The 57,671-nt window shown below is 72.0% G+C and carries 34 protein-coding genes (2 of these 34 cut by a window edge); 17 read left to right on the forward strand and 17 right to left on the reverse strand.

What is annotated here, in order from left to right:
* From OG892_RS39140 to OG892_RS39150, 3 genes are all read left to right on the forward strand, one after another.
* A protein-coding gene (locus tag OG892_RS39140; RefSeq protein WP_073737868.1) for an AfsR/SARP family transcriptional regulator crosses the window boundary here: on the forward strand, positions 1 to 509 show its 3' portion. 313 nt of this gene lie to the left of the window's left edge; 509 of the gene's 822 nt are visible here — the last part of the coding sequence; the start codon falls outside the window, past its left edge; its stop codon occupies positions 507 to 509.
* Between the two features lie 280 nt (positions 510 to 789).
* Positions 790 to 1,107, forward strand: coding sequence for a hypothetical protein (locus OG892_RS39145; protein ID WP_073737867.1), 318 nt, complete (start codon positions 790 to 792; stop codon positions 1,105 to 1,107).
* Between the two features lie 406 nt (positions 1,108 to 1,513).
* Entirely contained in the window at positions 1,514 to 2,779 is a 1,266-nt protein-coding gene (locus OG892_RS39150; protein WP_371631783.1) for a helix-turn-helix domain-containing protein, read from the forward strand.
* A 239-nt stretch (positions 2,780 to 3,018) separates the two neighbouring features.
* Here OG892_RS39150 and OG892_RS39155 read toward each other — a convergent pair whose 3' ends face one another.
* Positions 3,019 to 3,279 (reverse strand): hypothetical protein, encoded by a 261-nt coding sequence (locus OG892_RS39155; RefSeq protein ID WP_371631784.1) that lies wholly within the window; start codon positions 3,277 to 3,279, stop codon positions 3,019 to 3,021.
* A gap of 376 nt (positions 3,280 to 3,655) precedes the next feature.
* On the opposite strand from OG892_RS39155, the gene OG892_RS39160 reads away from it, so the two are divergent.
* The 4 genes from OG892_RS39160 to ahcY all read left to right on the forward strand — a co-directional run bounded on the left by OG892_RS39160 (position 3,656) and on the right by ahcY (position 8,761).
* On the forward strand, positions 3,656 to 4,816 hold the full coding sequence (locus OG892_RS39160) for an aminotransferase class V-fold PLP-dependent enzyme (protein WP_073737864.1): 1,161 nt from the start codon (positions 3,656 to 3,658) through the stop codon (positions 4,814 to 4,816).
* 225 nt (positions 4,817 to 5,041) lie between these two features.
* Complete coding sequence (metK, locus tag OG892_RS39165) at positions 5,042 to 6,253, forward strand: methionine adenosyltransferase (RefSeq protein ID WP_073737863.1); 1,212 nt, start codon at positions 5,042 to 5,044, stop codon at positions 6,251 to 6,253.
* Positions 6,254 to 6,290: 37 nt separating this feature from the next.
* Entirely contained in the window at positions 6,291 to 7,274 is a 984-nt protein-coding gene (locus tag OG892_RS39170; protein WP_073737862.1) for a carbohydrate kinase family protein, read from the forward strand.
* A 50-nt stretch (positions 7,275 to 7,324) separates the two neighbouring features.
* Entirely contained in the window at positions 7,325 to 8,761 is a 1,437-nt protein-coding gene (ahcY, locus tag OG892_RS39175; protein ID WP_371631785.1) for an adenosylhomocysteinase, read from the forward strand.
* A gap of 22 nt (positions 8,762 to 8,783) precedes the next feature.
* On the opposite strand, the gene OG892_RS39180 is transcribed toward ahcY, so the two are convergent.
* The 3 genes from OG892_RS39180 to OG892_RS39190 are packed head-to-tail and all read right to left on the reverse strand — an operon-like array spanning position 8,784 to position 10,476.
* Entirely contained in the window at positions 8,784 to 9,548 is a 765-nt protein-coding gene (locus OG892_RS39180) for a futalosine hydrolase (protein WP_073737860.1), read from the reverse strand.
* Between the two features lie 10 nt (positions 9,549 to 9,558).
* Positions 9,559 to 10,050: a hypothetical protein gene (locus tag OG892_RS39185; protein WP_073737859.1), complete on the reverse strand. Its 492-nt coding sequence runs from the start codon at positions 10,048 to 10,050 to the stop codon at positions 9,559 to 9,561.
* A 3-nt stretch (positions 10,051 to 10,053) separates the two neighbouring features.
* On the reverse strand, positions 10,054 to 10,476 hold the full coding sequence (locus OG892_RS39190; RefSeq protein ID WP_328868567.1) for a DUF6069 family protein: 423 nt from the start codon (positions 10,474 to 10,476) through the stop codon (positions 10,054 to 10,056).
* 226 nt (positions 10,477 to 10,702) lie between these two features.
* On the opposite strand from OG892_RS39190, the gene mqnE reads away from it, so the two are divergent.
* From mqnE to rfbB, 5 genes are read left to right on the forward strand one after another with little or no spacing between them, the layout of a single operon-like run.
* Positions 10,703 to 11,869 carry an aminofutalosine synthase MqnE gene (gene mqnE, locus OG892_RS39195; protein ID WP_073737857.1) on the forward strand — a complete coding sequence of 389 codons (1,167 nt, stop codon included), beginning with the start codon at positions 10,703 to 10,705 and terminating at the stop codon, positions 11,867 to 11,869.
* A 41-nt stretch (positions 11,870 to 11,910) separates the two neighbouring features.
* A complete protein-coding gene (locus OG892_RS39200) occupies positions 11,911 to 12,219 on the forward strand; it encodes a ferredoxin (RefSeq protein WP_073737856.1) in 309 nt (102 codons plus the stop codon).
* Entirely contained in the window at positions 12,219 to 13,124 is a 906-nt protein-coding gene (locus OG892_RS39205) for a menaquinone biosynthetic enzyme MqnA/MqnD family protein (protein WP_073737855.1), read from the forward strand. Before OG892_RS39200 ends, OG892_RS39205 begins: the two co-directional genes overlap by 1 nt.
* A 48-nt stretch (positions 13,125 to 13,172) precedes the next feature.
* Complete coding sequence (mqnC, locus tag OG892_RS39210) at positions 13,173 to 14,378, forward strand: cyclic dehypoxanthinyl futalosine synthase (RefSeq protein WP_073737854.1); 1,206 nt, start codon at positions 13,173 to 13,175, stop codon at positions 14,376 to 14,378.
* Between the two features lie 14 nt (positions 14,379 to 14,392).
* Positions 14,393 to 15,355 (forward strand): dTDP-glucose 4,6-dehydratase, encoded by a 963-nt coding sequence (gene rfbB / locus OG892_RS39215; RefSeq protein ID WP_073737853.1) that lies wholly within the window; start codon positions 14,393 to 14,395, stop codon positions 15,353 to 15,355.
* An 83-nt stretch (positions 15,356 to 15,438) separates the two neighbouring features.
* On the opposite strand, the gene OG892_RS39220 is transcribed toward rfbB, so the two are convergent.
* Genes OG892_RS39220 through OG892_RS39240 form a run of 5 tightly spaced genes read right to left on the reverse strand, consistent with a single transcriptional unit; the run spans position 15,439 to position 21,377 of the window.
* On the reverse strand, positions 15,439 to 16,668 hold the full coding sequence (locus OG892_RS39220) for a cytochrome P450 (RefSeq protein ID WP_328868568.1): 1,230 nt from the start codon (positions 16,666 to 16,668) through the stop codon (positions 15,439 to 15,441).
* Positions 16,665 to 17,918 carry a macrolide family glycosyltransferase gene (locus OG892_RS39225; protein ID WP_371631786.1) on the reverse strand — a complete coding sequence of 418 codons (1,254 nt, stop codon included), beginning with the start codon at positions 17,916 to 17,918 and terminating at the stop codon, positions 16,665 to 16,667. The genes OG892_RS39220 and OG892_RS39225 overlap by 4 nt, the downstream gene beginning before the upstream one ends.
* Positions 17,915 to 19,132, reverse strand: a complete 1,218-nt coding sequence (locus OG892_RS39230) for a macrolide family glycosyltransferase (RefSeq protein ID WP_073737850.1) — start codon at positions 19,130 to 19,132, stop codon at positions 17,915 to 17,917. Before OG892_RS39230 ends, OG892_RS39225 begins: the two co-directional genes overlap by 4 nt.
* Positions 19,129 to 20,067, reverse strand: a complete 939-nt coding sequence (gene rfbA / locus OG892_RS39235; RefSeq protein ID WP_073737849.1) for a glucose-1-phosphate thymidylyltransferase RfbA — start codon at positions 20,065 to 20,067, stop codon at positions 19,129 to 19,131. The genes OG892_RS39230 and rfbA overlap by 4 nt, the downstream gene beginning before the upstream one ends.
* Positions 20,064 to 21,377, reverse strand: coding sequence for a macrolide family glycosyltransferase (locus tag OG892_RS39240; protein ID WP_371631787.1), 1,314 nt, complete (start codon positions 21,375 to 21,377; stop codon positions 20,064 to 20,066). Before OG892_RS39240 ends, rfbA begins: the two co-directional genes overlap by 4 nt.
* A 140-nt stretch (positions 21,378 to 21,517) precedes the next feature.
* Between OG892_RS39240 and OG892_RS39245 the strand changes: the two genes are divergently transcribed.
* Positions 21,518 to 23,164 carry a beta-N-acetylhexosaminidase gene (locus OG892_RS39245; protein WP_073737847.1) on the forward strand — a complete coding sequence of 549 codons (1,647 nt, stop codon included), beginning with the start codon at positions 21,518 to 21,520 and terminating at the stop codon, positions 23,162 to 23,164.
* Positions 23,165 to 23,257: 93 nt separating this feature from the next.
* On the opposite strand, the gene OG892_RS39250 is transcribed toward OG892_RS39245, so the two are convergent.
* The 8 genes from OG892_RS39250 to OG892_RS39285 all read right to left on the reverse strand — a co-directional run bounded on the left by OG892_RS39250 (position 23,258) and on the right by OG892_RS39285 (position 30,879).
* On the reverse strand, positions 23,258 to 23,995 hold the full coding sequence (locus tag OG892_RS39250) for an FkbM family methyltransferase (RefSeq protein ID WP_371631788.1): 738 nt from the start codon (positions 23,993 to 23,995) through the stop codon (positions 23,258 to 23,260).
* Positions 23,996 to 24,138: 143 nt separating this feature from the next.
* Positions 24,139 to 25,239, reverse strand: a complete 1,101-nt coding sequence (locus tag OG892_RS39255; RefSeq protein ID WP_371631823.1) for a DegT/DnrJ/EryC1/StrS family aminotransferase — start codon at positions 25,237 to 25,239, stop codon at positions 24,139 to 24,141.
* 29 nt (positions 25,240 to 25,268) lie between these two features.
* Positions 25,269 to 25,712 (reverse strand): FdtA/QdtA family cupin domain-containing protein, encoded by a 444-nt coding sequence (locus tag OG892_RS39260; RefSeq protein ID WP_073737845.1) that lies wholly within the window; start codon positions 25,710 to 25,712, stop codon positions 25,269 to 25,271.
* Between the two features lie 72 nt (positions 25,713 to 25,784).
* Positions 25,785 to 27,008, reverse strand: coding sequence for an aminotransferase class I/II-fold pyridoxal phosphate-dependent enzyme (locus OG892_RS39265; RefSeq protein ID WP_073737844.1), 1,224 nt, complete (start codon positions 27,006 to 27,008; stop codon positions 25,785 to 25,787).
* 35 nt (positions 27,009 to 27,043) lie between these two features.
* Positions 27,044 to 27,847 (reverse strand): ABC transporter permease, encoded by an 804-nt coding sequence (locus OG892_RS39270; protein WP_024491964.1) that lies wholly within the window; start codon positions 27,845 to 27,847, stop codon positions 27,044 to 27,046.
* A complete protein-coding gene (locus OG892_RS39275; RefSeq protein WP_073737842.1) occupies positions 27,844 to 28,851 on the reverse strand; it encodes an ATP-binding cassette domain-containing protein in 1,008 nt (335 codons plus the stop codon). The genes OG892_RS39270 and OG892_RS39275 overlap by 4 nt, the downstream gene beginning before the upstream one ends.
* Positions 28,848 to 30,101 (reverse strand): macrolide family glycosyltransferase, encoded by a 1,254-nt coding sequence (locus OG892_RS39280; RefSeq protein WP_073737841.1) that lies wholly within the window; start codon positions 30,099 to 30,101, stop codon positions 28,848 to 28,850. The genes OG892_RS39275 and OG892_RS39280 overlap by 4 nt, the downstream gene beginning before the upstream one ends.
* Before the next feature lie 28 nt (positions 30,102 to 30,129).
* The gene (locus OG892_RS39285) at positions 30,130 to 30,879 is read right to left on the reverse strand and encodes a thioesterase II family protein (RefSeq protein WP_073737919.1); all 750 of its coding nucleotides are present in this window, start codon (positions 30,877 to 30,879) and stop codon (positions 30,130 to 30,132) included.
* A gap of 264 nt (positions 30,880 to 31,143) precedes the next feature.
* Between OG892_RS39285 and OG892_RS39290 the strand changes: the two genes are divergently transcribed.
* The 4 genes from OG892_RS39290 to OG892_RS39305 all read left to right on the forward strand — a co-directional run.
* Positions 31,144 to 32,523, forward strand: coding sequence for an NDP-hexose 2,3-dehydratase family protein (locus tag OG892_RS39290; RefSeq protein ID WP_371631789.1), 1,380 nt, complete (start codon positions 31,144 to 31,146; stop codon positions 32,521 to 32,523).
* Positions 32,524 to 32,580: 57 nt separating this feature from the next.
* On the forward strand, positions 32,581 to 32,826 hold the full coding sequence (locus OG892_RS39295) for a DUF5988 family protein (RefSeq protein WP_073737839.1): 246 nt from the start codon (positions 32,581 to 32,583) through the stop codon (positions 32,824 to 32,826).
* Between the two features lie 63 nt (positions 32,827 to 32,889).
* Entirely contained in the window at positions 32,890 to 44,949 is a 12,060-nt protein-coding gene (locus OG892_RS39300; protein WP_371631790.1) for an SDR family NAD(P)-dependent oxidoreductase, read from the forward strand.
* Positions 44,946 to 57,671 carry the 5' portion of a type I polyketide synthase gene (locus OG892_RS39305; protein ID WP_371631791.1) on the forward strand. 6,456 nt of this gene lie beyond the right edge of the window, so only the first 12,726 of its 19,182 coding nucleotides appear in the window; it begins with the start codon at positions 44,946 to 44,948; its stop codon lies off the right edge, out of view. The genes OG892_RS39300 and OG892_RS39305 overlap by 4 nt, the downstream gene beginning before the upstream one ends.

Consider the following 57,671-nt stretch of genomic DNA (forward strand, 5'->3'; position numbering starts at 1 on the left):
TCGACGTCCGTATCTTTGAGAACCTCACGCGTGAAGGACAGACCGCTTTCGAGAGCGGCGACAATGCACTGGCGGCCGAGCGCTTTCGCTCGGCCCTCGACCTGTGGCGGGGTCAGGCCCTTGTCGACGTGCGGCTCGGCCCGGTCCTGGAGATCGAGGCCATGCGGCTGGAGGAGAGCCGCCTGGTGGCGGTGGAGCGTCGGATAGACGCGGACCTGAGAATGGGCCGGCACACCGAACTCATCGCTGAGCTCATGGAACTGACGGCACGTCATCCCCGGCACGAGAGCCTGCACTCTCAGGCCATGGTCGCCCTCTACAGATCCGGCCGGCAGAGTTCGGCGCTGGATGTGTACCGAAGAGTCCGCGGGCGGCTCATCGAGGAACTCGGTGTCGAACCGTCCCCTCAGCTGCAGCGGCTGCACCAGGCGATGCTGGCGGTCGATCCGCTGCTCGATGTGCTGTCGGGGCCGCGGCCGACGTCGACGTTCGATCTGTTCGCCGCCTGAGGCCGGACATCCTGAACCCGGGCCGTCGAGCCGGGGGAAGGAATGGACGGCCCGGGCCGGACAGCGCACCGGGCCGGAGTGCCCGGGCTCCGCTCCATCGTGGGCGACGGAAGTCGTGTCCGGCTGGAGCGGGAGCGGAACGAAACCGACCGGAAACGCGGCAGTCGGCTGTACCGGCGGTCTGCGGTTGTACCGGCGCTCGATCGGCACTCGACCCCCGTATGACACGGTCGGGAAGCGGTGCCCGCGGTGGTGCGCCGCAGGGACGGGAGGTCCTGGAATGGACGCGACACCACACGACTCCATGTGCGGAGCCCTGTCCCGGCTGCTGAGCACGCAGGCCGTCCAGGAGCGCAACAAGGCACTGGCCCGCGCCCTCCTCGCCGCCGGCCACCACCGGGCGCGCTACGAGTCGGTGGTCGCGGAGAACGACCGGGTGACCGCCCGCGTCACGCTCACGGACGGCCCCGTCGCACGCGGCCTGATCGCGGAGTTCCGCTTCGACGCGCAGGGCGAGGTCAGCGAGTACCGCGGCTTCCCGGTACCGGCCGGGCCGCGGTCCACCGCTGTCGCCGCCGTGTCGTCCCCGGCTGCCTGAACCGCGCACGGACCAGCACACAGCGGTGGTGTCCGGTCCGGCCGCAGCTGTCGCGTTTGGGCCAGCCGATGTCGTCATCGGACTCCTTCGGCCCGAACGCGGGCACCACGTGCTTCATCAGCGACTCCCTCACGAGGACATGCGCTCGGCAAGGCTGCTCGAAAGCCTGCCTCAAAATGCTCGGAATCCACTCGCGGTCTGCTCGGGCCCCACTCGCGCGACGATCGAGCGGTGCCGAAGGACCCCGTGAGCCCTGCCGGAGAGCGGGTTACGGGTCCTGGCAAACGTTTGCCCAGCTGTTGTCAGCGGTCGTACGCTCGTTGTCCGACCCGGGCCCCGGCACGCCGGTTCGTTTCCTGCGGCCCCTGTATGCGTCCCTGACCGCTGCTCTCCGAGGAATTGGCCCATGTTGCGACAGCCCGCGTTCGGAAGTCGGTTGAAGAAGCTCCGTCTGGCCCGCGGTCTGTCCCAGAGCGCGCTGGCCGGCGACGGCATGTCCACCGGTTACCTCTCCCGGCTGGAGTCAGGGGGGCGTCAGCCCACCGAACGCGCGGTGGCCCACCTCGCCGAGCGGCTCGGCCTGCAGCCGTCCGACTTCGAGGAGCCCTCCGCGGGTTCGCTCGCGCACGCGATCACCCTGGCCACCTCCGCCTTCGCTCCCACCGGCTCCGCCACCACCGCGGAGGGGCTGCGCGAGGCGTACGCGGCCGAGAGCCACGAGTCACCCGCACTGCGCTGGCAGGCGCTGTGGCTGCTGGCCCGCGCCCGCAGGCTGGAGGGCGATTTCGTCGGTGAGCGGGCCCACCTGGAGGAACTGGTCCGGCTGGGCGACGAGGTCGCGCTGCCCGAACTCCGGGTCCGCGGCCTGACCCGGCTGGCCCGCTGCCTGCGGTCCGTCGGTGAGATCCAGACCGCCCTCGCCATGGGCGAGGACGCCCACCGGCTGGCCTGCGAGGCCGACTTGGGCGTCGAGGACCGCGCCGGTGTGCTGCTCGCCCTGGCGTCCGTGGAGGCTGAGGCGGGCCGGCTTCCGGACGCGCGCGTCCACGCCGACGAGCTGACGGACCTGGTCGAGGGGCGCGCCGACACGCTGTGGGCGGAGGCACTGTGGACGGCGGCCGCCGTGCGGGTGCGCCAGGGCGATCACGCGGGCGCGCAGCACATCCTCGAACGGGCGCTGGCCGGGTTCTCCAGCGGGGAGGACCTGACGCTGTGGGTCAGGCTGCGGATCGCGGCCGGCCGGCTGTACCTGCAGAAGGTCCCGGCAGACCCGGCGGCGGCGGAACTGCGCATGGATGAGGCGGAGGCGGCTCTCGTCTACGTCGGCACGGAGAGCCTGGGGCAGGAACTTGCCGGGCTCAAGGCGGACCTGGCGTTCGTCACCGGCCGCTACGACGACGCCCGGGTGCTGCTCGCCGGACTGGCCAGGGACGAGCTGATGACGTACCGGGACCGGGTGCGCTTCGACATCCTGCGCTACCAGCTGCGCGTGTTCGAGGGCGACGAGAGCGGGGTCCAGGGGCTGCGCGCGCTGGCGGAAGAGGCGCAGCGCAGCGGGAACATCGACCTGGCCGCCGAGATCTGGCGGGTCCTGGCAGAGGCGCTGACTCAGCTGCATGTCTCGCCGGCCGTGCCGTCGCCCCGGCTGGCCCAGGAGCAGGACCACGCCTGACGGGTGCCTCTGCACGCCGTCAGCGGCGCTGGGGCTGGGTGCCGGGTGCGGGGCTTGATAAGCGGCCCTGCGCGACGCTTGATTCGGCGTCCGTGCGTGGGCTGACCGCGCGTTGGAGCCGCGAGGAGGACACCGTCGGCATCGACGGTGAGCCGCGGCGGCCGGCCGTTTCGCTGCACAGTCCCCGCCCGCTCGCCGGGACGGGCACGCATGCCCGCACGCGGCCCGTCTCCCGCCCGTCAGGCGGCGGCGTTGGGCCATCCGATGTTGCCGGCCGGGGCGTCGCCGCTCGGGGCGACCGGCCACCCGATGTTGCCCTCGGGGGAGGCCTGCGGGGTGGCGTCGCCCGGGGCGACCGGCCAGCCGATGTCGCCGGCGACGGTGTTGCCGGCCGGGGCGACCGGCCAGCCGATGTTGTCCGCGGCACTGACCCCCGCCGCGGTGAACAGGGCGCCGGTAAGAGCTGCGGTGACGACCAGACCCCGGGCGAGAACCTTCATGACTGACTCCTCTGTGTTCTGCCTGCGTTCGGCTGTGTTCGGCTTCTTGGCAAGAAGATTGACAAACTCCGCTTGGGTTCCGCTCGGGATGTGCTCGACGATCGCTTGAGCTTGGCAAACCGATGGCCGGAGAACCCCTCCATGACCCGGTGTCCCGTATCTCCTGCAGAGCATGTGACCTGCGAAAACAGCTGTCTCTCCGCCTAGGTGCGGCCGACGGCCCTCCGGTGCTCCTCTTGACGGGCAAGCTGCGGCAGGTCCATGCCGAGGCCCTGGACTAGAGCGTCACTGGAGCGTGGATTGCCAACTGCCCTTCCCTGTAGGCAATCTATTGCCAACGGAGTTGGCAACGTCTGGCATAGGGGAGGCCCCGGAAATGATCCACCTGAACACGGCAGGTCAGGGCCGAATGCCCGACGCGGTACGCACGGTCCTCACGGAGTGCGTACGCCTGGAGGACCGCTTCGGGCCCCACGTACTGGAGGAGCGGGTCGGAGACCTGGTGCACGGCGAGGTCCACCAGCGGCTCGAAGGCCTGCTCAACACCCCTGACGGGCACACCGAACTGTTCACCGGCGGCGCGGCCGCGTTCGACGCGCTGGTGTCCGGCCTCACGCTCGGCAGAGGCGACCGGATCTGGACCACTCCGTACGAGAGCGCCGCCCGGCTCACCACGCTCCGGTCCGTGCGCGACCGCACCCGCTGCCGCATCGAGGTGGTTCCGCTGCGCCCCGACGGCGACCTGGACCTCGGCTGGATGGCCGCGCACATCGACGATTCCGTGGCGCTGGTCTCCGTGGTCCACGTCCCCGCCAGCCGGGGCATCATCAACCCGGTCGAGGACATCGGCCGTCTCCTCGCGCCCCACCGCTGCCTGTACGCGGTCGACGCGGCCTACTCGCTGGGCCAGTTGCCCGTGGACGTCTCGCGCATCGGCTGCCATCTGCTGACCGGTGACGGCTGGCGTTTCCTGCGCGGGCCGCGTGCGGTCGGCTTCGCCTACGTGGCGCCGAGACTGCGCGAGGAACTGTCGCGGTCGGACTTCGGCGGCGGGGCGCCCCGTGCGGCCGCGTTCACCACGCGCGTCCCCGAGCCGGTACCGGCGACGGCCGCGGTCGCGGCGTTCACCTCGGCGCTGGCCCACCGCGCGGAGCTGCCGGCCCAGCCGTACGAGGAGCTGATTCCGGCGCTGCACTGTGCCGTCGTCGACGTTCCCGGCATGGAACTGCTCGCGCCCGGCCGGTACCACTCGGCGGTCCTCGCCTTCCACCACCCCGACCTGTCCTCGGCGCTCCTGCGGCGCGGCCTCGCGGAGCGGGGCGTGGCGGTGTGGAAGACGGTGGCAGAGCAGACTCCGCTGCTCGACCGCCCCGGGGGCCGCGCCACGGCCCTGCGCGCCTCGGTGTACGAGGGCACCACGCGGCAGGACATCGACGCCTTCGCGGAGGCCCTCGCCAAAACGGTGGCCGACGTCAGCTCGCGCCGCGTCTTCCCTGCGCCGGGCGACCTTGCCCGCATCGCTCTCGTCGGCAGCTGACGGACTCGTCCACGGGACCGGTCCGGCGGCTCTCCGGCCCAGCCCTTAGGGCCTGTCGAGTGCACTTCCAACCCTTCTCAAGTGAACCGGGCGACAGTGGGAGGCGCGATCGACGTGCGCACTTTCTGGTGACCGGCGGCTGCTCCAGTACCGCGAGCCGCTGCGGAACGTGCGGGATGAGCCCATGCACGCCAACCGTCCGACCACGCACCTCTCTGGAGAGCCATGTCCCGTCGCCTGTTCACCTCGGAATCTGTGACCGAGGGCCACCCCGACAAGATCGCTGACCAGATCAGTGACGCGATCCTCGACGAGCTGCTGAGACAGGATCCGGCCTCGCGCGTCGCCGTCGAGACCCTGATCACCACCGGCCAGGTCCATGTCGCGGGGGAGGTGACGACCCGTGCGTACGCCGATGTCCCCACCCTCGTGCGCGAGAAGATCCTCGCGATCGGCTACGACTCCTCCGCCAAGGGATTCGACGGCGCCTCGTGCGGCGTCTCGGTGTCCATCGGCGCCCAGTCCCCGGACATCGCGCAGGGCGTCGACACCGCGTACGAGAAGCGGGTCGGGGGCGGGGAGATCGACGAGCTCGACCAGCAGGGCGCGGGCGACCAGGGCCTGATGTTCGGGTACGCCACCGACGAGACGCCGAATCTGATGCCCCTGCCGATCGAGCTGGCCCACCGCCTGTCGCGCCGGCTCACCGAGGTCCGCAAGGACGGCACCGTCCCCTATCTGCGCCCCGACGGCAAGACGCAGGTCACCATCGAGTACGACGGCGACCGCCCGGTCCGGCTGGACACCGTCGTCGTCTCCTCGCAGCACGCCTCCGGGATCGACCTGGACGAGATGCTCGCGCCCGACATCCGCCGCCACGTCGTGGAGTCCGTCCTCGCCCAGCTCGCCGAGGACGACATCAAGCTGGAGACCGAGGACTACCGGCTCCTGGTCAACCCGACCGGACGCTTCGAGATCGGCGGCCCGATGGGCGACGCCGGACTCACCGGCCGCAAGATCATCATCGACACCTACGGCGGCTACGCCCGTCACGGCGGCGGCGCCTTTTCCGGCAAGGACCCCTCCAAGGTGGACCGTTCGGCCGCCTACGCGATGCGCTGGGTCGCCAAGAACGTCGTCGCCGCCGGGCTCGCCGCCCGCTGCGAGGTCCAGGTCGCCTACGCGATCGGCAAGGCCGAGCCGGTGGGCCTGTTCATCGAGACCTTCGGTACGGGTACGGCGGACCAGGAGCAGATCGAGAAGGCCGTCTCCGAGGTCTTCGACCTCCGCCCGGCCGCGATCATCCGGGACCTCGACCTGCTCCGCCCGATCTACGCCCAGACCGCCGCGTACGGCCACTTCGGGCGGGAACTGCCGGACTTCGCCTGGGAACGGACCGACCGGGCCGACGCGCTCAAGGCCGCTGCCGGAATCTGACCGCCCGTCCAGGACACGTCCAGCCTCAGGAGTTCATGTGCGTATCGCGGTGACAGGCTCCATCGCAACGGACCATCTCATGGTCTTTCCCGGCCGGATCGCGGATCAGCTGATCCCCGACCAGCTCGCCCACGTCTCGCTCTCCTTCCTGGTCGACGCGCTCGAAGTGCGCCGGGGCGGAGTCGCGGCCAACATCGCCTTCGGCCTGGGCAGCCTCGGCCTCGACCCGCTGCTGGTCGGCGCCGTGGGCACCGACTTCGCCGAGTACGAGGTCTGGCTCAAGCAGCACGGCGTCGACACCGGCGGGGTGCGGGTCTCCGCCGAGCACCAGACCGCGCGCTTCATGTGCATCACCGATGAGGACGCCAACCAGATCGCCGCGTTCTACGCCGGCGCCATGCAGGACGCCCGTGAGATCGACCTGTGGCAGCTGGTCGGCACGCGGGAGCGGCCCGACCTGGTCCTCGTCTGCCCGAACGACCCGGCGGCGATGCTCCGGCACACCGCTGAGTGCCGCGAGCTCGGGCTCCCCTTCGCCGCCGACCCCTCCCAGCAGCTCGCCCGCCTCGACGGCGACGAGATCCGGGAGCTGGTCACCGGCGCCCAGTGGCTGCTCACCAACGAGTACGAGGCCGCCCTGCTGCTCGAACGCACCGGCTGGACCCGCGCCGAGGTGCTCGAACGCGCCGGCACCTGGGTCACCACACTGGGCGGCGACGGCGTCCGGATCGACAGCGCGCACCAGGCGACGATCACGGTCGCGGCCGTGCCGGACACGGAGGTCACCGATCCGACCGGCGGGGGCGACGCCTTCCGCGCGGGGTTCTTCGCCGCGGTGAGCGCGGGGCTGCCGCTGGAGGCGGCGGCCCGGCTCGGCTGCGTGACCGCCGCCTCGGCGCTCGGCACCGTCGGCTCCCAGGCCTACCGGGCCGATCGCGACAGCCTGCTCGCCTCGGTCGCGCGTGCCTACGGCGCCGAGGCCGAAGAGGAGATCGCACCGGCTCTCAGCGGCATGCGGTGAGCGACGACGCACCACCCACCAGACGATTCAGAACCCGAGGAGCAGTACGCATGCCCGCTCAACCCAACACCGCGTTCACGGACTTCAAGGTCGCCGACCTCTCCCTCGCGGCCTTCGGGCGCAAGGAGATCACCCTGGCCGAGCACGAGATGCCCGGCCTGATGTCGATCCGCCGGGAGTTCGCCGCCACGCAGCCCCTGGCGGGCGCCCGGATCATGGGCTCGCTGCACATGACCGTGCAGACGGCCGTCCTCATCGAGACGCTGACCGCCCTGGGCGCCGAGGTGCGCTGGGTCTCCTGCAACATCTTCTCGACGCAGGACCACGCGGCCGCGGCCATCGCGGTCGGTCCGGCCGGTACCCCGGACGCCCCCGCCGGCGTCCCGGTCTTCGCCTGGAAGGGCGAGTCGCTGGAGGAGTACTGGTGGTGCACGGAGCAGGCCCTGACCTGGCCCGGCCACACGGGCCCGAACATGATCCTCGACGACGGCGGTGACGCCACCCTCCTCGTCCACAAGGGCGTCGAGTACCGGAAGACGGGAGAGCTCCCCGTCGCGGACAACGAGGAAGCTGCCGTCGTCCGCGCCCTGCTGGCACGCAGCGGACTGGACTGGCCCGCCCTCGCCTCGGAGATCCGGGGTGTCACGGAGGAGACGACGACAGGTGTGCACCGCTTGTACGAGATGCAGCGCGACGGATCCCTCCTCTTCCCGGCGATCAATGTGAACGACGCGGTGACGAAGTCGAAGTTCGACAACAAGTACGGCTGCCGGCACTCGCTGATCGACGGCATCAACCGGGCCACCGACGTGCTGATCGGCGGCAAGACCGCCGTCGTGTTCGGTTACGGCGATGTGGGCAAGGGCTGCGCGGAGTCGCTGCGCGGGCAGGGCGCCCGGGTGATCGTCACGGAGATCGACCCGATCTGCGCGCTGCAGGCGGCGATGGACGGATTCCAGGTCACCACGCTCGACGAGGTCGTCGACAAGGCCGACATCTTCGTCACGACGACGGGCAACAAGGACATCATCATGGCGAGCGACATGGCCAGGATGAAGCACCAGGCGATCGTCGGGAACATCGGCCACTTCGACAACGAGATCGACATGGCGGGCCTCGCGAAGATCGAGGGCATCGTCAAGGACGAGGTCAAGCCGCAGGTCCACACCTGGAAGTTCCCGGACGGCAAGGTCCTCATCGTGCTCTCCGAGGGCCGTCTGCTGAACCTGGGCAACGCCACGGGCCACCCCTCGTTCGTCATGTCCAACTCGTTCGCGGACCAGACGCTGGCCCAGATCGAGCTGTTCACGAAGCCCGAGGAGTACCCGACCGACGTCTACGTGCTGCCCAAGCACCTGGACGAGAAGGTCGCCCGCCTCCACCTCGACTCGCTCGGGGTGAAGCTGACGACGCTGCGTCCGGAGCAGGCCGCGTACATCGGCATCGAGGTCGAGGGACCGTACAAGTCCGACCACTACCGCTACTGAGCGCCGGCCGCCTTCGCCCGTCTCACCGCCGTACCGGCAGATCCGCGTACACGGAGGTGAGGCGGCCGGAGGCGGCGGCGAGGGCGGCCAGCGCCTCCCCGACGCGCCACCGGGCCCGGTCGCGCGGGCCGACCGCGTTGGAGACGGCGCGCAGCTCCACGACCGGACAGCCGGCCGCGACGGCGGCCTCCGCGACCCCGAACCCCTCCATGGCCTCGGCGAGGGCGTCCGGGTGGCGGGCCCGCAGCGCGGCGGACCGGGCCGCGGTACCGGTCACGGTGGAGACGGTGAGCACCGTGCCGGTACGCGCCCCCGTCGCCTCGGCGACACGGGCCACCAGCGCCGCGTCCGGCCGGTACTCGACGGTGCCGAAGCCCAGCTCGGTGGCCGGCACGAAGCCGTCGGCCGTATCGGCGCCCAGGTCGGCCGCGACGATCGCGCTCGCCACGACGAGCGAACCGAGCGGCGCCTCGGGCTGGAAGCCGCCGCCGATGCCCGCGCTGACGACCAGGTCGTACCCGGCCCCGCCGAGCGTCGCGGCGGTCAGTGCCGACGCCGTCGCGGCGGCGGCAGCGGCGGGCCCCACACCGGCGGCCAGCAGGTCGACGCGGAGCCGGCCCCCGGTCACCCGGTGCAGGGTGCGGTCCGCGACCGGTGCGGGCGGGGTGGCGCCGAAGGCGGTCGCCATCGCGTCGCGTTCCGCGTCGACCGCGGTGACGAGCAGAACCCGGGGGCCGGCGCGCTCATCGCGCCGGCGCCCGGGTCCGTCCGGTGGGGAGGGTGTCATCACGCTCCGCTCAGTGCGTGTGCTGGCCGCCGCTGATGACACTCACGAAGGCCACCTTCAGATAGGTGTCGCCGCGGCGCCGGGACAGCAGCGCGAACGAGCCCGCGAGCGCGATCAGTTCCAGCTGGTCCCAGCTGCCGCTGACCTCGATGCGCACGGACTTGCCGTCGGACTTGGCGAGCGAGAAGTCGATCAGGTCCGAGCCCCGGACGAGAGTCGCGTGGTAGCGGCCCCGATGAGGCTTGGACGTACGCCACTCGACGGGCGCCCCGCCCCCCGGCACGAACGCCTCGGGGCCGTCCAGGCACAGGATCGCGGGCTCGCCGGCGGTGACCCGGGTGCGCAGCCGTCCGGTGGCCGCGATCGGAAGGGCACGGCCACCCGAGGTGACCGTGCCCGTGCGCATGCCGCGGTCGAACTCCAACGCGGCAGTGGGGGAACCGAGGCCGTCGATGACGAAGGTGCCGCCCTGTTTGTGCAGGCTCAGCGATGTCTTCTTCACCCGTCAGTCCTTCCGCGCCGTGCGGGCGTACCCGGGGATGAGCACCAGGGCCACGACCAGGTGCATGCACAGCAGCGCCGCCTTGGTCGAGCCGCCCTCGCCGCTGCCGAGCGGGCCGAACAGGGACACCACGAACACGATGGACGCGATCACCGTCCACCGGGTGCGGGCCTTCGGTGACTTGCGGTCGAGCAGCGCCACCACGCCCCAGGCGACGAGGCCGATCAGGATCGTCGCGCCGATGACCATCGCCAGTCCGACCTCCTGGGGGTCACCACCGCCCTGGGCCTTCGTCTTGAGGTCGATGTCGAGAGCGGAGTGCGCTATGAGCCAGACGATGACGGCCGCCACGGTGGCGGCCAGAAGGCAGACGATCCGTCGGCCGGCCTGCTGCCGGGTGGGGGAGGCGGTCGTTGTATTCGACATGCGTCTTCATCCTTACGTCGCTGCGCCTGTCTCGGTTCGGTACAGAACCTTTGCGAAGGCTCACGGTAAGGCCCACCGGTCACACCGGTGGCTGACCTGGATCGCATCTGTAGGGATTTTCTTAGCGGTGGCTCGGCCAGCATGGAGCTGCGCTGCCGGGACTGTTGTATTCGCGGGGCCGAGCAGACCGTTCCCATGCCGGACTTGACGCTGAGGAGGCGCACGGGTGGACGCAGGATTCAAACGCGAGGTCGAGCAGAAGGTCGCTGATGGTGAGCGGCTCAGCCGCGAGGACGGCATCGCCCTGTACGAGTGCGACGACCTCGCCTGGCTCGGCGGGCTCGCGCACCAGGTGCGAACGCGAAAGAACGGCAACGTCGTTCACTTCAACATCAACCGTCACCTCAACATGACCAACGTGTGCACGGCCTCGTGCGCGTACTGCTCGTTCCAGCGCAAGCCGGGCGAGATGGACGCCTACACCATGCGCATCGAGGAGGCCGTGAAGCTGGCCAAGGCGATGGAGGCCGAGCAGCTCACCGAGCTGCATCTGGTCAACGGCCTGCACCCGACGCTGCCGTGGCGCTACTACCCGCGCTCGATCCGGGCGCTCAAGGAGGCCCTGCCGCCGACGGTGGCGGTCAAGGCCTTCACCGCCACCGAGATCCACCACTTCGAGAGCATCTCCGGCCTCTCCGCCAGCGAGATCCTCGACGAGCTGATCGACGCCGGCCTGGAGTCGCTGACCGGCGGCGGCGCGGAGATCTTCGACTGGGAGATCCGGAAGCAGATCGTCGACCACCGCACCCACTGGGAGGACTGGTCGCGCATCCACCGTCTCGCACACGAGAAGGGGATCAAGACCCCGGCGACGATGCTGTACGGGCACATCGAGGAACCCCGTCACCGCGTCGACCACGTGCTGCGCCTGCGCGAACTGCAGGACGAGACGGGCGGGTTCCAGGTCTTCATCCCGCTGCGCTACCAGCACGACTTCCATGACTCGATGGACGGCAAGGAACGCAACCGGCTCATGTCCAGGACGCGGATGGCGTCGCCTGCGGAGTCGCTGAAGACCTTCGCGGTCTCCCGGCTGCTCTTCGACAACGTGCCGCACGTGAAGGTCTTCTGGGTGATGCACGGCCTGCAGACCGCGGCGCTCGCGCTGAACCACGGCGCCGACGACATCGACGGCTCCGTCGTCGAGTACAAGATCACGCATGACGCGGACGACTACGGAACCCCGGACAAGATGTCCCGCGAGGGCCTGCTGGACCTGATCCGCGACGCCGGGTTCCAGCCCGTGGAGCGCAACACGCTCTACGAGATCGTCCGCGAGTACGAGAGCCCGGACCCCGAGCTCCGCGAGAGCCCCCAGCCCATGCGGGTCTGACTCATGACCGCGACAACGACAAGTATCGGCAGGTGCGCACGATGACCGTACGGGACGAGGACCTCCGGGGCGACGCCCTTGAGGTCTGGATCGACCAGGACCTGTGCACGGGCGACGGGATCTGCAGCCAGTACGCGCCCGACGTCTTCGAACTCGACATCGACGGCCTGGCCTACGTCAGGACCGCGGACGGCGATCTGCTCCAGGAGACGGGTGCCACGGTTCTCGTGCCCACCATCGCCCTGCGCGACGTCACCGACTCGGTGAAGGAGTGCCCGGGGGCCTGTATCCATGTGCGCCGGGTCAGTGACGGAGCCGAGGTCCTCGGACCGGACGCGGCGGACGACTGATGGCCTTGCTCACCGGCCGACGGCCGGTCCGGAGCGCCGCATCGGCCGCGCCCGTCCGGCCCCGGGTCGGACACATCGACTTCCTCAACTGCCTGCCGCTGTTCTGGGGACTGGCCCGCACCGGCAGCCTGCTCGACCTCGATCTGCACCAGGACTCGCCCGAGCGCCTCAGCGACGCCCTGGTCGCCGGTGAGCTGGACATCAGCCCGATCAGCGTCATGGAGTACCTGCGCCACGCCGACGAGCTGGTGGTGCTACCCGATATCGCGGTCGGCGCGGACGGGCCGGTGATGTCCTGCCTGCTGCTCAGCAAGGTGCCGCTGGACCAGCTCGACGGTGTCCCGCTCGCCTGCACCACTGCCAGCCGCACCACCGTACGCCTGGCCGAGCTGCTGCTCACCGAGTCGGTCGGGGTGCGGCCCGAGTACTTCAGCTGCCCGCCCGACCTGCCGACCATGATGGCCGGAGCACCGGCGGCCGTGGTGATCGGGGACGCCGCGCTGCGCGCCTCCCTCCTCCAGGCCGACACCTTCGGGTTCCAGGTGTACGACCTGGCCGAGATGTGGCGGGAGTGGACCGGGCTGCCGTTCGTCTTCGCGGTGTTCGCGGCCCGGCGAGAGTTCGCCGACGAGCACCCGCAGCTGGTCCGTGAGGTGCACTCGGGCTTCCTCGCCTCGCGCGAGCTCTTCCTCGACGAGATCGACGTGGTCTGCCACAAGGCGGCCCGCTGGGCCGAGTTCGACTTCGAGACCCTCAAGCGCTACTACATGTCCGCGCTCGACTTCGGTCTGGGCGAGCGTCAGCTCGCCGGCCTTCGCGAGTTCGCCCGCCGGGTCGGCGGCCAGGACGCCGGCTTCGCACCCGATCTGGGAATCCGCCTGCTGGACACCCGGCCCGCCGCCTAGGCCTCTCCGCCCGGCGACTCGATCCATCCGAAACAGAAAGGTGGCCCGATGGCCATCCCGACCAGTCATCTCACCGCTGCTCTGGACCGTGCCGCCGCCGGAGGCCGCCTCACGCCCGACGAGGCACTGGAGCTCTACCGCCACGCACCGCTGCACGCGCTCGGCCAGGCCGCGGACGCCGTGCGCCGCCATCGCTACGCCGGCCAGGAGAACCTGGCGACGTACATCATCGAGCGCAACATCAACTACACCAACGTCTGTGTGACCGCCTGCAAGTTCTGTGCCTTCTACGCTCCGCCCAAGGACACCGAGCGCGGCTGGAGCCGGGACCTCGACGACATCCTGCGCCGGTGCGCGGAGACCGTGGAGCTGGGCGGCACCCAGATCATGTTCCAGGGCGGACACCACCCCGACTACGGCGTCGACTACTACGAGGGCATGTTCTCCGCCATCAAGGAGAACTACCCCCAACTGGTGATCCACTCGCTGGGCGCCTCCGAGGTCGCGCACATGGCGAAGGTCTCCGGAGTCACGGTCGAGGAGGCGATCACCCGCATCCGGGACGCCGGTCTCGACTCGTTCGCCGGCGCCGGCGCCGAACTGCTGCCGGCCCGCGCCCGTACCGCCATCGCCCCGCTGAAGGAGTCGGGCGAGCGCTGGCTGGAGATCATGGAGATCGCGCACGGCCTCGGCCTGGAGTCCACCACCACGATGCTGATGGGCACCGGCGAGACCAACGCCGAGCGCATCGAGCACCTGAGCATGATCCGCGACGTGCAGGACCGCACCGGCGGCTTCCGCGCGTTCATCCCGTACACCTACCAGCCGGAGAACAACAAGCTGCGCGGGCGCACCCAGGCCACCTCGCTGGAGTACCTGCGCGTGATCGCCATCGCGCGGCTCTTCCTCGACAACGTGGCGCACATCCAGGGCTCCTGGCTCACCACGGGCAAGGAGATGGGGCAGCTGACCCTGCACTACGGCGCGGACGACCTCGGCTCGGTGATGCTGGAGGAGAACGTCGTCTCCTCTGCCGGGGCCAAGCACCGCTCGAACCTGCCCGAGCTCCTCGAACTGATCCGCGGCGCCGACCGCACACCGGCGCAGCGCAACACCACGTACGAGATCCTCCGGGTGCACGACGATCCCGCGGCCGACCCGGCCGACGAGCGGGTCGTCTCGCACATCTCCTCGGTCGTGGATTCCGGCGACGGCGTCCGCCGCCGCTCACTGAAGGTCCTGCCGGTCAGCTGAGGAGACGCGTCGACGTGAAAGTTTTTGTCACAGGCGGAGCCGGCTTCATCGGCTCGCAGTACGTGCGGGCGATGCTCGCCGGCGAGTACGCCGGGTACGAGGACGCCGAGGTCACCGTCTTCGACCTGCTCACCTACGCGGGCACCACGGCGAACCTGCCGCTCGGGCACGAGCGGCTGACCTTCGTCCAGGGGGACATCCGGGACGAGGCCGCCCTGGAGGAGGCACTGCCCGGGCACGACGTGGTGGTGCACTTCGCCGCCGAGTCGCACGTGGACCGGTCGGTCACCGGCGCGGTCCCGTTCGCCTCGACCAACGTGGTCGGCACCCAGCAGCTCCTGGACAGCTGCGCCCGGTACGACGTGGCGACCGTGCTGTGCGTGTCCACGGACGAGGTGTACGGCTCCATCGAGACCGGATCGTGGGACGAGCACGAGCCGCTGCAGCCCAACTCGCCGTACGCGGCGTCCAAGGCCGGCAGCGACCTGCTGGCCTTGGCCTGCCGGCGCACCCACGGCCTGGACATCCGGCTCACCCGCTGCTCCAACAACTACGGCCCCTACCAGAACGCCGAGAAGCTCATCCCGCTGTTCATCACCAACCTGCTGCGCGGCAGGCCCGTGCCGCTGTACGGCGACGGGCGCAACGTGCGCGAGTGGCTGCACGTGGCCGACCACTGCACCGCGCTGCAACTGGTGCTCACCGACGGGGAGCCGGGCGAGGTCTACAACATCGGCAGCGGCGTCGAGGTCACCAACGTCTCGATCGCGCGGCGCCTGGTCGAACTGTGCGGCGCCGACCCGTCGCTGATCCAGCGGGTCGCCGACCGCAAGGGCCACGACCTGAGGTATTCGCTCGACTTCAGCAAGATCACGAAGCTCGGCTTCACTCCGGCGATCGAGTTCACCGCCGGTCTGGAGAGCACGGTGGAGTGGTACCGCGCCCATCCGGAGCGGTGGCCCGCGCCGGCCGGCTGACCGGTCGGGACCACGCAGTCGGCGGCCGCCGGACCATCCAGTGATCCGGCGGCCGCCGCGCGTGCGCCGCCATGGGCGGGGTGTCAGTCGCCGGTGTCCTCGCCCCGGGCGACCAGGAGTTCGTGCACCCCGTAGTGGAGCATGTCCGAGCGCAGCGGGACCTCGCCGGCGGGCGTGGCCGGCCGCAGGTCGGGGAAGCGGTCGAACAGCATCGGCAGGGCGATGCGCAGCGTGCCGCGCGCCAGGTTCTGGCCGATGCACTGGTGCTCGCCGTGCCCGAAGGCCACATGGCCCTGGGCGGAGGCGGTGATGTCCAGCCGGTCCGGGTCCTCGAAGTGCTCGGGGTCCCGGTTCGCGGCGGGCAGTGCCAGGACCACGGTGTCGCCGGCCTTGATCCGGACGCCGTTCAGCTCGACGTCCGCCAGCGCGGCGCGGCTCGCCCCGAGGTGGGAGATGGTGAGGTAGCGCAGCAGCTGCTCCACCGCGTTGTCCGTGAGTTCCGGGCGGGCCCGCAGCAGCGCGAGCTGGTCGGGATGGTCCAGGAGTGCGAACGTGCCGAGCGCCAGCATGTTGGCCGTCGTGTCGAAACCGCCGCCGAGCAGGGCCCAGGTGATGTTCACGATCTCCTCGTCGGTGAGCTCCTCACCGACGAGCTCACCGATCAGGCCGGTGCCGGGTGCGGCGCGCTCGGCCGTGACCAGCTCCTGGAGGGTCTCGCCGATGACCGTGCAGGCGGTGATCAGCTCCTCGACCGTGTAGTGCATCCGGGACATGACGGCCAGGTGCCGGGCGAGCGGTTCGCGTACCGCGTCGGGCACGCCGAGCATCTCGCACATCACCCGGACCGTGAGGGGCTCCGCGAAGGCGGTCACCAGGTCCACCGGCCCGGCGGACCTGGCCATCGCGTCGAGGTGCTCCCCGGTCAGCCGGCTGATCATCGGGGTGAGGCGGGCGACCGCCCGCATGGTGAAACGACGGGTCAGCAGCCGCCGGTAGCGGGAGTGACCGGGCTGGTCCATCTTGATGAAGGCGCCCGGCGCGGCGGGCGGCGGGCTGTACTCGGTCATCGGGAACGGCGGCGGGATCGGCAGGCCGATCAGCTCGTTGCGGTGGCTGAACCGCCGGTCGCTCAGTACGGACCGCACGTCGGAGAGCCGGGTGACCAGCCACCCGGCCCCCTCACCCGGGCCGACGGTCAGCTCCAGCGGAGCGACCGGGCACCGCTCGCGCAGCTCCGCGTACTCGGGGGGCGGGTCGAAGGGGCACTTCCTCGCCGACGGCAGGGTGACCGGTGCGTCCGGTGTCCGGGTCATGCCTCCTCCAGGGGCCGTGCGTAGAGCCGCTGCTCGATCGCGTCGGCCGCTGCCCCGGCGCCGCCGGCCGACCGGACGTGCCGGCTCATCTCCCGGACGCGCTCACGCAGCGCGGTGTCGCCCGCGACCTCCAGGACCGCGTTGCGCAGGGTCTCCACGGACGCGTCCTCGCGTCGCACCACCCGGGCCAGGCCCAGCTCGGTCAGCCGCCGCGCGTTGACGTGCTGCTCCGGGTGATGGGGCACGACGACCATCGGTACCGCGGCCCGCAGCGCCTCCAGGATGCTGCCCATGCCCGACTGGCACAGCAGGACCGAGGTGTGCGGCAGGACCTCGGCCAGCGGAACCCAGGGGTGCGCCTCCACGTGCGGCGGCAGCGGACCGAGCTCCTCGGGGGAGACGCGCTTGCCGAGTGCGAGCACCGTGTGCCACGGCAGACCGGCGAAGGCCTCGACGCACTGGCGGAAGAAGTCGGGGTGGTTGTTCACGGTGGTGCCGAGCGAGACGAGCACCACCGGCCGTCCGTCTGCCGGGGGCTGCCACGCCGGGCCGCCGTCCGGCGGCGCCGCCTGCGTCGTCGGACCGACGAACACCTGGTGCTCGTCGAAGGTGGCGCCGGCGAACTGGAACTCCCTCGGCACGAACGCGACCGTGAACTCCTCGTGCCCGTAGAACAGTTCGGCCTGCTGCTCCTCGCGCAGCCCGCTGCCGGCCACGATCTCCTTGAGCCGCTGCGTGAACGCGACGATCGCCGGGTGCGCCGGATCGATCTGCCCGGCGAACTCCTGGTGCTGCTCGGAGAGGTTGAAGTGCTCGTTCGAGATGAACGTCGGGGACAGCTGCACGCTGGGCCGTCCCCAGCGCGCGGCCAGCAGCCGCCCGGTCAGCCACAGGGTCGTGTCGTAGGCGACGGTGTCGGGCAGGTCGTCCGCGAAGCACGCCTCGATCGACGGGAGCACCGCGGTGCTCGCGTCGAGCAGTTTCAGCGGGGCCCGCGCGCACTCGTCGGCGTCGATGACGTCCGGCGGCGGGTCCGAGGACAGCGGCGGCTCGTACAGGCGCGCCTGTGCGCCCGTCGCCCGGACTCGGTCCATGAACTCCTCGGTCGCGAAACAGGTCACCCGGTGGCCGCGTGCCACGAGTTCCGCGACCACCGGGAGCACCGGCACCATGTGCCCGAAGGCCGGATAGGGCAGGAAGGCGAGGTGCAGGGGCCGGCCCTGCGGGACCCCGCGGGACGTGTCGGTCACGACGCGGCCAGCCTGGACTCGATGGTGTCGGCGGCGAGCGAGGGGCCCCGGCGGGCGGCGATGCTCTCGGACAGCGCCCGTACCCGTCCCCGGGTCTCCCGGTCCTCGGAGAGGTCCAGGACCGCGCCGCGCAGCACCTGCGCGTCGAGTGCGTCCGGCGCGATGGCCCGGCCCAGGCCCAGTTCGGCGACGCGTGCGGCCACCAGGTCCTGCTCGCCGGTGCGGGGCACCACGACGGGCGGCACACCGAAGGCGAGCGCCTCCATGGTGCTGCCCATCCCGGCGTGCGAGACGAAGGCCGAGGCCTGCGAGAGGACCGACAGCTGGGGCACCCAGGGCGCGGCCTCGACGTTCGGCGGGAGCGGCCCGAGGTCGTCCGCGGTGACCAGTCCGCCGAGCGACATGACGATGTGCCAGGGCAGATCCGCCAGCGCGGCGAGCGCGTCGCGGTAGAAGGCCGCCTGGTTCTCGTACCCGAAGCTGCCCAGGGCGACGAGCGCCACCGGGCGCCCGTCCTCCGGACGCCGCCAGTCGCCCTGCAGGGCCCGGTCCCCGATGCACGGCCCGACGAAGACGTGCCGTTCGTCGAACGTCTCGGTTCCCGGCTGGAACTCGGGCGCCACGAAGACGACGGTCCGCTCCTCGGCGGCACCGGTGAACTCCTCGTTCGACACGTCACCGAGTCCGTGGGCGTCCAGCGTGGAGCGCAGCAGGTCCTGGTACTCGGCCAGGGCCGGGTGGCCGGGGTCGGGCGGGGACATGCCCGCGGCGAGCGCGGCGTACGGGTTGCAGGTCTCGCTGACCACGAACGTGGTCGCGGTCATGACCGAGGGCAGCTGCCACCTGCGCGCCAGCAGCCGGCCGGTGGGGTAGCCGAACGCGTCGTAGACCATCAGGTCCGGGCGGTCGTCACCGAGCAGCTTCTCCACGTCGTGGAGCGGTGTGAACGACTCCTTGAGGTGCCCGACCGCCGCCTGGGCCATGTCGTCCCCGGTGATCTTCGCCGGGATGGCCACCGTGTTCCACGACTTCGGTACGACGGACTCGTACCGGATCACCTCGGCGCCGGTCGCGGCGACCACGTCCGCGAACTGGTCCGCGACCACGTACGTCACCCGGTTGCCGCGGCGCACCAGTTCGGCGACGACCGGCAGCGTGGGGTTCACATGGCCGTGTGCCGCGTAGTTGAAGAAGGCTATGTGGCGGCCGCTCATCGAAGGCCCACCGTCTCGCGCTGTTCCGCCCACGGGGTGAACACCGGCTCCGGACGCCGGGACTCGATGTCCTTGCGCGCGATGTCCATGACGTACTCGCCGTAGCCGGACTTGGGCAGCCGTGCGCCGCGCCGGTGGCAGGCCTCGGCGTCGATGAAGCCGCGCCGCAGGGCGATCTCCTCCAGGCAGGCGATCCGCACGCCCTGGCGGCGCTCCAGTACCTGGACGTACTGGCCCGCTTCGATGAGCGAGTCGTGGGTTCCGGTGTCCAGCCAGGCGAAGCCCCGGCCGAGATCGATCACCTTCGCCTTGCCTTCGCGCTGGTAGTGCCGGATGACGTCGGTGATCTCCAGCTCGCCGCGCGCAGAGGGCACCAGGTTCTTGGCGATGTCCAGGGCCTGGTTGTCGAAGAAGTACAGCCCGGTGATGGCGCGGTCGGTGCGCGGACGGACCGGCTTCTCCTCGATGGCGATGAGCCTGCCGTGTGCGTCGACCTCGCCCACGCCGTAGCGCTCCGGGTCGGACACGTGGTAGCCGAACAGGACGCAGCCGTCCAGATCGCGGCGGCTGTCCTGGAGGAAGTCGGACATGCCGGGGCCGTAGAAGATGTTGTCGCCGAGGATCAGCGCGATCGAGTCGTCGCCGATGAAGTCGGCGCCGATGATGAACGCCTCGGGCAGCCCGTTGGGCTCCTGCTGCACCGCGTAGCTGAGCCGCAGGCCCAGTTCGGAGCCGTCACCGAGGAGGCGCTGGAACAGCGGCTGGTCCTCGGGCGTCGAGATGATGAGGATGTCCTGGATGTCCGCGAGCATGAGCACGGACAGCGGGTAGTAGATCATCGGCTTGTCGTAGACGGGGAGCAGTTGCTTGGAGACGGCGAGGGTCACGGGGTGCAGGCGCGTTCCGGCGCCCCCGGCGAGGATGATGCCCTTCATGGGTGAGTCACTTCCGTAGGTGGCGCGTGGTGGGTGCGTGGACGTTCGGGGCGACGCATCAGGCCCTCGACGACATCGGCTCCGCGGGAGGCGCCCCCCGCCTCGCGCACGTGCCGGCGCATGGCGGCCACGGCCGCCGCTGCCCGGGAGCCGTTGACGACCTCGTCGACCGCCGTGCGCAGCGCGGCCGGATCGGCGGACTCCCGCAGCAGGACGCGTCCCAGATCGAGGTCGGCGGCCTGCCGGGCGATGACCCGCTGGTCGATGTGGAACGGCACGAGCACCATCGGGACCCCGTGGGCCACCGACTCCATGACGCTGCCCATCCCCGCGTGGGTGATGAACGCGGCGGCGTGCCGGAGGACTTCGGGGTGCCGGAGCCACTGGTGGGTCTCCACGTTCGCGGGCAGCGGACCCAGCTCATCGGCGGTGACGCGGTGGCCGAGGGTCACCACGACGTGCCACGGCGAGTCGGCCAGCGCCTGGATACAGAAACGCAGGAAGGCGGCCTGGTCGGGGGTGTACGAGCTGCCCAGGGACAGCAGCACGACCCGGCACCCGTCCGGTGGCTGCCAGCCGCCGGTGTCCGGGGCGGCGTCGTCGGACGGGTCGGCCAGGCAGGGGCCGACGAACGCGAACCGGTCGTCGAAGGTCTCCGCGGCCGGCTGGAACGCCTTGGGCAGGAACACGATGTTGTCGCCGTGCTCCGCGCCGAAGCCGTCGAGCGGGGAGCCGTCCAGCCGGTGTTCGGTGAACAGCCGCCCCTTGCGCGCGACGAACTCGGCGATGGCCGGATCGTGCGGGTCGATCGGCTCCTGCGGTGGCCCCGTGACCTCCTGACTCTGGCGGTCGGACATCGAGAAGCCGGGGCCGGAGGCGATGGTCGGGCACAGCTGGAGCACCGGGACGTCCCAGGCGCGGGCCAGCAGCCGGGCGGCCTCGGAGGCCGCGAGGTCATGGGCGAGCACATCGGGCCGGTCGCCGTCGAAGCGGGCCAGCGCCGTCTCCAGTGGGGCGATGGCCTCCTCGAAGAAGGCGAGGATGTTCTCCACCGCCGAGCCGGTCGGCCCGTCGGCCCAGGGGAAGCGCGACGGGTAGACCACGGCCTCCGCGCCACTGCTCCGGGCCAGTTCGGCGAAGCGTTCCGTGACGAAGCAGGTGACCCGGTGCCCGCGTCTCACCAGCTCGGTCATCAGGGGCACGGCGGGCGCGATGTGCGCGTACGCGGGGAAGGTGCAGACACCCACGTGGCCGCGCCGGGTGGTTGTCTGCCGGTGCTGGGATCCGTCCTGAGCCGGTCGTCCGTTCACGGCGTGAGTATGTACACGTCCGCGTGTCGCCTTCGAGGGACCGGAGCGAAAACTAGGGCTCCCGCTAGACCGTGTTGTCCAAGCTGGTTGTCGATGGGATTCAGGACATCAGGCCCCTCGACAGAGAGACACAGGCACAGATGAACACATACGCAAGTCCACCCGGGCGCCGCCTCGTACGCCGTGCGAAGGGGACGGTCATCGCGGTCGTGGTGGTGACGGCGGCCATGCTGACCACGACCGCGTCTGCAGGCAGCCCGCCCAGGGTGACCGGCGCCGTACCGCTCACCCAGGTCGTCCCGCAGCCCGCCGAGGTCCACACGACCACCGGTGTCGCCTTCGACCTGGATTCGGACGACGCGGTCTACACGACCGCCGGCTCCAAGGACGCGGGCGAGGCCGCCACGTTCCTCACCGGACTGCTGCGCAAGCCCACCGGCTACGCACTTCCGGTGCGCAAGCTGGCAGCCGGGGCCAAGCCGTCGGGCATCGTGCTCGCCCTCGGCGGCGACAACACGGTGACGAAGCCCGAGGGCTACCAGCTGGAGGTGACGTCCAAGGCCGTCACGATCCGGGCCGACGAGCGGGCGGGGCTGTTCAACGGTGTGGAGACACTGCGCCAGCTGCTTCCGGTCAAGGTCGACCGGCAGCAGCGGACGGCCGGTCCCTGGCGGGTCCAGGGCGGTGTCATCTCCGACGCGCCGCGCTACGGGTACCGGGGCGCGATGATCGATGTGGCACGGCACCACCTTCCGCCCTCGGACGTGAAGGGGTACATCGATGCCATCGCCCGGTACAAGATCAACTATCTGCATCTGCACCTGATCGACGACCAGGGCTGGCGCATCGAGATCAAGTCCTGGCCGGAACTCGCCAAGATCGGTGGCAGCACCGGCACCGGCGGGATGCTCGGCGGCTACTACACGCAGGAGCAGTACAAGGACCTCGTCGCCTACGCCTGGGCGCAGGGTGTCACGGTGATCCCGGAGATCGAGGGCCCCAGCCACATGCACTCGGCGCTCGCCTCGTACGCGAAGCTGACCTGTGACGGCAAGCCGCTGGAGCCGTACACCGACTGGGTGAACAGCCCCGACGGCAAGCTGTGCCTCGACAACCCGACCACGTTCGAGTTCCTCGACGAGGTGATAGGCGAGATCGCGGCGCTCACCCCCGGTCCGTACATCCACATCGGCGGCGACGAGGCGCACGAGCGGCCGCAGGCCGAGATGGACGCCTACATCGAGAAGGTCGCCAAGCTGGTCGAGAAGCACGGCAAGAAGGTGTTCGGCTGGCAGGAGGCGGCCGGCTCGCTCGACCCGTCGAAGTCGATGACCGAGTTCTGGGCCGCCGGCATCAACGACGACCAGATGCTCGCCGCGGCCAAGGGCGGCGGCAAGTTCGTGATGGCGCCCGCGAGCAACGCCTACCTCGACATGAAGTACAACGACGCCCTGCCCGAGTACCCCGTAGGCAACTCCTGGGCGGGCACGTCCACGGTGGAGGACTCCTACGACTGGAAGCCGGAGACGCAGCTCGCCGGCCTTCCGGAGTCCTCGATCACCGGTGTCGAGGCGCCGCTGTGGACGGAGACGGTGTTCGGCATCAACCAGCTGGAGAACCTCGCGTTCCCCAGGCTCCTGTCGATCGCCGAGATCGGCTGGGCGAAGGCGTCCGCGCACAACTGGGACAACTTCAAGGTACGGCTGGCGGCCCAGGGGCCGCGGCTGCGTGAGGCACGTGTGAACTACTACCTCGCGCCCGACGTGCCGTGGCCGCTCGGCAGCTGATCACCGAACCCTGACACGAAGTCGGCGCAGGGGCCCGGCGGATTCCTCCGCCGGGCCCCTGCGCCGCGTTGCTGTCCGTGCTCGCGTCCGCGCTCAGGGGCGAACGGCGTGCACCATGTAGTACTGGTCCTCCGCGTCGGTGAGCGGGGCCTGCTGGGGGGTGACCTCGAAGCCGTTGGAGCGCAGGATGCCGCAGACCCGCTCCAGCTGATCGTCGAGGTCCGCGACCTCGACGACGGCCTGCCGGATGCGCGGCCACTGGGCCGCGTCGATACCGAGCAGCACATCGGCCTCTGCGCCCTCCACGTCGACCTTCAGCAGGTCGATGTCCCGGTCCTCGGGCAGGTAGGCCGCGAGGCGCTCGACGTCGACGGTGACCTCTTGCGCGAAGTACATCTGGTCGGCCAGGGCCCGGTCGGACAGCTGGGCCATCTGCGCCTTCGGCTGCTCCTTGATCTCCGGATACCTGGTGGAGTTCGCGGGGAGCATGGGGAAGAACGAGAAGGTGACGCCCGACTCCGGCTTGCTGCCGAGAGCCGTGCGGTGCAGGGTCACGTCGTCGAGACCGTGCAGTTCCATGTTCTTGCCGAAGAGCTCGATGGAGTCCGGCATCGGTTCGAAGGAGATCACCTCCGCGCCCGGGTACTTGTCCTTGATGAACAGGACGAACATGCCGATGTTCCCGCCGACGTCGAAAACGAGCGGGCTGTCGGGGAGTTCGAGTCCGCTGTAGCAGCCCTGCTGGAATATCTCGTCGTAGATGTACCGCGTTTCGAGGACGCTCTGCGTGTACACCTGCAAGCCGTCGCCCAGTTCGACAAGCTCCGTCACAATCGCCCCTTGGTCGACCCGATAGGTGAATGGTTCAAGGAGCGTATCCGCGCGGGGCGGGGCCTCGGGCGGTCGAGCCGGCGCATCTAGTCGAACAACTAACCCGGCGGGACCGGCGTGCTGCCGCGAGGCCCTGCAAACCCTCAGTGACCCGAGTCGGAGAGGTCCAGGACCGCGGTCTGCACGGCGTCGATCACCAGGTCGACCGCGTTGTCGGGCAGATGAGGGCCGATGGGCAGGCTCAGCACCTCGTCGGCCAGCCGCTCCGTCCTCGGCAGGCCGACGGCCGGTTCGAGGCCCTGGCCCGCGTAGGCGGGCGTGCGGTGGATGGCCACCGGGTAGTGGATCAGCGTTCCCACGCCCGACTCCTCCAGCCGCCGGCACAGGGGATCGCGGAACGGGGTGCGCAGTACGTACTGGTGCCAGACGTGCTCGGTCCCGGGCGCCGTGTCCGGGGTGGCGAGGCCGGGCAGGCCGACGAACGCCTCCGTGTAGCGGCGGGCGACCGCGCGGCGCCGTTCGTTCCAGTCGTCCAGGTACGGCAGCTTCGTGGCGAGCACGGCGGACTGGATCTCGTCCAGCCGGGAGTTGCCCCCCTTCACCTCGTGCACGTACTTCTCGCGGGAGCCGTAGTTGCGCAGCAGCCGCAGCCGGCCGGCCAGCTCCGCGTCGTCGGTGACGATGGCGCCGCCGTCGCCCAGCGCGCCCAGGTTCTTGCCCGGGTAGAAGCTGAAGGCCACGGCGTGCCCGCTGCCCACGCGCCGGCCGTTCCTGCGGGCACCGTGCGCCTGGGCGGCGTCCTCCAGCACGGCGAGGCCGTGCCGGTCGGCGAAGTCCCGTACCGCGTCCATGTCCTCGGGGTGCCCGTACAGGTGGACCGGCAGCACCGCGCGGGTGCGCGGGGTGACGGCCGCCTCCAGCAGGTCCGTGTCGATCAGGAACGACCCCTCGCCCGGCTCCACGGGGACCGGCCGGGCGCCGGTCGACGAGACGGCGAGCCAGGTGCCGACGAAGGTGTGCGCGGGCACGATCACCTCGTCTCCCGGACCCACCCCGAGGGCTCTGAGCGCCAGCTCCAGGGCGGCCAGGCCACTGCCCGTCGCGACGCAGTACGCGTTCTCGCAGTACGCGGCGAACGCCGCTTCGAACGCCTCCAGCTCGCGGCCCAGGATGTAGCGGCCGGACTGGGACACCCGCAGCACGGCCGCGTCGATCTCCTCCTGGACACCGGTGGCCGCGTGCATCTCGCGCAGGTCGAAGAAGGGAACCTTGGTCACGTCTGCCTCCGGCTGTCCCGCAGGAAACTCTCGTACCCGCGGTAGTAGTCCGCCTCGTCGTAGTGGTGCGACGCCAGGACGAGACAGACCCCGCCCGGAGTGAAGTCGCTGAGGTCCCGCCACACCATCGGACCGACGTACAGGGCGGTCCCCGGAGTCTCCAGACGGTGCTCGGCCTGGGTGAAGCCGTCGTCCAGGCGCAGGGTGAAGCCGCCGTGGGCGGCGATGAAGAGCTGCTCCAGCTCGCGGTGCGCGTGCCCGCCGCGGGACGCGCCACCCGTCAGATCGTGCAGGAAGTAGACCCGCCGGATCGGAAATCCGGCGGTCCACTCCGACTCCGCGATCGAAATGCAGCCGCGTTCGTCCTGATGCTGTTGGAGATCGACGTACCGGCTGGGCTTTACCCTGCCGACGTGCGTCTCCGTGGTGCTCGCTGCCATCGCAGCCACTCCTCGATCCTGTCCAGCGTGCGTCGGCACGGCTGTGTCCGGTCGTTATCCGTGCGTTGCCCGCTACTCGTCCACGTCGGCGGCGGTCCGGGCGCGGTGCAGCGAGGTCACCTCCGGCCCGTTGGCGACGGCGACTCGTATCGCGTCGCTGATGGTCTTGATGTCGTCGGCGCCGACCGCGGGTCCGGTCGGCAGGGCGAGCAGTTGCCCGCACAGTTCCTCGGCGTGCGGCAGTGAGCGGCCCGGGTCCTCGGCGTACGGCTGGAGCTGGTGCATGCCCTGCGGGAAGTAGGGCTGGGCCAGGATCCTCTCCGCGCGCAGGACGCCGAGCAGCAGGTCACGGTGCAGCCCCGCGGCCGCCTCGTCCACGGTGATCATCATGTAGTGGTGGTTGTTGCGGTGCTGTGAGGCGTACTCCACCGGCCGCACACCGGGGATGCCGGCCAGCTCCGCCCGGTAGAGCTCGTAGTTGGCACGGTTGTGGATCATGGTGTCCGCGAGCGCGTCGAGGGAGGTCAGCCCCATCGCGGCCGCGACCTCGTTCAGCTTGGCGTTGGTACCGATGTGGCCGACCCGGCCGTCCGGTCCGAACCCGAAGTTCCGCACCGCCCGCATGCGTTCGGCCAGCGCGTCGTCGTCGGTCACGATCGCGCCGCCCTCGAAGGAGTTGACGATCTTCGTGGCGTGGAAGCTGAACACCTCCGCGTTGCCGAAGCCGCCGATCGGGGTGTCGTTGTGGGTGCAGCCCAGCGCGGGAGCGGCGTCGAAGTACAGCCGGAGCCCGTTGCTCTCGGCGATCTTCTCCAGCCGCCCTACGTCGCAGGCCTGCCCCCACACGTGCACGCCGATGATGGCCCGGGTCCGGGGGGTGATCAGCGTCTCCACCTGCTCCGGGTCGATCAGTCCGGTCACCGGATCGACGTCGCAGACGACCGGCCGCAGCCCCCGCCACCCCACGGCATGGGCCGTGGCCGGGAAGGTCAGCGCCGGGACGATCACCTCGTCGCCGGGGGCGCCGCCGGTGGCCTCGTCCCCGATCAGCATCTGCAGGGCGACGGTCGCGTTGCACAGGGAGACGCAGTGCCGCACGCCCGCCAGCTCCGCCACCCGGTCCTCGAACTCGTGCATGAGTGGACCCATGTTGGACAGCCACTCGTTGTCCAGGGCCTGGTTCATCCGGTCGAGGAACCGCCGGCGGTCACCCTGGTTGGGCCTCCCCACCCGCCGGTCCTCCACGAAAGCCGGTGTCCCGCCGAACAGCGCCAGATCCTGTGTGCCGTGTTTCATCCGAACGTCCCCCCTCTGAAACGGCGCGGGTCACGTCAGACCCGTCTCCGGTACGCCTGGATGGCCAGCGGTGCGAAAACGGCCGTCATCACCACGGACCAGCCGAGCGTCCACCACACCGAATTGCCGACGGGCCCGCCCGAGACGAGTGCGCGCAGCGCGGTCGCCTCCTGCGAGATCGGGTTGATGTCGGCCCAGGCCTGGAGCCAGCCGGGCATGGTGTCGGTCTTGACGAACACGTTGCTGCAGAACGTGAGCGGGACCGCCAGCACACCGCTGAACATGTGCACCGTGGTCGCGGACTTGGCGGCGAGGCCGACCAGCATCGACAGCCAGGCCAGTCCCGCGGCGAACAGTGTGATCAGCAGCAGCCCGGCCAGCAGCGACCAGAATCCGGTGCGCACCTCGAAGCCCTGCACCGCCCCCACGGCCAGCAGCATGACCAGCCCGACGGTGACGCGCACCAGGGTGCCGATCAGATGGCCTATCAGGGGCGCGATCCGCGCGATGGGCAGGCTGCGCAGCCGGTCGAACAGGCCGTTGCTGATGTCCTGGTGAAGCCCTGTGCCGGTGGTGAGCACGGCGGTGACCGACGACTGCACGATCAGCCCCGGCAGGGCGAACTGCAGATAGGCGTCGGTGTTCCCGGCGATCGCCCCGCCGAAGACGTACACCAGGAGCGCGATGACGATCAGCGGCTGTACGACGGCGAATCCGATGATCTCGCCCGGGTTCGCCTTGAGGTGCAGCAGATTGCGGCCCCCCAGGGTCAGACAGTGCCGGGACACCGTCAGCAGACTCAGCCGGTGCTTCGGCGAGGGGGCGGTGAGCGCGGTCATGAACTGCTCCGTTCCGTCTGTGCCGCCGGTACGGCCCCGGCGGTGGCGAGTTCCTCCGCGTGGTCGGGGTTCTTCTGGCCCCGGCTCCCGGTCAGTGACAGGAAGACCTCGTCGAGGCTGGGCTGGCGCAGCGCCAGCTCGATGACCTCGATGCCTGCTTCGTCGAGACGCCGCAGCACCGCGGTCGTCAGGGCCGTGTCATTGACCTGGATGCGCAGCTGGTTGCCCTTCACGATGGGCTGGATGCCGCTGAGCTCCTCGATGATCTGCCGGGTGTCCTTGAGCCGGCCGCTGTCGGCGGGCTGGATCTCCAGCGTCTGCCGGTCGGTCTTCGCCTTGAGCTCCTCTGGGGTGCCGGTGGCGATCGCCGTGCCACCGTCGATGACCACGATGTCGTCGGCAAGCCGGTCGGCCTCGTCCATGTACTGCGTGGTCAGCAGGACCGTCGAGCCGTTGGTGACGAGTTTGCGGACGATGTCCCACAGCTCGTACCGGCTCTCCGGGTCAAGGCCGGTGGTCGGCTCGTCGAGGTAGAGCACCGAGGGGGAGCCCACCAGGCTGACCGCGAGGTCGAGCCGGCGGCGCATGCCGCCCGAGTACGTCTGCGCCTTGCGGTCGCCGGCGTGGCCGAGCCCGAACCGTTCCAGCAGCTCCGAGGCCCGGCGCTTGGCCGCGGTCCGCCGCAGGCCCAGCAGCCGGGCCACCAGCGCGATGTTCTGGGCACCGGTGAGCTGTTCGTCGATGGCCGCGTACTGGCCGGTGAGGCCGATGACCCGGCGGACCTCGTGGGGCTGGCGGGCGACGTCGTAGCCGCAGACCCGGGCGGTGCCGGAGTCCGGTGACATCAGCGAGGCCAGGATGCGCACCGCCGTCGTCTTCCCCGCCCCGTTCGGGCCGAGGACCCCGAGCACGGTGCCCTGGCGCGCGGTGAGGTCGAGCCCGCTGAGCGCGGTGACCTTGCCGAACCGTTTGACGAGGCCCTCCGTCTCGATGGCGTACGTCATCGGACGCCCGCGTTCGCAGAAGGGCCGGACAGAGCGGTGTGCTTCATGGTGTCTCCAGATGTCGGGGAGGAATCGTTGAGCCAGCCGTCGATCAGCTGCGCGGCCCGGGCGGGTCCTCCCGCAGCCAGCAGGTCCATGCGCATCCGGGCGGCCCGGTGGCGGATGCGGGGGTCGTTCGCGACGTGTTCCACCGCGGCCCGCAGCCGCTCGGCGGTGACGTCCTCGCCCGGCAGCTCCACGCCCAGGCCGAGTTCGCTGACCCGTGCGGCGTTGACCCGGTCCTCGGGCGTGTACGTGACGATCACCAGCGGTGTGCCGAAGGAGAGCGACTCCAGGATGGTGCTCATCCCGGAGTGGCAGACCACGGCCGACGCGTGCGGCAGGACGGTGCTGAAGTCCAGCCACTCGTGCATCTCCACGTGGGAGGCCTCCGGCCGGCGGGCGGGCAGATTGCCCGGACCGACCGCCACCACCAGGTGCCAGTCCCCGTCCGCGAACGCCGTACCGCAGGTCTCGAAGAAGTCCGGGCGGTCGTTGACCTCGGTGCCCAGGGTGATCAGCGCCACCGGGCCGTCCCCGGACGGGCGGGACCACGAGCCCGCGCCGGCCCGGACCGCCGGCAGGCTGTGCCCGGTGAAGGTGTAGCGGTCGTCGAAGGTGTGCCCCAGCGGCTGGAGCTCCCTCGGTATCAGCACCAGGTTGCGCTCGTCGAAGTTGGCCATGAACGGCCAGACGGCGTCCGGTTCCTCGCCCTGGCCGGTCAGGTAGTCCGTCAGCAGGTCGACGCACTTCTGGAGGTTCTCGCCCCCGCCGGAGAAGACCTCCATGGCCAGCGAGTAGTGCTCGTTGGTGGCGACGTACGGGAACAGCTGCGCGGTGGGCCGTCCCCAGCGCCGGGCCGCGACCCGGGCGGTGAAGAAGCTCTCCAGGTCGTACAGGATCAGATCCGGAACGTCGTCGTCGAACGCCTCCAGCGTGCGGGGCAGGATCACCTCCATCGACTCCCGCAGGAACGCCAGGCCCAGAGCGCCGATGTCCTCGCCGGTCACGTATCCGGTGCCGAGCCGGCCGCGCTCGGAGCGGTAGCCGACGAATCCGGCCCCGGCCGCCCGCACGGGTGCGGCCAGCCGCTCGTCCAGTACGTAGCTGACCCGGTGGCCCAGCGTCATCAGCAGGCGGCTGAACTCCAGCGTGGGATTCACATGCCCGTACCCCGGGAAGACGAGGATCGCGACGTGTTTCGTCGTCATGACTGCTCCAGACTCGTCCGCGGGCCGGTCATCGCAGGGCCGGCTCGTTCAGCCGTTCCCCGATGACCCGCAGGACGTCGGCGGTGTGGTCGAGCAGGTAGAAGTGACCGCCGGCGTAGGTGCGGAGCTCGAACTCGTTGTCGGTGTGCCTGCTCCAGGCGGCCACCTCGTCGTGGCTCGCCTTCGGGTCGCTGTCGCCGGCCAGGGCGGTGATGGGGCAGCTCAGCGCGGGCCCCGGCGTGTACCGGTAGGTCTCCGCCGCGCGGTAGTCGTTGCGGATGGCGGGCAGCACCATGCGCAGCAGCTCCTCGTCGCCGAACACCTTCTGGTCGGTGCCGCTGAGCCCGCGCAGTTCGCTGACCATCCCGTCGTCGTCGCGCAGGTGGACCCGCTCGTCGCGGTGGCAGGACGGAGCGCGCCGGCCGGAGGCGAACACCCGCAGCGGGACGCGCCCCCGGCGCTCCAGCCGGGTGGCCACCTCGTATGCGAGGGTCGCGCCCATGCTGTGGCCGAAGAGCGCGAACGGGCGGTCGACGGCGGCCGTGACGGCTTCCTCCACCTGGTCCGCCAGCACCCCGAGATCATCGATCATCGGCTCGTTGCGGCGGTCCTGCCGGCCCGGGTACTGGACGGCGAGCACCTCGACGAGAGGGCTCAGCGCCTGGGCGACCGGGCGGTAGAAGGGGGCCGAGCCCCCCGCGTGCGGCAGGCACACCAACTGGACGGCCGCATCGGCGCTCGGAAAGTAGCGCCGGATCCACACATCGGTGTCGCTCATGTCGGCCTCTTTCGTCGCGAGCACGGCCGGCATCTGGGGGAGGCGAGAGCGCGTCTCCCGTCGGCCGTTGGTGTCTAGAGAAATTGGCCGACCGCCCTGGCGGCAGCCCCTCGGCGCGGATCTGAGTGAACACCTAGACCGGCCCGGCCCGGCTGGGTCAGCTCCTGGGGCCGTGTTCACCTGGTACGCGACGCCATGGGCCGGACCCGGTCATCCCGACCGGAACAGGAGCGTCCCACCGACACACGAACCGGGGGAGACACTATGCCGCTGACCACCGGGCCCGGCGTGCTTCGTCATACGGACTCGACCCTGCAGGCACGACTCGCCAGGTCGGCACGTGCCACCGGCGGTGTGGCCACCAGTCCGGAGCAGTTCGAGAAGTGGCTCGCCGAGCGCCGCGCCGCCCAGCTCCACGAGGTCAACCGGGTCCCGTTCGCGAAGCTGCGGAACTGGTCCTTCGCCGAGGGCAGCGGGCACCTGGTGCACGACAGCGGCCGTTTCTTCTCGGTGGCGGGCCTGCGCGTCGAGGTCGACGAGGGCCCTGTGCGGCAGTGGTCCCAGCCCATCATCCTGCAGCCGGAGATAGGCCTGCTCGGCATCGCCGTACGCGAGATCGACGGCGTCCTGCACCTGCTGATGCAGGCGAAGGCGGAACCGGGCAACCCGAACGGTGTGCAGCTCTCGCCCACCGTGCAGGCCACCAAGAGCAACTACACCGGAGTGCACCAGGGCCGGCACGTCCCCTATGTGGAGCACTTCGCCCACGCCGATCCGCGAACGGTGCTGGCCGACGTCCTCCAGTCCGAGCACGGCGCCTGGTTCTACCGCAAGCGCAACCGCAACATGGTCATCGAGATCGGACCCGACGTCGAGGCGGGCGAGGACTTCTGCTGGCTGACGCTGGGACAGGTCCGCGAACAACTGCGCATCGACCACCGGGTGAACATGGACGCCCGCACCGTGCTGTCCTGCCTCCCCGGGGCCGTCACTGCGGACGGCAGTCTGCACACCGACACCGAGATCCTCAGCTGGATCACCTCCAACCAGGCCGTCCACGACGTGGACACCACCGTCGTCGGCCTGCGCGATCTGCCCGGCTGGCACCAGTCGGACCGGGCGATCAGCCATGAGGACGGGCTCTTCTTCAGCGTCATCGGCGTGGACGTCGTCGCCAACAGCCGGGAAGTCGGCGGCTGGACCCAGCCGTTGATCGAACCGTACGGGGTCGGCGTGGCCGCCCTGCTGGTCAAGCGGTTCGGCGGGGTGCTGCACGTGCTGCTGCGCGCCCGCATCGAACCCGGATACATCGACGCCATCGAACTCGCCCCGACCGTGCAGGGCACCCCGGAGAACCACGCCCACCTGGGCGGCGACGTCCACGACCAGCTGATCGACGTGCAACGCCGCCGCGGCACCGACCGGGTGCTGTTCGACGCCGAGATGTCGGAGGAGGGCGGCCGCTTCTACCACTCCCGCAGCCGTTACATGATCATCGAGGTGGGCGACGACCACCCGGACGAGGAACCGCCCGGCTTCGTGTGGACGGCGCTGCCCCAGATCACCTGGCTGCTCCAGCACCGGCACTACCTCAATGTGCAGGCCCGCAGCCTCATCGCCTGTCTGCACGCCTGCACGGACTGATCCGTCGGTCATCCGACACCGCGCCGTCACGATCCCGGCAGACAGAAGGGGCATCCCATGAACGGAAACATGGAGCGGACCGAGGAAAGCCGCACAGTCCGGGTGACGTTGGTCGGTGGTCCGGCCGACTTCCCCCAGTCCCGGCGGACGATCCACGTCAGTGAGTCCGAGGCACAGCAGAAGATCAAGATCAAGTACTACGGCGGCTACCAGCACTTCGAGCCCTCCGGCGAACTGGCCGCCATCAGGGGCCTGTCGTCAAGGACCTTCCGCTGGACCGGTTTCACCAAAATCGCGGAATAGGCGGGAGCAGCGCGCCCTATGGACACCTTGCGACCCACGGACACTTCCCACACCGGGAACTCCGTGTCCCCTTCTCGTCCTCGCCCGGGAACCGGCGAGGAGCCGGTCGCTGTCGTCGGGATCTCCTGCCGACTGCCCGGGGCGGCGGATCCCGAAGCGTTCTGGCAGTTGCTGAGCGACGGGGAGTGCGCGGTCGGCCAGGTGCCACCCGGACGTGAACCGGTCGGCGGACGCTGGGGAGCGTTCATCGAGGGGGTCGACCGGTTCGACGCCGGCTTCTTCGGGATCACCCCCCGGGAAGCCGCCGTGATGGACCCGCAGCAGCGGCTGATGCTCGAACTCGCCTGGGAGGCCTTCGAGGACGCCCGGATCGTCGCCGGTGACCTCAGCGGCAGCGCGACGGGCGTGTTCCTCGGCGCGATGCGCGACGACTACGCGCTCCTGCTGGCACGCGCCGGCCGGGACGCGGTCAACCACCACGCGATGCCCGGCGTGAGCCGAGGCGTCATCGCCAACCGCGTCTCCCACCTCTTCGGCCTGCGCGGGCCCAGCCTCGTCATCGACACCGGCCAGGCGTCCTCGCTCGTCGCGGTGCACACCGCGGTGGAGAGTCTGCGCCGCGGCGAGAGCACCCTCGCCCTCGCGGGCGGTGTGAACCTCAACCTGGCCGCCGAGACCGGCGTCGCGGCGGAGGAGTTCGGCGGCCTGTCCCCGGACGGGCGCTGCCACACCTTCGACCACCGCGCCAACGGCTTCGTACGGGGTGAGGGCGGCGTCGCCCTCGTCCTGCGGCTGCTCCCGGACGCGATCGCCGCGGGCGACCGCGTCCACGGTGTCATCCTCGGCGGTGCCGTCAACAACGACGGTGCCGCCGAGCAGCTGACCACCCCCAGCCGGGACGCTCAGGCAGCGGTACTGCGCCGGGCGTACGCCGCGGCCGGGATCTCCCCGGGCAGCGTCCAGTACGTCGAACTGCACGGCACCGGAACGCCGGTGGGCGACCCGGTCGAGGCGGCGGCGCTGGGCGAGGTGCTGGGAAGCGCCCGCGACACCGCCGCACCGCTGCTGGTCGGCTCCGTCAAGACGAACCTGGGCCACCTGGAGGCCGCCGCCGGGGCCGCGGGGCTGCTCAAGGCGGTGCTCGCGCTGTCCCACCGGCAGATCCCCGCCAGCCTCGGCTTCGAGAAGCCGAACCCGGACATCCCGCTGGCCGACCTCAACCTGCGCGTCGTGGCCGGCCCGACCGAGTGGCCCGGGACCGACGGCCCGCGGACCGCCGGGGTCAGCGCCTTCGGGATGGGCGGCACCAACTGTCACCTGGTCCTGAGCGAGGCCCCCGCGCCGGTGCCGTCTCCCGTGCCGGCCGTGTCGGTGGCGCCCGAGGTGTCCGGTGCGGTCGATATATCCGTACCGGCCGTGCCGTGGGTGCTGTCCGGGCGGAGTGCGGGTGCGCTGCGCGATCAGGCGGCGGCGCTGGGCAGGACCGCGGCGGGCGAGCCGGACCCGGTGTCCGTGGCGTGGTCGTTGGCGTCGTCCCGGGCACGGTTCGAGCACCGGGCCGTGGTGGTGGGTGACTTCGCCTCGGGGCTCGGTGCCCTGGCGGACGGTGACCCGTCGGCGTGCGTGGTCTCCGGGGTCGCCGGCGGGGTGGGCCGCACGGTGTTCGTGTTCCCTGGCCAGGGGGCGCAGTGGGCGGCGATGGGCGCGCGGCTGCTGGACGGGTCGCCGGTATTCGCGGATGCGGTCGCGCAGTGCGAGGCCGCGCTCGCCGGGCTGGTGGACTGGTCGGTCACCGACGTGCTGCGCGGGGCGGCGGACGCGCCGTCGCTGGAGCGCGTCGACGTGGTGCAGCCGGCGTCCTTCGTGGTGATGGTGTCGCTGGCGGCGCTGTGGCGTTCGTTCGGAGTCGAGCCGGCGGCCGTGGTGGGGCACTCGCAGGGTGAGATCGCCGCCGCGTGTGTGGCGGGCGCGCTGTCCCTGGAGGACGCGCTGCGGGTCGTCTGCGTGCGCAGCAAGGCGATAGCCCGGCTGTCGAGCGGGGCGGGCACGATGGCCTCGGTGGGTGCCGGCGCGGCGCGGGTGGAGGAGATCCTCGCCGCCTGGGGCGACCGGGTGTCCATCGCCGCGGTGAACGGTCCCTCGCAGGTGGTGGTCTCGGGTGAGGTCGCCGCAGTCGGGGAGGTCGTGGACCGTTGCCAGGAGCTGGGGTTGCGGGCGCGGCGGATCGCGGTGGACTACGCCTCGCACTCGGCTGCGATGGATGTGCTGGAGGCGGATCTGGCGGTCGAGCTGGCCGGGATCAGTCCGCGTGCGGGTGACATTCCGTTGCTGTCGACGGTGACGGGTGAGCTGGTGGACGGCTCGGGGATGGATGGCGGGTACTGGTTCACGAACCTGCGCTCGCGGGTCCGGTTCTCCGAGGCGATCGAGAAGCTGGGCGCGGAGGGTTACGGCGTCTTCGTCGAGGCCTCCTCGCACCCCGTACTGACCGCCGCGGTCCAGGAGATCGCGGACGACAGCGTCATCACCGGTTCGCTGCGCCGGGATGACGGCGGCCTGGACCGGTTCCTGGCCGGTGTCGCCGAGCTGTGGGTGCGCGGCGTGGACGTCGACTGGTCGGCCGCCTTCCCCGGCCCCCGCCCCGCCCTCGTCGACCTGCCCACCTACGCCTTCCAGCGCCGTCGCCACTGGTTCGGCTCCGTCGCACCCGAGGCCGGAGACGAGGAGACCGCGCGGAGCGCGGCCGCCGCCCGGCTGGCCGAGGCCGGGAACGAGGACGAGCGGCGGCGGATTCTGCTGGAGCTGGTGCGCACGCACGCCGCCGCGGTGCTCGGACACACGGACGTCGGCGCGATACCGGCCGGCACGTCGTTCAAGGACCTCAGGTTCGACTCGCAGTCCTCCGTCCAGCTGAGCAACCGGCTCCGCGAGGCCCTCGGCGTCGACCTGCCGACCACCCTGCTCTTCGACCACCCCACGCCGGCCCGGCTGGCGGAGCACCTCCAGCGCGTGGCCGTCACATCCGCCGGCGCATCCGCCGCCCCGCGGACGGCGGATGCGTTCGCCAGGCCCGCGCACGACGAACCGATCGCGATCGTCGGCATGGGCTGCCGCTTCCCGGGCGGGGTCAGCTCGCCCGAGGACCTCTGGGAGCTGGTGAACTCCGGCACCGATGCTGTGGCGGCCTTCCCCGCGGACCGGGGCTGGGACATCGAACGGCTGCTGGCCGCCCCCGACGCACCGGGCGGCTCGACGGTCGCCCAGGGCGGATTCCTCTACGACGCGGGCGACTTCGACGCCGACTTCTTCGGCATCAGCCCGCGAGAGGCGCTCGCCATGGACCCCCAGCAGCGGCTGCTCCTGGAGACCGCGTGGGAGGCCCTGGAACGGGCCGGGATCGATCCCTCCCGGCTCGGCGGAAGCCGTACCGGGGTCTTCGTCGGCGCGATGCAGCAGGAGTACGGCCCCCGGCTGGACGAGGCGGCGGACGGGCTGGAGGGCTACGCGCTGACCGGTACCACCGGCTCCACCGCCTCCGGCCGGATCTCCTACGTCCTGGGCCTCGAAGGGCCCGCGATGACTGTGGACACGGCCTGCTCGGCGTCACTGGTCGCGCTGCACCTCGCGGTGCAGTCGCTGCGCAACGGCGAGTCCACGCTGGCCCTGGCCGGTGCGGCGACGGTGATGGCGCGCCCCGGTATCTTCGTCGAGTTCAGCAGGCAGCGCGGGCTCGCGCCGGACGGGCGCTGCAAGGCGTTCTCGGACGACGCCGACGGCACCGGATGGGCCGAGGGTGTGGGCACCCTCGTCCTCGAACGGCTCTCCGACGCGCGCCGCCACGGCCACCGGGTACTGGCCGTGGTGGAGGGTACGGCGGTCGCCTCCGACGGGGCCTCGAACGGTCTGACGGCGCCGAACGGTCCCTCGCAGCAGCGGGTGATCCGGCAGGCCCTGGCCAGTGCCGGACTGCACCCCGACCAAGTGGACGCCGTCGAGGCGCACGGCACCGGCACCGTACTGGGCGACCCGATCGAGGCCGCCGCGCTGCTCGACGTCTACGGGCAGCGGTCTCCCGAACGGCCCCTGTGGCTCGGCTCGTTGAAGTCCAACATCGGGCACGCGCAGGCCGCTGCCGGGCTCGGCGGCGTCATGAAGATGGTGCTCGCGATGCGGCACGGACTGCTGCCGCGGACCCTGCACGCGGACACGCCGACCTCGCACGTCGACTGGTCCGCCGGCGAGGTCCGGCTGCTGACCGAACCCGTACCGTGGACGGCCGGCGACCGGCCGCGACGGGCGGGCGTGTCGGCCTTCGGAGTGAGCGGCACCAACGCACACGTGATCATCGCCGAGCCCGCGGAGCCGGAGCCGGCACCCGCTGAGCCGGCACCCGCTGGGCCGGCACCCGCAGCGGCCCTCGAAGCGGCCCCCGCACAGGCCGCCGGGCCCGTACTGCCCCACGCCCTTTCCGCCCGTACCCCGGATGCGCTGCGCGAGCAGGCGCGGCGGCTGCGCACGGCGCTGCGCGGCGGGGCGGCGCGTCCCGCCGACATCGCCCGCACGCTCGCCACCGGCCGGGCCCGGTTCGCGGAGCGGGCCGTACTGCTCGCCTCCGGACCCGAGCAGCTGGACCGCGCGCTGGCGGTGCTCGCCGAGGACGGCGAGGCGAACGGGCTGGTGCGCGGCACGGCCGCGAGCGATGACCGCGTGGTGTTCGTCTTCCCCGGCCAGGGCGGCCAGTGGCAGGGCATGGCCACGGAACTGATCGACACCTCACCGGTCTTCGCGGACCGGATCGCCGCGTGCGAGCGGGCACTGTCGGAGTTCGTGGACTGGTCGCTCCTGGACGTACTGCGGGGCGCCGACGACGCCCCGCCCGCGGACCGCGTCGACGTCGTGCAGCCCGCGCTGTGGGCGACGATGGTCGCGCTCGCCGAACTGTGGCAGTCCCGGGGCATCCGCCCGGCGGCCGTGGTCGGACACTCGCAGGGAGAGATCGCGGCCGCCTGTGTGGCGGGCGCGCTCAGCCTGCGGGACGCCGCACGGGTCGTGGCCCTGCGCAGCCGTGCGCTGCTGGCCCTGGCCGGACGCGGCACCATGGCCTCCGTGTTCGAGTCCGCCGACCGGGTCGCCGAACTGGTGGCGCGGTTCGACGGACGGATCTCCGTCGCGGCGGTGAACGGCCCCCGGTCCGTCGTGGTGTCCGGCGGGACCGAAGAGGTCGCCGCGCTCCTGGCCGAGTGCGCGCGGCTGGACATCCACGCGCGCGCCGTCCCGGTCGACTACGCCTCCCACTCCGCGCAGGTCGAGCCCATCGAGGACGAACTGGCGCGGCTGCTCGCACCGGTCGAGCCGCGGCCCGCCCGGGTGCCGTTCCACTCCACCGTCACCGGCACCGTGCTGGCGGGAACCGAACTCACCGGTGACTACTGGTACCGGAACCTGCGCGGCACCGTGCGCTTCGAGGAGACCGTGCGGACCCTGGCAGGGTCGGGGCACCGGGTCTTCCTGGAGTCGAGCCCGCACCCGACGCTGACCATCGGCATCCAGCAGACGCTGGAGAGCGCCGGTGTCGAGGACGGCGTCGCGGTCGGTTCGCTGCGCCGCGGTGCAGGCGGCCCCGGCCGGTTCATGGAGTCGCTCGCCCAACTGCACGTCCACGGCGTGGAACCGGACTGGGACGAGGTCCTCTCCGGCTCCGGCGGCCGCCGGACCGAGCTGCCCACGTATCCGTTCGACCGGCACCGCTACTGGTGGACGCCGTCCGCCACGGAGCCCGCTGCGGCAGTGCCGGACGCGGACCCGGTCGGGGGCCGGCGCTACGAGATCGCCTGGCGGCCGCTCCCGGACACCTCCGCCACCCCACCGGCCGGCAGCTGGCTCCTGGTCGCACCGCCCGGCCCGGCCGACGACCACCGCGAGACCGCCCGAGCCCTGCGCGACGCCGGCGCGGCCGTGGTGCTGTGCCCGCTGCCGGACGGTGTGCCCGACGCGTCGACGCTCGCCCTGGCGGCCACCGGCCACGAGGTGGCCGGTGTGCTGTCCCTGCTCACCCTGGACGCGGCACCGGAGCCCGCGGCCGGGGTGGCCGCGACGGTCGCCCTGCTCCACGCGCTGGACGCGGCGGGCATCACCGCCCCGCTGTGGTGCGCCACGCGCGGCGCGGTGTCCACCGGCCCCTCCGACCCGGCGCCCGACCCGGCGTCGGCGGCGGTCTGGGGAGCGGGGCGTGCCGCTGCGGTCGAACACCCCCGTACCTGGGGCGGCCTGGTCGACCTGCCTCCGCGATGGGACGGGCGGGCCCGCGAACGGCTCGCCGCCGTGCTCACCGGGGGCCGGGACGAGGACCAGGTCGCGATCCGGTCCGCCGCCGTGTTCGCCCGCCGGCTCGTCCGGGCCCGGCGCCCCGCGACCGGACGGCGGTCCTACCAGCCACACGGCAGCGTCCTCATCACGGGCGGCACCGGGGCACTGGGCCGCCGGCTCGCCCGCCGGCTGGCCGAGGGCGGGGCCGAACAGGTCATCCTGCTGAGCCGCCACGGCGGAGACCCGGACGAGATGGCGGCGCTCGCCGCCGAACTGCGCGAGGCGGGCAGCGAGCTGACGGCCGCGACCTGCGACGTCACCGACCGCTCCGCACTGGCCGCACTGCTCGACGGAATCGGCGGGGACCGGCCGCTGTCAGCGGTGTTCCACGCCGCAGGCGTCTGCGAGCTGGGCCCGCTGAAGGACCTCGGCCCCGGCGACCTGCCGGACCTCATGGCCGCCAAGGCCGAAGGCGCGCGCATCCTCGACGAACTGCTCGCGGACACCCCGCTGGACGCGTTCGTCCTGTTCTCCTCGATCTCGGCCACCTGGGGCGTCGCCGACCACGGCGCCTACGGTGCCGCGAACGCCTTCCTCGACGCCCTGGCGGCCGGCCGGCGCGCCCGCGGCCTCACCGCCACGTCGGTCGCCTGGGGCCCATGGAGCGGCGGCGGAATGATCGGCCCGGACCAGCGGGAGATCCTCGCCGCCACCGGGCTCCCGCTCCTGGACCCCGACCGCGCGCTGCGGGCACTGGACGTCGTCCTGGACCACGACGAGACGGCCGTCGCCGTCGCGGACGTCGACTGGGAGCGGTTCGGCCCCGTCTTCACGGCCACCCGCCCCAGCCCGCTGCTGAGCGAACTGGTCGCCGCCCCGCAGGACCCGGCGGTGCCCGGGGACCCCGGCCGCCCGGCCCCCGCCCTGCGCGCCCGGCTCCTCGAACTCCCCGACGAGGCACAGCGCGAGCTGGTCCAGGACCTGGTGCGCGAGCACACCGCGAAGGTGCTCGGCCACAGCGATCCGAAGGCCCTCGCCACCGACCGGGCTTTCAAGGACCTCGGGTTCGACTCGCTCACCGCCGTCGGTCTGCGCGACCGGCTGGCCAAGGCCCTCGGCACCCGGCTGCCCACCACGCTCGTCTTCGACCATCCGACCCCCGCACTGCTCGCCGAGCACCTGCGCGGCGAGGTCCTGGGCGAGCAGCCCGCGAACGACGACGGCGCACCGGTCCGTGCCTCCGCCGCGGACGAGCCGCTCGCCATCGTCGGCATGGCCTGCCGGCTGCCCGGCGACATCGACGGCCCGGAAGCCCTGTGGCGCCTGCTCATGGACGGGGGCGACGCCATCGGCGCCCTGCCCACCGACCGCGGCTGGGACATCGAGTCGCTCTACGACCCCGACGCCGACCGGCACGGCACCAGCTACACGCGCGCCGGCGGATTCCTGCACCGGGCCGCCGAGTTCGACCACGAGTTCTTCGGTATCTCCGCCCGCGAGGCACTGGCCATGGACCCGCAGCAGCGGCTGCTCCTGGAGACCACGTGGGAGGCGTTCGAGAGCGCCGGGGTGGTCCCCGCCGACCTCAAGGGCAGCGACACCGGAGTGTTCGCCGGAATCCTGGCCAGTGACTACGGCCGCCTGCACGGCATGCCCGGTGAACTGGAGGGCTACCAGGTGACCGGCGGCGCGCCGAGCGTGGCGTCCGGCCGGCTCTCGTACACGTTCGGCTTCACCGGCCCCGCGATCACCATCGACACCGCCTGCTCCTCATCGCTGGTGGCCCTGCACATGGCGGCCGGTGCACTGCGCTCCGGCGAGTGCGGACTCGCCCTGGTGGCGGGCGCGTCGGTGATGTCGACACCCACCCCGATGATCAGCTTCAGCAGGCAGCGCGCCCTGTCCACGGACGGCCGCTGCCGGTCCTTCGCGGAGGACGCGGACGGCTTCGGCATGGCCGAGGGCGTGGGCGTCCTCCTGGTCGAGCGGCTGTCCGACGCACGTCGCAACGGCCACCGCGTGCTGGCCGTGGTGCGGGGCAGCGCGGTCAACCAGGACGGCGCGTCGAACGGCCTGACCGCACCCAGCGGCCCGTCCCAGCAGCGCGTGATCCGGCAGGCCCTGGCCGCCGCCGGGCTCACCGCGCAGGACGTCGACGCCGTCGAGGCGCACGGCACCGGTACCCGGCTGGGCGACCCGATCGAGGCGCAGGCGCTGCTCGCCACCTACGGCGCCGGCCGGCCGGCCGAGCGCCCGCTCTGGCTCGGCTCGCTCAAGTCCAACGTGGGCCACACCCAGGCGGCCGCCGGTGTCGTCGGCGTCATCAAGATGGTGCAGGCGCTGCGCCGCGGAGTCCTGCCGAAGACCTTGCACGCGGCCGAGCCCACCTCGCGCGTCGACTGGGAGTCGGGCGCCGTGCGGCTGCTGTCCGAATCCCGGCCGTGGGCCGCGACGGACCACCCGCTCCGGGCCGGCGTCTCCGCGTTCGGCATCAGCGGCACCAACGCACACGTGATCCTGGAAGCCGCACCCGAGCCGGCCGCCGTCACCGCGGACCGGCCCACCGGTGCCGTTCCCTGGATCCTGTCCGCCCGCGAACCGGAGGCGCTGCGCGCCCGCGCCGCCGCGCTGCGCCCGCTCGTGGACACCTCCGACCCGTACGCCACCGCGCGTTCGCTGGCGGTGACCCGTGCGCGGTTCGACCACCGGGCCGTCCTCGTGGGGGAGCCCGGCCCCGCACTGGCGGCTCTCGCGGCGGGCGAGCCCGCCGAACGGCTCGTCTCCGCAGTGGCCGGACCGGTCGGCCGTACCGCGTTCGTCTTCCCCGGCCAGGGGGCGCAGTGGGCCGGTATGGGGGTCGAGCTGGCGCAGTGGTCGCCGGTGTTCGCGGAGCGGCTCGCCGAGTGCGAGAAGGCGATGTCCCCGTATGTCGACTGGTCGTTGACCGAGGTGCTGAACGGCGTGCCGGGCGCACCGTCGCTGGACGCGGTGGACGTCGTACAGCCGGTGTCGTTCGCCGTGATGGTGTCGCTGGCGGCACTGTGGCAGTCGTACGGCGTGGAGCCGGCCGCGGTGGTGGGGCACTCGCAGGGCGAGATCGCCGCCGCGTGTGTGGCCGGGGCGCTGACGCTGGAGGACGCCGCACGCGTGGTGTGCCTGCGCAGCAAGGTGCTCACCGGTGTGACCGGACGCGGTGCGATGGCGATCGTCGCCCTGCCGGAGGAGCAGCTCACCGACCTGATGGCCCCGTACGGGGAGCGGCTGTCCGTCGCCGCCGTCAACGGGCCCCGCTCCGTGGTGCTCTCCGGCGACCGGGACGCACTGGAGGACCTGGCCAGGATCTGTGGGCAGCGCGATGTGCGGGTACGGATGATCCCGGTCGACTACGCCTCGCACTCCGTACACGTCGAACCGGTGCTGGACGAACTGGCCGTACTGCTCGCCCCCGTGGAGCCGCGCCCGCCCCGCATCCCGTTCTTCTCCACCGTCACCGGCGAGTGGATCGACACCGCTGCGCTCGACGCCGCCTACTGGTGCGCCAACCTGCGCCGGCCCGTGCGCTTCGCGGAGGCGGTACGGACACTGGCCGGGCAGGGCTTCGGATGCTGGGTCGAGAGCAGCCCGCACCCGGTGCTGCTCGCCGCGGTCGAGGAGACCGTCTCCGACCACGCCGAGGCCTTCGCCGTCGGCTCACTGCGCCGCGACGACGGAAGCGGCGAGCGGTTCCTGCTCTCGCTGGCCGAGGCATGGGTGCGTGGCGCCCCCGTCGACTGGGCCCGGTCGTTCCCGACCGCCGCCCCTCACGTGGAGCTGCCCGGCTACCCCTTCCGGCCCCGGCGCCACTGGCTCGAAGCCCCGGCGGAGGCGGCCGCACAACAGGAGCGCGCCCTCGTCGACGGCTGGCGCTACCGCGTCGACTGGACCCCGGTGCCCGCCGACGGAACCCCGGTGCTCACCGGCGACTGGCTCGTGGTGACCCCCGACGAGCCGGTGGACACCGGCCTCGTCGGCGCGGTGCTCGCGGGGCTCGCCCGGCACGGCGCGACCGTGCACCCGGTGGGTGTACGCGAACTGGTCCGGGACGGTGCCCGGCTGCCGGAGCGGATCGACGGCGTGCTGTCGCTGGCCGCACTCGACGAACGGCCCCACCCCGACGAACCGGCGCTCAGCACCGGACTGGCCGACACCGTCGCCTGCGTACGGGCCCTGGCCGGCGACGCCCCGCTGTGGCTGGCGACCCGGGGCGCGGTCGGCACCGGCCCGGACGATCCCGTCCGGCACCCCGTACAGGCTCAGGTGTGGGGGCTCGGCGTGGTGCTCGGCCTCGACGAACCCGACCGGCTCTGCGGGCAGATCGACCTGCCGGACCGGCTGGACGGGGAAGCGCTCGGCCGGCTCGTCGAGGTGCTGTCAGAAACCACCGGCGAGACCGAGGTCGCCCTGCGTGACGGCACGCTCCTCGCCCGGCGCCTGGTGCCCGCCCCGGCGCCCGGGGCCGAGCCGTGGCGGCCGCGTGGCACCGTCCTGATCACCGGCGGCACCGGCGCCCTCGGCGCCCATGTCGCCCGCTGGGCCGCCCGGAACGGCGCGGCGCACCTGGTGCTGACCAGCCGCCGGGGCACGGACGCCCCCGGCGCCGGGGAGCTGAGCGGGGAACTGACCGCGCTCGGCGCCCGGGTGACGATCGCCACCTGCGACGTCGGTGACGCGGACCAGCTCGCCGCCGTCCTCGCCGCGATGGATCCCGCCGAGCCGCTGACGGCCGTCGTGCACGCGGCCGGGCTCACCCAGCAGGAGGTCCCCGTCGGGGACCTGTCCACCGCCGAACTCGCCCGGATCATGCGGGGCAAGGCCGAAGGCGCCCGGCACCTGGACGACCTGACCGCCCACCTGGACCTGGACGCCTTCGTGCTGTTCTCCTCCGGAGCCGGTACGTGGGGCGACGCGGGCAAGGCCGGATACGCCGCCGCCAACGCCTACCTGGACGCCCTCGCACAGACGCGGCGCGCCCGGGGCACGGCGGCCACGTCGGTCGCCTGGGGGGCCTGGGACGGCGGCGGCATGGTCGAGGGTGAGGTCTCCGACCTGCTGACCCGGCGCGGAATGCGCCTGATGCGGCCCGAATCGGCCGTACGGGCGCTGGCGCTCGCGGTCGGCAACGGCGACGCCGCGGTCGCCATCGCCTCTTTCGACCTGGCCCGCTTCCTCCCCCTCTACACCATGACGCGGGACCGCCGCCTGGTCGCCGCGCTCACCGAGGCGCAGCCGGTGGCGCGGCAGCGGGACGAGGACACCGGTCCCCGCCCGGAACGGTCCACGGCACTCGCTGACCGGCTGGCCGGCCTGTCCCCGGAGGAACAGGAGAGCGCGCTGGTGGAACTCGTCCGACGGGAGGCGGCCGCGGTGCTCAAGGCCGGGCAGCCGGAGGACATCCGGCCCCGCCGGGCGTTCAAGGAGCTCGGCTTCGACTCCCTGACGGCGCTGGAGTTCCGTAACCGGCTGAACGTGGCGACAGCCCTGAGGCTGCCCGCGACGCTCGTCTTCGACCACCCCACCCCCGCCGCACTCGCCCGCCGGCTGTGGGACGAGCTGTGCGGCGGGACACCTGACGTACTGGCCGGACTGGAGCGGCTGGAAGCCCAGCTGGCGGCACTGCCGGACGAGGACTTCAACCGCCTCGACCTGGCCGGCCGGCTGGGTGCCCTGCTGCGCCGGGCCGAACCGGAAACAGAGACCGACGCCCCGCACCAAGACCTTGCAGCGGCGACGAACGACGAGATCTTCGACCTGATCGACCGGGAGTTGGGCATCCGATGAGCAGTGGCGCGAACGAACAGCGGCTGCGGGACTATCTGAACCGAGTCACTGCGGATCTGCAGGCGACCCGCCGAAGGGTCCGGGAGCTGGAGGACAAGCAGCGCGAGCCCATCGCGATCGTCTCGATGGGCTGCCGCTTCCCTGGTGCCGACACTCCCGAGGAGTTCTGGGACCTGATCGCGGCCGGCGCCGACCTCGTCGGTGACCTGCCCGCAGACCGCGGCTGGGACCTGGAGCACCTCTACCACCCGGACCCCGCCCACCCGGGCACCAGCTACACCCGGCACGGCGCGTTCCTGCACGGCGCCGCCGAGTTCGACGCCGGGTTCTTCGGCATCTCGCCGCGCGAGGCCCTCGCCATGGACCCGCAGCAGCGGCTCCTCCTGGAGACCTCCTGGGAGGTCGTCGAACGGGCGGGCATCGACGCGGAGAGCCTGCGCGGTGAACGCGCGGGCGTCTTCGTCGGAGCGAGTCACCAGGGCTACGGCGCTTCGGTGCGGACGGCACCGGACGGTGTCGAGGGCCATCTGCTGACCGGTGGTTCGGGCGCCGTCCTGTCAGGACGCATCGCCTACACCCTGGGCCTGGAAGGGCCCGCCGTCACCGTCGACACCATGTGCTCGTCCTCCCTGGTCGCGCTGCACCTCGCGGTGCAGGCGCTGCGCAACGACGAGTGCTCCCTGGCCCTCGCGGCCGGCGCCACCGTGATGGGCTCGACCCGCAACTTCACCGAGTTCAGCCGGCAGTCCGGACTCGCGGTCGACGGCCGGGTCAAGGCCTTCTCCGACGACGCGGACGGCACCGGCTGGGGCGAGGGCATCGGCGTCCTGCTCCTGGAACGCCTGTCGGACGCACAGCGCAACGGCCACCGCGTACTGGCCGTGGTGCGCGGCACCGCCACCAACCAGGACGGCGCGTCGAACGGCCTGACGGCGCCCAACGGCCCCTCGCAGCAGCGGGTGATCCGGCAGGCGCTGGCCAACTCCGATGTCGCCGCGTCCGAGGTGGACGCGGTCGAGGCGCACGGCACCGGCACCTCGCTCGGCGACCCGATCGAGGCGCAGGCGCTGCTCGCCACGTACGGCCAGGGCCGTGCCGACGACCAGCCGCTGTGGCTCGCCTCCGTCAAGTCCAACATCGGCCACACCCAGGCGGCCTCCGGCATCGCCGGGGTCATCAAGATGGTGCTGGCGATGCGGCACGGGCTGCTGCCCAGAACACTGCACGCGCAGCACCCTTCGACGCATGTGGACTGGTCGGCCGGTGCGGTCGAACTGCTCTCGGAGGAGCGGGACTGGGCCCCGGGCGACCGGCCCAGGCGGGCCGGGGTGTCGTCGTTCGGCGCCAGCGGGACGAACGCGCACGTGATCATCGAGGAGGCGCCGGAGCAGGCCGGGGCCGAGGCCGCCCCGCGCCGGGCGGATCTGCCGCTCGTCCCGTGGCTGGTGTCCGCGAGGACGGCGTCCGCGCTGCCCGCGCAGGCCGAACGGCTGGCGTCCGCGGTCGGCGGACTGGACCCGGCGGACGTGGGCCTGTCGCTGGCCGTCGCCCGTACCGGACTGGAGCACCGGGCGGTCGTGCTCGGCGCGGACACGGACGAACTGCGCACCCGGCTGGCGGCGCTGGCGGCGGGCGGACCCGTCGCGGGCGTGGTGTCCGGGCTCGCCGGTGACGGTCTGACCGGGTTCGTGTTCTCGGGCCAGGGCGGCCAGCGGGCCGGCATGGGCCGGGAACTGGCCGAGGCCTTCCCGGTGTTCGCAGCCGCTCTGGACGAGGTGTGCGCGTACTTCGACGGTCTGCGCGAAGTGATGTTCACCGACGCGGAGGCGCTGAAGACCACCGGCTGGGCGCAGCCCGCGCTGTTCGCCGTCGAGGTGGCGCTGTTCCGGCTGGTCGAGTCGTGGGGTGTCAGGCCGGACTACCTGGTCGGCCACTCGGTGGGTGAGCTGGCCGCCGCGCACGTGTCCGGTGTGCTGTCCCTGCCCGACGCGTGCCGGCTGGTCGCCGCCCGCGCCGAACTGATGCAGGCACTGCCCGCCGGCGGTGCGATGCGGGCGGTCCGGGCGACGCTCGACGAGGTCACACCCCTGCTGGTCGAGGGCGTATCGGTGGCGGCGGTCAACGCCCCCGGCCAGGTGGTCCTGTCCGGCACCGCCGAGGCCGTCGAAGCGGTGGCCGCTCTCCTGCCCGACCGGCAGAGCCGCCGTCTGGAGGTCAGCCACGCCTTCCACTCGGCCCTGATGGAGCCGATGCTGGCCCGGTTCACCGAGGCCGCGGCGGAGCTGACGTACGGAAGTCCGCGCATCCCGATCGTCTCCACGCTGACGAGCGAGCCGGTCACGGAGTTCACCGCGGCCTACTGGGCGGACCAGGTCCGGGGCACGGTCCGCTTCGCCGACGCCGTCACCCGCCTGAAGGCCCTCGGCGTCACCCGATTCGTCGAACTCGGCCCCGACGCCGGCCTGATCGGCGCGATCGACGAGACGTACGGCGGTGACGCCGTCGCCGTCCCCCTCCTGCACCGCAAGCGCCCCGAACCGGCCAGCACGGTCGCGGCCCTGGCCCACCTGTGGGCGGACGGCGCCCACGTCGACTGGGCGGCCTACTTCGCCCCGGCCGGTGCGCAGACCACCGACCTCCCCACCTACGCCTTCCAGCGCGCCCACTACTGGCTGGAGGACGAGAACGCACCCGTGCGCGCGACATCCGCGCTCGACTCCTGGCGCTACGGCGTCGACTGGGTGCCGAGTCCGGCCCGCGCCGCGGCCGGGCTCTTCGGCCGCTGGCTGCTGGTGACCTCGGCAGCACAGCAGGACCGTGACGTGTCGGCCGGGCTGATCAGCCACAGCCTGCGCGAACGCGGTGCGCAGGTCACCGAGCTGCGGCTCACCGCGGACCTCGACCGGGAGCAGCTGGGCACGCTCCTGGCCGAGCACCCCGACGCGACCGGGGTGCTCTCCCTGCTGGCCCTCGACGAGAACCCGCACCCCGAGCGGCCCGCACTCTCCACCGGCCTGGCGCTCAACGTCCTGCTGACGCAGGCGCTGGCCGACCTGGACACACCGGTACCGGTCTGGCTGTGCACCCAGGACGCGGTCTCGGCGGCCGACGGTGACCGGGTCGGCCATCCCGTACAGGGAAGCAGCTGGGGTCTCGGGCTGGTGTCCGGCCTGGAGTTCCCGCAGTGGTGGGGCGGCCTGGCCGATCTGCCCGAGGCATTCACGGAGCAGGACGCCGACTGCCTGGCGGCGGTGGTCGCCGCAGGCGGACCGGAGGACCAGTTCGCGATCCGTTCGGGTGCGGCGCTGCTGCGCCGGCTGCGGCGTTCTCCGCTGGAGGGCGCCGCCGCGGAGCCGTGGCGGACGAGCGGTACGGCGCTGATCACCGGCGGTACCGGCGGCCTGGGCGCGCACACGGCCCGCTGGCTGGCCGAGGCCGGTGCCGAACACCTGGTGCTGACCTCCCGGCGCGGACCGGACGCCCCCGGCGCCCCCGAACTCGCCGAAGAACTCGGCGCCCTGGGCGTCAGGGTGACCATCGCGGCCTGCGACACATCCGACTACCCGGCACTGGCCCGGCTCGTCGAGCGGATCGAGGCGGACGGCCCACCGATCAGAACAGTCGTGCACAGCGCGGGAACCGGCGGTACCGCCCCGCTCACCGGCACGGACCTGGCGGAGTTCGAGACCGGCGCGCAGGTGAAGCTGGCGGGGACGGCCAACCTCGACCGGATCTTCGACCGCACGGAACTCGACGCGTTCATCCTGTACTCCTCCGTCGCGGCCGTCTGGGGCGCCGGCGGCCACGGCTCCTACGCGGCCGGCAACGCCTACCTCGACTCGGTCACCCGCAGCCGGCGCGCCCGCGGCCTGGCCGGGACCACGATCGCCTGGGGCCTGTGGTCCGCGGACGACGGCAGCGGACTGGGCGGCACCGTTGACCGCGACTCGCTCAACTGGCACGGCCTGGCGGCCATGGCACCCCGGACCGCGATCGCCGGACTGCGGCAGGTCATGGCCGACGACCGGGAGTTCCTCGCCATAGGCGACGTGGACTGGGACGCCTTCACCCCCGCGTACACGGCCACCCGTCCGCGCCCCCTGATCGAGGGCATACCGGAGGCCCGCGCCGTCCTGGAGGGCGACCCGGGCACCGAGGACGACCACACCCGGACCACCGAGGCGAACAGCCTGCGGGAGCGCCTGCGCCCGCTCCCCGCGGAGGACCGCGAGACCGCGCTGCGCGACCTCGTACGGGCCCACGCGGCGACGGTCCTCGGACACACGTCCCCGGACGCCATCGAGGAGGGGCGGCCGCTGCGCGACCTCGGCTTCGACTCGCTGCTCGCGGTCGAGCTGCGCAACGCCCTGACCACGGCGACCGGCCTGAAGCTCGCCACCACACTCGTCTTCGACCACCCGAACGTCACCCGCCTCGCACAGCACCTGCACGCCACCCTCTTCGGTGAACAGCCCGGCTTCGAGCCCGCCATCGCACAGATCTCCGCCGACGCGGCCGACAACGACGACGCCGTCGCGATCATCGGGATGGGCTGCCGCTTCCCCGGCGGGATCGCCGGGCCCGAGGACCTGTGGCGCCTCGTCACGGCGGGCGACGAGGTCCTCAGCGGATTCCCCGACAACCGGGGCTGGGACCTCGGCCGGCTGTTCAGCTCCGACCCGGACGACGAGGGGCACTCGTACGTCCGCTCGGGCGGCTTCCTTCAGGACGCGGGCTCCTTCGACCCGGACTTCTTCGGCATCTCGCCCCGCGAGGCCCTCGCCATGGACCCGCAGCAGCGGCTGCTCCTCGAAACGTCGTGGGAGGCGATCGAGCACGGCCGCATCGACCCGCACAGCCTGCGCGGCAGCGAGTGCGGTGTGTTCGTCGGCGTCGGTCACGGCGGCTACGGCACGGGCCTGCGCCAGCTCCCGGAGGGAGTGGAGGGCCACCTCCTCACCGGCTCGATCACGAGCATCGCCTCCGGGCGCATCTCGTACACCCTGGGACTGGAGGGCCCGGCCGTCACCGTCGACACCGGATGCTCCTCCGCCCTGGTGGCCCTGCGCCTGGCCTCCCAGGCACTGCTGTCCGGGGAGTGCTCGATGGCGCTCGCCGGAGCGGCCTCCATCGGCTCCTCACCGCTCGGGTTCATCGGGTTCAGCCGCCAGCGCGGCCTCGCCGAGGACGGCCGTTCCAAGGCCTTCTCCGAGGACGCCGACGGCATGGGGATCTCGGAGGGCGCCGGGGTCTTCGTCCTGGAACGGCTGTCGGCGGCCCGGCGCAACGGCCACCGCGTCCTTGCCGTCATCCGGGGCAGCGCGATCAACCAGGACGGCGCGTCGAACGGTCTGACGGCGCCCAACGGCCCGGCGCAGCAGCGGGTGATCCGGCAGGCACTGGCCAATGCCGGACTGACCTCCGCCGACGTCGATGTCGTGGAGGCGCACGGTACGGGCACCTCGCTGGGTGACCCGATCGAGGCGCAGGCGCTGCTGGCCACCTATGGCCAGGACCGCCCGGAGGACCGGCCGCTGTGGCTCGGCTCCGTCAAGTCCAACCTCGGCCACACCCAGGCCGCCGCCGGTGTCGCCGGCGTCATGAAGATGATCCTCGCGATGCACCACGGCGAACTGCCGAGAACGCTGCACGCGGACAACCCGTCGTCGCACGTGGACTGGTCGGCGGGCGCGGTGGAGCTGCTCTCCGAGGCGCGGGAGTGGCCGCACGTGGACCGGCCCCGGCGTGCGGGCGTGTCGGCGTTCGGGGTGAGCGGCACGAACGCGCACCTCATCCTGGAGCAGGCACCGGAACCGGACGACGAGACCGGCTCGGGAACGCTGTCGCCTTCGGTGGTGCCGTGGATTCTGTCGGGGCGGAGTGCTGCCGCGCTGCGGGGTCAGGCCGAGGCGCTGCGTCCGCTGGCGGACGGCACTGATCCGGTGGGTGTCGGGTGGTCGTTGGTGTCGTCCCGGGCGCGGTTCGAGCATCGGGCGGTTGTGGTGGGGGAGCCGGTGTCCGCTCTGGCTGCGTTGGCTGTGGGTGAGCCTTCGGGTCGGGTGGTGTCCGGGGTGGTGGGTCCGGTGGGTCGGACGGTGTTTGTGTTCCCTGGTCAGGGGGCGCAGTGGGCGGGTATGGCGGTCGAGTTGGCGGAGTCGTCGCCGGTGTTCGCGGCGCGGCTGGCGGAGTGTGAGTCGGCGTTGTCCGCGTATGTGGACTGGTCGTTGACGGATGTGTTGCGTGGTGTGCCGGGTGCTGCGTCGTTGGATGCGGTGGATGTGGTGCAGCCGGTGTCGTTTGCGGTGATGGTGTCGTTGGCGGCGTTGTGGCGTTCGTTCGGTGTGGTGCCGGCTGCGGTGGTGGGGCATTCGCAGGGTGAGATCGCTGCGGCGTGTGTGGCGGGGGTGTTGTCGTTGGAGGATGCGGCGCGGGTGGTGTGCCTGCGGAGCCGGGCGATTGCTGCGGTGGCGGGTGCGGGCGGGATGGCGTCGGTGGCGGCGTCGGTGGAGCGGGTGGAGGAGTTGCTCGGGTCGTGGGCGGGCCGGGTGTCGGTGGCTGCGGTGAATGGTCCGTCGCAGGTGGTGGTCTCGGGTGAGGCCGTTGCTCTGGATGAGCTGGTTGCCGAGTGCAAGGGGCAGGGGTTGCGGGCGCGGCGGATCGCGGTGGATTACGCCTCGCATTCCGCTGCGATGGATGTGCTGGAGGCGGATCTGGCGGTCGAGCTGGCCGGGATCTCCCCGCGTGCGGGTGATGTTCCGTTGCTGTCGACGGTGACCGGTGAGTTCGTGGACGGTTCCGGGATGGATGGCGGGTACTGGTTCACGAACCTGCGTTCGCGGGTCCGGTTCTCCGAGGCGATCGAGAAGCTGAGCGGGGAGGGTTACGGCGTCTTCGTCGAGGCCTCCTCGCACCCCGTACTGACGGCTGCGGTCCAGGAGATCGCGGAAGGGGCGGACGAGGACGCCGACGCTGAGCCGGGTGTGGTCACCGGTTCGCTGCGCCGGGATGACGGGGGCCTGGACCGCTTCCTGGCCGGTGTCGCCGAGCTGTGGGTGCGCGGCGTGGACGTCGACTGGGCGGCCGCCTTCCCCGACGACGCACGGCCCGCGACCGTCGACCTGCCCACGTACGCCTTCCAGCGCGGGCACTACTGGCTGGAGGACGAGGCCACCGGCACGGTGAGCGAAGCGGGCGTGATGGACGCGGAGTTCTGGGAAGCCGTCGGCAGCGGCGACACCCGTGCCTTCGCCGATGAGCTGGGCGTGGGCGAGGACGCCTCGCTGAGCACGATGCTCCCCGCCCTGCACGCATGGCGGATGCGACGGGCCGAGCGGTCCGTCCTGGACTCCTGGCGCTACGGCGTCGACTGGGTGCCGAGTCCGGCCCGCGCCGCGGCCGGGCTCTCGGGCCGCTGGCTGCTGGTGACCTCGGCAGCACAGCCGGACCGTGACGTGTCGGTCGAACTGATCAGCCACAGCCTGCGCGAACGCGGCGCGGCGGTGGCCGAGTTGGTGCTCACCGCGGACCTCGACCGGGAGCAGCTCGGTGCGCTGCTGGCCGAGCAGCCGGACGTGACCGGGGTGATCTCCCTGCTCGCCTTCGACGAGAGCGGGTACCCCGGCCGGCCGGCGCTCACCGGAGGACTCGCGCTCAACGTGCTGCTGATGCAGGCCCTGGCCGACTGGGACCGGCGTATCTCGGTCTGGATGTGCACCCAGGACGCGGTCTCGGCGGCCGGAGGTGACCGGGTCGGTCATCCCGTACAGGGAAGCAGCTGGGGTCTCGGGCTGGTCTTCGGCCTGGAGTTCCCGCAGTGGTGGGGCGGCCTGGTCGACCTCTCCGAGGGGTTCACGGAGCGGGATGCCGACTGCCTGGCGGCGACCGTCGCCGCAGGTGGTGCGGAGGACCAGTTCGCGATCCGTTCGGGTGCGGCGCTGCTGCGCCGGCTGCGGCGTTCTCCGCTGGAGGGCGCCGCCGCGGAGCCGTGGCGGACGAGCGGTACGGCGTTGATCACCGGCGGTACCGGCGGCCTGGGTGCGCACACGGCCCGCTGGCTGGCCGAGGCCGGTGCCGAACACCTGGTGCTGACCTCCCGGCGCGGACCGGACACGGCCGGTGTGCCCGAACTCGTCGAGGAGCTCGGCGCTCTGGGCGTCAGGGTGACGGTCGCGACGTGCGACGTCTGCGACTACGAGGACCTGGCGCGACTCGTGGAGCGGATCGAGGCGGACGGGCCGCCGATCCGAACGGTCATCCACTGCGCGGGCGTCGGCCACCTCGCCTCACTGACCGGGACGAACCTGGCCGAGTTCGAGGCCGGCGCGGAGGCGAAGCTGGCCGGGACCGCCAACCTCGACCGGATCTTCGACCGCGACGGCCTGGACGCGTTCATCCTGTACTCCTCCGTGGCGGCGCTCTGGGGTGCCGGCGAACACGGCTCCTACTCGGCGGGCAACGCCTACCTCGACTCGGTCACCCGCAGCCGGCGCGCCCGAGGGCTCACCGGAACCACGATCGCCTGGGGCCTGTGGTCCGCCGACGACGGCGGCATGGCGGGCAAGGTCGACCCCGGCTCGCTCAACTGGCGCGGTCTGACGTTCATGGCGCCGCAGACCGCCATCGCCGGGCTGCGACAGGCGATGGCGGACGACGAGGAGTTCCTCGCCATCGGTGACGTGAACTGGGACTCCTTCACCCCCGCGTTCACCGCCATGCGCGCACGGCCCCTGCTCGACGGCATTCCGGAGGTCCGCGCCTTCCTGGAGCGCAACGGCGGTACCGACGACGACACGCCGTCGGCCGACGAGAACTCCCTGCGGGAGCGGCTGCGACCGCTCTCCGCCGACGACCGCGAGCGCGCGCTGCGCGATCTCGTACGGTCGCACGCGGCCGGAGTCCTCGGACACGCGTCGCCGGACGCCATCGAGGAGGGGCGGCCGCTGCGCGACCTCGGCTTCGACTCGCTGCTCGCGGTGGCGTTGCGCAACGCCCTGCGCACCGCGACCGGCCTGAAGCTCGCGGCCACGCTCGTCTTCGACTATCCGAACGTCACCCGGCTCGCGCGGTACCTGCAAGGGGCGCTCTTCGGCGACGGGGCGGCCGCCGAGCCGCGGACCGTACCGGTCGCTGTGGGCCCGGCCGACGACGACGCCGTCGCGATCATCGGGATGGGCTGCCGCTTCCCCGGCGGGATCGCCGGGCCCGAGGACCTGTGGCGCCTCGTCACGGCGGGCGACGAGGTCCTCAGCGACTTCCCCGACAACCGGGGCTGGGACCTCGGCCGGCTGTTCAGCTCCGACCCGGACGACGAGGGGCACTCGTACGTCCGCTTCGGCGGATTCGTGCAGGACGCGGGCTCCTTCGACCCCGCCTTCTTCGGCATCTCGCCGCGCGAGGCCCTGGCGATGGACCCGCAGCAGCGGCTCCTGCTGGAAACCACGTGGGAGGCGATCGAGCACGGTCGCATCGACCCGCACAGCCTGCGCGGCACCGCCTGCGGCGTGTACCTCGGCGTCGGCAACGGCGGCTACGGCAGCGGCCTGCGCCGACTGCCGGAAGGCATGGAGGGCCACCTGCTCACCGGGACGGGCCCCAGCATCGCCTCCGGGCGGATCTCGTACACCCTGGGACTGGAGGGTCCGGCGGTCACCCTCGACACCGGATGCTCCTCGGCGTTGGTGGCCCTCGACCTCGCGGCCCGGGCGCTGCGGTCCGGCGAGTGCTCGCTGGCCCTCGCGGGGGCGGCCTCGATCGCCTCGGTGCCGGAGAGTTTCATCGCCTTCAGCCGCCAGCGCGGCCTCGCCGAGGACGGCCGGTCCAAGGCCTTCTCCGACGACGCCGACGGCATGGGCCTCTCCGAGGGTGTCGGCCTGCTCCTGGTGGAGCGGCTGTCGGACGCGCGCCGCAACGGCCACCGCGTACTGGCGGTGGTCCGGGGCAGCGCGGCGAACCAGGACGGCGCGTCGAACGGTCTGACGGCGCCCAACGGCCCGGCGCAGCAGCGGGTGATCCGCCAGGCACTGGCCAACGCCGGACTGACCTCCGCCGACGTCGATGTCGTGGAGGCGCACGGTACGGGTACCTCGCTGGGTGACCCGATCGAGGCGCAGGCGCTGCTGGCCACCTACGGCCAGGACCGCCCGGAGGACCGGCCGCTGTGGCTCGGCTCCGTCAAGTCCAACCTCGGCCACACCCAGCTCGCCGCCGGTGCGGCGGGCGTGATGAAGATGGTCCTCGCCCTCCAGCACCGGCTGATGCCCAGGACGCTGCACGCGCAGAACCCGTCGTCCCGCGTGGACTGGTCCGAGGGCGCCGTGGAGCTGCTCTCCGAGGCGCGGGAGTGGCCGCGTGGCGAGCGGCCGAGGCGCGCGGGCGTCTCGGCGTTCGGGATGAGCGGGACGAACGTTCACCTGATCCTGGAAGAGGCGCCCGAGGAGGCGGAGGCCGAGCAGACGGCCTCCCGGGCCCCGGTGGTGGTGCCCTGGATTCTCTCCGGCCGCAGCGCCGATGCCTTGCGGGGTCAGGCCGAGGCGCTGGGTTCGCTGGCCGAGACTGCCGATCCGGTGGGTGTCGGGTGGTCGTTGGTGTCGTCCCGGGCGCGGTTCGAGCATCGGGCGGTTGTGGTGGGGGAGCCGGTGTCCGCTCTGGCCGCGTTGGCGGCGGGCGAGCCCGCCGGGCAGGTGGTGTCCGGGGTTGCGGGCCCGGTGGGCCGGACGGTGCTTGTGTTCCCTGGTCAGGGGGCGCAGTGGGCGGGTATGGCGGTCGAGTTGGCGGAGTCGTCGCCGGTGTTCGCGGCGCGGCTGGCGGAGTGTGAGTCGGCGTTGTCCGTCTATGTGGACTGGTCGTTGACGGAGGTATTGAACGGGGTGCCGGGTGCGCCGTCGCTGGATGCGGTGGATGTGGTGCAGCCGGTGTCGTTTGCGGTGATGGTGTCGTTGGCGGCGTTGTGGCGGTCGTTCGGTGTGAAGCCGGCTGCGGTGGTGGGGCATTCGCAGGGTGAGATCGCTGCCGCGTGTGTGGCGGGGGTGTTGTCGCTGGAGGATGCGGCGCGGGTGGTGTGCTTGCGGAGCCGGGCGATCGCGGCGGTGGCGGGTGCGGGCGGTATGGCGTCGGTCGCGGCGTCGGTGGAGCGGGTGGAGGAGCTGCTCGGGCCGTGGGCGGGCCGGGTGTCGGTGGCTGCGGTGAATGGTCCGTCGCAGGTGGTGGTCTCGGGTGAGGCCGTGGCGCTGGACGAGCTGGTTGCCGAGTGCAAGGGGCAGGGGTTGAGGGCGCGGCGGATCGCGGTGGATTACGCCTCGCACTCGGCTGCGATGGATGTGCTGGAGGCCGATCTCGCGGTCGAGCTGGCCGGGATCTCCCCGCGTGCGGGTGACATTCCGCTGCTGTCGACCGTGACGGGTGAGCTGGTGGACGGCTCGGAGATGGATGGCGGGTACTGGTTCACGAACCTGCGCTCGCGAGTCCGGTTCTCCGAGGCGATCGAGAAGCTGAGTGGAGAGGGTTACGGCGTCTTCGTCGAGGCCTCCTCGCACCCCGTACTGACCGCCGCCGTCGAGGAGATCGTGAACACCGGCGTCGTCACCGGTTCGCTGCGCCGGGATGACGGCGGTCTGGACCGGTTCCTGGCCGGGGTGGCAGAGCTGTGGGTGCGCGGCGTGGACGTCGACTGGTCGGCCGCCTTCCCCGACGGCGCCCGGCCCGCAACCGTCGACCTGCCCACGTATGCCTTCCAGCGCGGGCACTACTGGCTGGAGGACGAGGCCACCGGCACGGTGAGCGAACAGGGCCTGGCCGACACCGAGTTCTGGGCGGCCGTCGATCGTGACGACGCGGAAGGGCTCGCCGCCACTCTCGGTGTCGAGGATCCCGCCCCGATCGAATCACTGCTGCCCGCGCTCTCCGACTGGCGCCGTCGCCGCCGCCAGGAATCCGAGGTGGACTCCTGGCTGTACGACGTTCTGTGGCAGCCCCTCCCGCACAGCGCCGCACCGCGTATCGACGGCGCCCGGTGGCTGCTGCTCGTCCCGGCCGGCGGGCACGCGTGGGCGGCCCCCGCGAGCCGGGCGCTCAGCTCGCTCGGCGCCGAGGTCCGGGTGGCGGAGGCTGACGGGACCGACCGTGCAGAACTCGCCGCGCGGCTGCGCGAAGCCGGTGCGGACAGCACCGGTGTGCTGTCCCTGCTCGCGCCCGGCCCGGAAGCCGACCTCGACCGGACCGTGCTGACCGTCCAGGCACTCGGGGATGCGGGAATCACGGCGCCCCTGTGGCTCGCCACCCGGGACGCGGTCTCCGTCGGGCCCTCCGACCGGTCCGTCGAACCGGACCAGGCCCTGGTGTGGGGGCTGGGGCGGATCGCCGCCCTGGAGTACCCGCAGCGGTTCGGCGGCCTGGTCGACCTGCCGGCCGAGCCGGACGCGCGAGCGGCAGAGCGGCTCGTCCGGGCGCTGACCGCGCCCGACGGGGAGGACCAGCTGGCCGTGCGGGCGGGCGGCGTCTACGTACGCCGGCTGGCACGCAAGCCGCTGGCCGCCCTGTCCCCCGTACGGAACTGGAAGCCCACCGGCACCGTGCTCGTCACCGGTGGCACCGGCGGTGTCGGCGCGGAGTTCGCCGCCTGGCTGGCGTCCAACGGTGCCGAGCACCTGCTGCTGACCAGCCGCCGGGGCGAGGACGCCCCGGGTGCCGCGGAACTGACGGAGCGGCTGACCGGGCTCGGGGCGCGG

The organism is Streptomyces sp. NBC_00341, from assembly GCF_041435055.1.
Lineage (GTDB): Bacteria > Actinomycetota > Actinomycetes > Streptomycetales > Streptomycetaceae > Streptomyces.

Excerpts from the sequence above, each read along its gene's own strand:
- OG892_RS39145 (WP_073737867.1), top strand. The coding sequence starts at position 790 with ATGGACGCGACACCACACGACTCCATGTGCGGAGCCCTGTCCCGGCTG.
- OG892_RS39150 (WP_371631783.1), top strand. The coding sequence starts at position 1,514 with ATGTTGCGACAGCCCGCGTTCGGAAGTCGGTTGAAGAAGCTCCGTCTG.
- OG892_RS39155 (WP_371631784.1), bottom strand. The coding sequence starts at position 3,279 with ATGAAGGTTCTCGCCCGGGGTCTGGTCGTCACCGCAGCTCTTACCGGC.
- OG892_RS39160 (WP_073737864.1), top strand. The coding sequence starts at position 3,656 with ATGATCCACCTGAACACGGCAGGTCAGGGCCGAATGCCCGACGCGGTA.
- metK (WP_073737863.1), top strand. The coding sequence starts at position 5,042 with ATGTCCCGTCGCCTGTTCACCTCGGAATCTGTGACCGAGGGCCACCCC.
- ahcY (WP_371631785.1), top strand. The coding sequence starts at position 7,325 with ATGCCCGCTCAACCCAACACCGCGTTCACGGACTTCAAGGTCGCCGAC.
- OG892_RS39180 (WP_073737860.1), bottom strand. The coding sequence starts at position 9,548 with ATGACACCCTCCCCACCGGACGGACCCGGGCGCCGGCGCGATGAGCGC.
- OG892_RS39190 (WP_328868567.1), bottom strand. The coding sequence starts at position 10,476 with ATGTCGAATACAACGACCGCCTCCCCCACCCGGCAGCAGGCCGGCCGA.
- OG892_RS39200 (WP_073737856.1), top strand. The coding sequence starts at position 11,911 with ATGACCGTACGGGACGAGGACCTCCGGGGCGACGCCCTTGAGGTCTGG.
- OG892_RS39205 (WP_073737855.1), top strand. The coding sequence starts at position 12,219 with ATGGCCTTGCTCACCGGCCGACGGCCGGTCCGGAGCGCCGCATCGGCC.
- mqnC (WP_073737854.1), top strand. The coding sequence starts at position 13,173 with ATGGCCATCCCGACCAGTCATCTCACCGCTGCTCTGGACCGTGCCGCC.
- OG892_RS39220 (WP_328868568.1), bottom strand. The coding sequence starts at position 16,668 with ATGACCCGGACACCGGACGCACCGGTCACCCTGCCGTCGGCGAGGAAG.
- OG892_RS39230 (WP_073737850.1), bottom strand. The coding sequence starts at position 19,132 with ATGAGCGGCCGCCACATAGCCTTCTTCAACTACGCGGCACACGGCCAT.
- rfbA (WP_073737849.1), bottom strand. The coding sequence starts at position 20,067 with ATGAAGGGCATCATCCTCGCCGGGGGCGCCGGAACGCGCCTGCACCCC.
- OG892_RS39245 (WP_073737847.1), top strand. The coding sequence starts at position 21,518 with ATGAACACATACGCAAGTCCACCCGGGCGCCGCCTCGTACGCCGTGCG.
- OG892_RS39255 (WP_371631823.1), bottom strand. The coding sequence starts at position 25,239 with ATGCACGCGGCCACCGGTGTCCAGGAGGAGATCGACGCGGCCGTGCTG.
- OG892_RS39260 (WP_073737845.1), bottom strand. The coding sequence starts at position 25,712 with ATGGCAGCGAGCACCACGGAGACGCACGTCGGCAGGGTAAAGCCCAGC.
- OG892_RS39265 (WP_073737844.1), bottom strand. The coding sequence starts at position 27,008 with ATGAAACACGGCACACAGGATCTGGCGCTGTTCGGCGGGACACCGGCT.
- OG892_RS39270 (WP_024491964.1), bottom strand. The coding sequence starts at position 27,847 with ATGACCGCGCTCACCGCCCCCTCGCCGAAGCACCGGCTGAGTCTGCTG.
- OG892_RS39275 (WP_073737842.1), bottom strand. The coding sequence starts at position 28,851 with ATGACGTACGCCATCGAGACGGAGGGCCTCGTCAAACGGTTCGGCAAG.
- OG892_RS39280 (WP_073737841.1), bottom strand. The coding sequence starts at position 30,101 with ATGACGACGAAACACGTCGCGATCCTCGTCTTCCCGGGGTACGGGCAT.
- OG892_RS39285 (WP_073737919.1), bottom strand. The coding sequence starts at position 30,879 with ATGAGCGACACCGATGTGTGGATCCGGCGCTACTTTCCGAGCGCCGAT.
- OG892_RS39290 (WP_371631789.1), top strand. The coding sequence starts at position 31,144 with ATGCCGCTGACCACCGGGCCCGGCGTGCTTCGTCATACGGACTCGACC.
- OG892_RS39295 (WP_073737839.1), top strand. The coding sequence starts at position 32,581 with ATGAACGGAAACATGGAGCGGACCGAGGAAAGCCGCACAGTCCGGGTG.